46 protein-coding genes and 1 pseudogene (1 of these 47 cut by a window edge) are annotated in these 57,671 nt (G+C 44.9%); 25 read left to right on the forward strand and 22 right to left on the reverse strand.

Annotated features, from left to right (window positions below):
- Positions 1-177 precede the first annotated feature (177 nt).
- The 4 genes from B4240_RS08150 (at position 178) to minE (ending at position 3,835) form a co-directional block, all read left to right on the forward strand.
- Entirely contained in the window at positions 178-1,272 is a 1,095-nt protein-coding gene (locus B4240_RS08150) for a hypothetical protein (RefSeq protein ID WP_414707111.1), read from the forward strand.
- A gap of 123 nt (positions 1,273-1,395) precedes the next feature.
- Positions 1,396-2,310, forward strand: coding sequence for a septum site-determining protein MinC (gene minC, locus B4240_RS08155; RefSeq protein WP_296238170.1), 915 nt, complete (start codon positions 1,396-1,398; stop codon positions 2,308-2,310).
- 419 nt (positions 2,311-2,729) lie between these two features.
- Positions 2,730-3,542: a septum site-determining protein MinD gene (gene minD, locus B4240_RS08160; RefSeq protein WP_296238171.1), complete on the forward strand. Its 813-nt coding sequence runs from the start codon at positions 2,730-2,732 to the stop codon at positions 3,540-3,542.
- A gap of 2 nt (positions 3,543-3,544) precedes the next feature.
- Positions 3,545-3,835 carry a cell division topological specificity factor MinE gene (minE, locus tag B4240_RS08165; protein WP_296238173.1) on the forward strand — a complete coding sequence of 97 codons (291 nt, stop codon included), beginning with the start codon at positions 3,545-3,547 and terminating at the stop codon, positions 3,833-3,835.
- A 106-nt stretch (positions 3,836-3,941) separates the two neighbouring features.
- Here minE and B4240_RS08170 read toward each other — a convergent pair whose 3' ends face one another.
- The 10 genes and pseudogenes from B4240_RS08170 to B4240_RS08215 all read right to left on the reverse strand — a co-directional run bounded on the left by B4240_RS08170 (position 3,942) and on the right by B4240_RS08215 (position 18,686).
- Complete coding sequence (locus B4240_RS08170) at positions 3,942-4,469, reverse strand: cytochrome b (RefSeq protein WP_296238174.1); 528 nt, start codon at positions 4,467-4,469, stop codon at positions 3,942-3,944.
- Between the two features lie 204 nt (positions 4,470-4,673).
- Positions 4,674-5,177 carry a hypothetical protein gene (locus B4240_RS08175; RefSeq protein ID WP_296238175.1) on the reverse strand — a complete coding sequence of 168 codons (504 nt, stop codon included), beginning with the start codon at positions 5,175-5,177 and terminating at the stop codon, positions 4,674-4,676.
- Positions 5,174-6,238, reverse strand: coding sequence for a chemotaxis protein CheB (locus B4240_RS08180; protein WP_296238177.1), 1,065 nt, complete (start codon positions 6,236-6,238; stop codon positions 5,174-5,176). Before B4240_RS08180 ends, B4240_RS08175 begins: the two co-directional genes overlap by 4 nt.
- Complete coding sequence (locus B4240_RS08185; protein ID WP_296238178.1) at positions 6,228-13,286, reverse strand: Hpt domain-containing protein; 7,059 nt, start codon at positions 13,284-13,286, stop codon at positions 6,228-6,230. The genes B4240_RS08180 and B4240_RS08185 overlap by 11 nt, the downstream gene beginning before the upstream one ends.
- 30 nt (positions 13,287-13,316) lie before the next feature.
- Positions 13,317-14,324 (reverse strand): CheR family methyltransferase, encoded by a 1,008-nt coding sequence (locus B4240_RS08190; RefSeq protein ID WP_296238180.1) that lies wholly within the window; start codon positions 14,322-14,324, stop codon positions 13,317-13,319.
- Positions 14,325-14,539: 215 nt separating this feature from the next.
- A pseudogene (locus tag B4240_RS08195) lies at positions 14,540-15,544 on the reverse strand (methyl-accepting chemotaxis protein); the annotation flags it as partial.
- 600 nt (positions 15,545-16,144) lie between these two features.
- Positions 16,145-16,675 (reverse strand): chemotaxis protein CheW, encoded by a 531-nt coding sequence (locus B4240_RS08200; protein ID WP_296238182.1) that lies wholly within the window; start codon positions 16,673-16,675, stop codon positions 16,145-16,147.
- A 3-nt stretch (positions 16,676-16,678) separates the two neighbouring features.
- A complete protein-coding gene (locus B4240_RS08205; protein ID WP_296238184.1) occupies positions 16,679-17,041 on the reverse strand; it encodes a response regulator in 363 nt (120 codons plus the stop codon).
- 222 nt (positions 17,042-17,263) lie between these two features.
- Positions 17,264-17,641 carry a twitching motility response regulator PilG gene (gene pilG, locus B4240_RS08210; protein WP_296238186.1) on the reverse strand — a complete coding sequence of 126 codons (378 nt, stop codon included), beginning with the start codon at positions 17,639-17,641 and terminating at the stop codon, positions 17,264-17,266.
- A 757-nt stretch (positions 17,642-18,398) separates the two neighbouring features.
- The gene (locus B4240_RS08215; protein ID WP_296238188.1) at positions 18,399-18,686 is read right to left on the reverse strand and encodes a hypothetical protein; all 288 of its coding nucleotides are present in this window, start codon (positions 18,684-18,686) and stop codon (positions 18,399-18,401) included.
- Positions 18,687-18,693: 7 nt separating this feature from the next.
- On the opposite strand from B4240_RS08215, the gene B4240_RS08220 reads away from it, so the two are divergent.
- The 7 genes from B4240_RS08220 (at position 18,694) to B4240_RS08250 (ending at position 27,202) form a co-directional block, all read left to right on the forward strand.
- Positions 18,694-19,902, forward strand: coding sequence for an efflux RND transporter periplasmic adaptor subunit (locus B4240_RS08220; protein ID WP_296238190.1), 1,209 nt, complete (start codon positions 18,694-18,696; stop codon positions 19,900-19,902).
- 223 nt (positions 19,903-20,125) lie between these two features.
- Positions 20,126-20,848: a response regulator transcription factor gene (locus tag B4240_RS08225; protein WP_068403530.1), complete on the forward strand. Its 723-nt coding sequence runs from the start codon at positions 20,126-20,128 to the stop codon at positions 20,846-20,848.
- Positions 20,849-20,959: 111 nt separating this feature from the next.
- Positions 20,960-23,152, forward strand: a complete 2,193-nt coding sequence (locus B4240_RS08230; protein ID WP_296238192.1) for an ATP-binding protein — start codon at positions 20,960-20,962, stop codon at positions 23,150-23,152.
- Positions 23,153-23,345: 193 nt separating this feature from the next.
- Entirely contained in the window at positions 23,346-24,116 is a 771-nt protein-coding gene (locus B4240_RS08235; RefSeq protein WP_296238193.1) for a methionine ABC transporter ATP-binding protein, read from the forward strand.
- Between the two features lie 17 nt (positions 24,117-24,133).
- Positions 24,134-24,820 carry a methionine ABC transporter permease gene (locus tag B4240_RS08240; protein ID WP_296238195.1) on the forward strand — a complete coding sequence of 229 codons (687 nt, stop codon included), beginning with the start codon at positions 24,134-24,136 and terminating at the stop codon, positions 24,818-24,820.
- Positions 24,821-25,039: 219 nt separating this feature from the next.
- A complete protein-coding gene (locus B4240_RS08245; protein WP_296238197.1) occupies positions 25,040-26,023 on the forward strand; it encodes a MetQ/NlpA family ABC transporter substrate-binding protein in 984 nt (327 codons plus the stop codon).
- Positions 26,024-26,353: 330 nt separating this feature from the next.
- Positions 26,354-27,202, forward strand: coding sequence for an aldo/keto reductase (locus B4240_RS08250; RefSeq protein ID WP_296238199.1), 849 nt, complete (start codon positions 26,354-26,356; stop codon positions 27,200-27,202).
- A gap of 110 nt (positions 27,203-27,312) precedes the next feature.
- On the opposite strand, the gene ccmE is transcribed toward B4240_RS08250, so the two are convergent.
- The 5 genes from ccmE to ccmA all read right to left on the reverse strand — a co-directional run bounded on the left by ccmE (position 27,313) and on the right by ccmA (position 30,751).
- Positions 27,313-27,813 carry a cytochrome c maturation protein CcmE gene (gene ccmE / locus B4240_RS08255; RefSeq protein ID WP_296238200.1) on the reverse strand — a complete coding sequence of 167 codons (501 nt, stop codon included), beginning with the start codon at positions 27,811-27,813 and terminating at the stop codon, positions 27,313-27,315.
- 240 nt (positions 27,814-28,053) lie between these two features.
- A complete protein-coding gene (gene ccmD, locus B4240_RS08260; protein WP_414707112.1) occupies positions 28,054-28,278 on the reverse strand; it encodes a heme exporter protein CcmD in 225 nt (74 codons plus the stop codon).
- Between the two features lie 47 nt (positions 28,279-28,325).
- Positions 28,326-29,114, reverse strand: a complete 789-nt coding sequence (gene ccmC / locus B4240_RS08265; protein WP_296238202.1) for a heme ABC transporter permease CcmC — start codon at positions 29,112-29,114, stop codon at positions 28,326-28,328.
- Positions 29,115-29,322: 208 nt separating this feature from the next.
- Entirely contained in the window at positions 29,323-30,060 is a 738-nt protein-coding gene (locus tag B4240_RS08270; RefSeq protein WP_296238224.1) for a heme exporter protein CcmB, read from the reverse strand.
- A 61-nt stretch (positions 30,061-30,121) separates the two neighbouring features.
- A complete protein-coding gene (gene ccmA, locus B4240_RS08275; RefSeq protein ID WP_296238225.1) occupies positions 30,122-30,751 on the reverse strand; it encodes a heme ABC exporter ATP-binding protein CcmA in 630 nt (209 codons plus the stop codon).
- A gap of 133 nt (positions 30,752-30,884) precedes the next feature.
- On the opposite strand from ccmA, the gene B4240_RS08280 reads away from it, so the two are divergent.
- The 4 genes from B4240_RS08280 (at position 30,885) to B4240_RS08295 (ending at position 34,320) form a co-directional block, all read left to right on the forward strand.
- The gene (locus B4240_RS08280) at positions 30,885-31,937 is read left to right on the forward strand and encodes a hypothetical protein (protein WP_296238227.1); all 1,053 of its coding nucleotides are present in this window, start codon (positions 30,885-30,887) and stop codon (positions 31,935-31,937) included.
- A 64-nt stretch (positions 31,938-32,001) separates the two neighbouring features.
- The gene (locus B4240_RS08285; protein WP_296238228.1) at positions 32,002-32,922 is read left to right on the forward strand and encodes a YbjN domain-containing protein; all 921 of its coding nucleotides are present in this window, start codon (positions 32,002-32,004) and stop codon (positions 32,920-32,922) included.
- A gap of 217 nt (positions 32,923-33,139) precedes the next feature.
- On the forward strand, positions 33,140-34,057 hold the full coding sequence (locus B4240_RS08290) for a histone deacetylase family protein (RefSeq protein WP_296238285.1): 918 nt from the start codon (positions 33,140-33,142) through the stop codon (positions 34,055-34,057).
- Positions 34,058-34,113: 56 nt separating this feature from the next.
- On the forward strand, positions 34,114-34,320 hold the full coding sequence (locus tag B4240_RS08295) for a DUF2905 domain-containing protein (RefSeq protein ID WP_296238229.1): 207 nt from the start codon (positions 34,114-34,116) through the stop codon (positions 34,318-34,320).
- Between the two features lie 19 nt (positions 34,321-34,339).
- Here the strand turns inward: B4240_RS08295 and B4240_RS08300 are convergent, their stop codons facing one another.
- Positions 34,340-35,125: a sulfite exporter TauE/SafE family protein gene (locus tag B4240_RS08300; RefSeq protein WP_296238230.1), complete on the reverse strand. Its 786-nt coding sequence runs from the start codon at positions 35,123-35,125 to the stop codon at positions 34,340-34,342.
- Between the two features lie 61 nt (positions 35,126-35,186).
- Entirely contained in the window at positions 35,187-36,560 is a 1,374-nt protein-coding gene (gene coaBC, locus B4240_RS08305) for a bifunctional phosphopantothenoylcysteine decarboxylase/phosphopantothenate--cysteine ligase CoaBC (RefSeq protein WP_296238232.1), read from the reverse strand.
- 146 nt (positions 36,561-36,706) lie between these two features.
- Between coaBC and radC the strand changes: the two genes are divergently transcribed.
- From radC to B4240_RS08320, 3 genes are all read left to right on the forward strand, one after another.
- Positions 36,707-37,390, forward strand: a complete 684-nt coding sequence (gene radC / locus B4240_RS08310; RefSeq protein ID WP_296238234.1) for a RadC family protein — start codon at positions 36,707-36,709, stop codon at positions 37,388-37,390.
- Between the two features lie 485 nt (positions 37,391-37,875).
- Complete coding sequence (locus tag B4240_RS08315; RefSeq protein ID WP_296238236.1) at positions 37,876-40,800, forward strand: acyl-CoA dehydrogenase; 2,925 nt, start codon at positions 37,876-37,878, stop codon at positions 40,798-40,800.
- Between the two features lie 440 nt (positions 40,801-41,240).
- The gene (locus tag B4240_RS08320; RefSeq protein WP_296238238.1) at positions 41,241-42,614 is read left to right on the forward strand and encodes a dicarboxylate/amino acid:cation symporter; all 1,374 of its coding nucleotides are present in this window, start codon (positions 41,241-41,243) and stop codon (positions 42,612-42,614) included.
- Between the two features lie 268 nt (positions 42,615-42,882).
- Here the strand turns inward: B4240_RS08320 and B4240_RS08325 are convergent, their stop codons facing one another.
- Positions 42,883-43,638 (reverse strand): TSUP family transporter, encoded by a 756-nt coding sequence (locus B4240_RS08325; RefSeq protein WP_296238240.1) that lies wholly within the window; start codon positions 43,636-43,638, stop codon positions 42,883-42,885.
- Between the two features lie 437 nt (positions 43,639-44,075).
- On the opposite strand from B4240_RS08325, the gene nhaA reads away from it, so the two are divergent.
- Positions 44,076-45,278 carry a Na+/H+ antiporter NhaA gene (gene nhaA, locus B4240_RS08330; protein WP_296238241.1) on the forward strand — a complete coding sequence of 401 codons (1,203 nt, stop codon included), beginning with the start codon at positions 44,076-44,078 and terminating at the stop codon, positions 45,276-45,278.
- Between the two features lie 94 nt (positions 45,279-45,372).
- Positions 45,373-46,755, forward strand: a complete 1,383-nt coding sequence (locus B4240_RS08335; protein ID WP_296238243.1) for an oxygenase MpaB family protein — start codon at positions 45,373-45,375, stop codon at positions 46,753-46,755.
- A gap of 264 nt (positions 46,756-47,019) precedes the next feature.
- Here B4240_RS08335 and B4240_RS08340 read toward each other — a convergent pair whose 3' ends face one another.
- Positions 47,020-47,757, reverse strand: coding sequence for an NUDIX hydrolase (locus B4240_RS08340; RefSeq protein ID WP_296238244.1), 738 nt, complete (start codon positions 47,755-47,757; stop codon positions 47,020-47,022).
- A 228-nt stretch (positions 47,758-47,985) separates the two neighbouring features.
- Here B4240_RS08340 and B4240_RS08345 point away from each other — a divergent pair, with 228 nt between their 5' ends.
- The 3 genes from B4240_RS08345 (at position 47,986) to B4240_RS08355 (ending at position 50,896) form a co-directional block, all read left to right on the forward strand.
- Positions 47,986-48,501, forward strand: a complete 516-nt coding sequence (locus B4240_RS08345; RefSeq protein ID WP_296238246.1) for an HPP family protein — start codon at positions 47,986-47,988, stop codon at positions 48,499-48,501.
- A gap of 365 nt (positions 48,502-48,866) precedes the next feature.
- Entirely contained in the window at positions 48,867-49,430 is a 564-nt protein-coding gene (locus B4240_RS08350) for an NUDIX hydrolase (RefSeq protein WP_296238248.1), read from the forward strand.
- A gap of 143 nt (positions 49,431-49,573) precedes the next feature.
- Positions 49,574-50,896 (forward strand): serine hydrolase domain-containing protein, encoded by a 1,323-nt coding sequence (locus B4240_RS08355; RefSeq protein ID WP_296238250.1) that lies wholly within the window; start codon positions 49,574-49,576, stop codon positions 50,894-50,896.
- A 113-nt stretch (positions 50,897-51,009) separates the two neighbouring features.
- Here the strand turns inward: B4240_RS08355 and B4240_RS08360 are convergent, their stop codons facing one another.
- Positions 51,010-54,087 carry an insulinase family protein gene (locus B4240_RS08360; RefSeq protein WP_296238251.1) on the reverse strand — a complete coding sequence of 1,026 codons (3,078 nt, stop codon included), beginning with the start codon at positions 54,085-54,087 and terminating at the stop codon, positions 51,010-51,012.
- A gap of 505 nt (positions 54,088-54,592) precedes the next feature.
- Here B4240_RS08360 and B4240_RS08365 point away from each other — a divergent pair.
- Positions 54,593-55,054: a universal stress protein gene (locus B4240_RS08365; RefSeq protein WP_296238253.1), complete on the forward strand. Its 462-nt coding sequence runs from the start codon at positions 54,593-54,595 to the stop codon at positions 55,052-55,054.
- Between the two features lie 148 nt (positions 55,055-55,202).
- On the opposite strand, the gene B4240_RS08370 is transcribed toward B4240_RS08365, so the two are convergent.
- Positions 55,203-56,135: a LysR substrate-binding domain-containing protein gene (locus B4240_RS08370; protein ID WP_296238255.1), complete on the reverse strand. Its 933-nt coding sequence runs from the start codon at positions 56,133-56,135 to the stop codon at positions 55,203-55,205.
- Between the two features lie 192 nt (positions 56,136-56,327).
- On the opposite strand from B4240_RS08370, the gene B4240_RS08375 reads away from it, so the two are divergent.
- Positions 56,328-57,410 (forward strand): YeiH family protein, encoded by a 1,083-nt coding sequence (locus B4240_RS08375; RefSeq protein ID WP_296238257.1) that lies wholly within the window; start codon positions 56,328-56,330, stop codon positions 57,408-57,410.
- A 202-nt stretch (positions 57,411-57,612) separates the two neighbouring features.
- Here B4240_RS08375 and cspE read toward each other — a convergent pair whose 3' ends face one another.
- A protein-coding gene (cspE, locus tag B4240_RS08380; protein ID WP_025644841.1) for a transcription antiterminator/RNA stability regulator CspE crosses the window boundary here: on the reverse strand, positions 57,613-57,671 show its 3' end. The gene runs 151 nt beyond the window's last position; the window shows 59 of its 210 coding nt (coding positions 152-210); its start codon lies off the right edge, out of view — the gene reads right to left on this strand; the stop codon is at positions 57,613-57,615.

Below are 57,671 nucleotides of genomic sequence, written 5' to 3' on the forward strand. Positions count from 1 at the left end.
TAAGGATTTTGTATAAATAGATAAGGGATAAAATACCAAATTATAATGGTTGATGGCTTGTTTTTTGGCATGATTCATTGATAATGTGAATAACCGTTAAAACTCGCTGCTTATTTGGTAGTGGTTGGCGTAAAGCGCTTCACTACTGAGCCATTTATTATTTAATAAGGTATGACTGTGCCCGCCTCTTCTACTACCAGCGCGCCTATAGAACCAACGCCCGCGCTCAATCAGTCCTCAGATTTATCGCATAGCCCGCCGCCAAAACCAAACCGTCCCAAGCCCAATCGCTTGAAGCTGACCTACGATATCGTGATGATTATCGCCATCAGTATTGATTTATTACTCATCAGTATTGACGCTATCTTGATGAGTAATTTTAGTAGCAATACGGCGCCGCGTTTAGCAATGAGCGAGACACTAAATTGGTACCAAAACCATGTCCATGATTCGTTACGAACCGCAGGCGGCTTCTTTACCCTATTTTTGATTGCTGAGCTGCTGTTACGCTGGGCGACTGCCATTAAACAAAAAATTTATTACCGCTGGTTCTTCTTCCCTTTTGTGCATTGGTACGAGGTATTGGGCTGTTTCCCGCAGCTGCGCGCGCTGCGTTTATTTCGCGCCGTGATTATTGGACGCCGCTTATATCAGCTGGGTTATCAGGTATTGCCGCAGCCGTGGATCAATCGCATTAATTTTTATATCAATTTACTGTTAGAAGAATTGTCTGACCGCGTCATCTTAACCACCATTCAGACCTTTCGCCAGCAGCTAACCGATCCTAAAATGCATAAGTCGTTTATTGACTCTACTATCGCGCGCAATCGTGATGAGATTGAAGCGGCGGTGCTATCGCTACTGCGTACCGAGCTGGCGCCAAAGTTGCAAGCCTTAACCGAATCATCGGGTGGCGGTGCTATGATTGCCACGGAAATGGGCAACGCGATTAAAGAGGGGCTGGCCAATACGCCTGAGCTACGCCGCTATCTACGCATGATACCCATTGCCGGCACTTTAATTGAATCTCAGCTCCAGCATGTCGGGCACAATATTGGCGAAAACGTGGTGTATGCGCTAAACGAGCGCCTGCTTGACGCCGAACGTATCGATGCTTTAATGGTTGCTATTGCCAGCGGCGTCGCTCAAATCGATACCGATAACAGCGCCCTTGATACGTTAATCGCAAGCATCATCGCTGATGGTCTGGATGAATTTGAAGCGCAAATAAAGGTTCAGCAATGGAAGCATCAGGACATGCTTAATTTATAATGATTTTAATAAGAACCAGATCTTTTAATAATCATACTTTTAATAACCAGACTTTGATGCTATATGCCGAGGCAAAAACGGCACATTGAACACTGCAACACGACCATTTTTGAGGATTCATATATGACGATTTCAAACGATAAACAGCAGGCGCTTGACTCACCTACCACGCCCGCTTTGGCATTTTACGGCAAGATGTTGACCTTTTCGCGGCTACAGTTTAGCACCGATGATTTTGCGGCGATTGCTGACCAGCTTGATAGCACGCTCAGCAATAAAAACAGCAATATCCCTGTGTTGATTGATAGCGATGTTGAGCAAGATTTATCGGCGCTGGTAGAGCTACTTTGGTCGTGGGGTTTGCAACCTATCGGCGTGGTTACGGGTGTACTTGATGAGCAAGCACGTAAGCTGCGCTTAGCAATATTCCCAGCGGACGGCAAACGTATCGAGCGCATTTTGCCCAGTAAAAAAGTCACTACGCAGCTAAGCCAAGTCGCTGCTACTGAAGCGAATACCCAGTCGGCTGTATCTACTAACGACACGGTAAACAGTAGCGCTGACTATAATAGCGCTGACCATACAACAACTGCCGAGCAGGCGAGCTCAACAGCGCGTAGCCAGACGGCTGCCGCAACCGAAGCCGATGAGTCAGCTAGAGCCCCGTTGACCGCAGAAACGCTCATCAGCGCTGAGCATATTACCAGTCTTATTTATGATCAAATGCTACGCTCGGGCCAAAGCCTTAACCATGTTGGCGGCGATTTAATTTTAACCAATAGCGTCAATAGCGGCGCCGAAGCCATTACCGACAATAACCTGCACGTCTATGGCCGCGCCCAAGGCCGCCTGGTCGCAGGCGCGACGGGTGATAAAGACGCGCGTATTTTCTGCCAAGTGTTTAACCCTTCTTTGGTATCAGTCGCTGGTACTTACTGCCTGCGCGACAATTTGCCCGAACATGTGATTGATAAATCCGTTGAAGTGCGTTATTTAGAAGGTCAGGGCTTGGTCTTTACCGTTATGGACAATGCTTAAGTCAGTTTTATGTTAAATTGTTCAAAGACTTTAACTCATCAATGTTAGTTTAGCGCTGCTGATTTAAGACTGTTGGTTTAGTACTTTTGTTTTAGATAAGCTGAGTAATAAATTCTAAATTGGCTGCCCAAGTAGCATGGTTAATATTATAGTAAGTTTATTTAACAAAATTGCGCTATGATGAATTTTTAGCTCTGCCACTATTTACCAGCTTATATGTGCTGCGCTGACATAAAGGTGATATAGCGGCTGTTTTTTATGCTTAACTACAGACCGGCTATAAGTTTTTGTATATTTATGCTAGGCTTACGCTCGCAGATAGCACATATACGCTAGATAAACGACGAATAATTGTGCTACTTTATATCTATACTGTTTCATCTCATAAATATCCCATCAATTCATAGGAGTGTGCCATTGTGGCGAAGATTGTTGTAATCACTTCGGGTAAAGGCGGTGTGGGCAAAACCACGACCAGCGCTTCTTTTGCTGCCGGTTTAGCATTACGTGGCTATAAGACAGTTGTTATCGATTTTGATGTAGGCTTACGTAATCTGGACTTGATTATGGGCTGCGAAAATCGAATTGTTTATGACTTTGTCGATGTTATCAATGGTAATGCCCGCTTATCTCAAGCGCTGGTAAAAGACAAGCAACTAGAAAACTTATACATTCTACCCGCCAGTCAAACGCGCGATAAAGATGCGTTAACGGACGAAGGCGTGGCAGAAGTCATGGATGAGCTATCCAAGCAGTTTGACTATATCATTTGTGACTCGCCTGCTGGTATCGAGCGCGGTGCCCAGCTTGCGATGTATCATGCTGATGAAGCCATTATTGTCACCAACCCTGAAATATCTTCAGTACGTGACTCGGACCGTATTATTGGTATTTTGCAAAGCCAAACCAAAAAAGTGGCTGAAAACCAAGGGACGGTACGTGAACATCTTATCATCACTCGCTACAATGCAGACCGCGCAGCCGCTAACGAGATGATGGATATCAATACCATCTCTAACGATATTCTAAAGGTGCCGTTACTGGGTGTGGTTCCTGAAAGCCATTCTGTGCTTGAGGCATCTAACCACGGTGAGCCTGTGATTCATTATACCGACTCTGTCGCTGGACAATGCTATGACGATATCGTTGCCCGTTTCTTAGGGGAAGAGCGTCCATTACGTCACATTGATGTGAAGAAGAAAAGTCTATTACAGCGCTGGTTTGGGGGTTAAGAATGAGTAAGAAAAAAGGATTTTGGAGTAGCCTATTTGGTACTGACGACAGCAGTAATACTGGCAGCGCCAACATGGCAACTGAGCGTCTAAAGGTCATCGTTGCCAGCGAAAATCGCTTGAACAATCGCTTGACCACTGACCGTATCGAAAAAATGAAACGTGAAATACTAGAAGTGGTTAATAAGTACGTCAACGGTGTGCAGATTGATGATGTCAATATCAATCACCGCTCTGAAGACAGCTTAGACGTGCTCGAGATGAATATCAGTTTGCCTGAACATAAAAAGTAGGCTGCTTAACCTTATATTTATACATTTTACTTATACAAAGAAAAGCCCTAAGCAGATACTTAGGGCTTTTTTATGCGCGTTTTTTCTTATCTTTTTCTTTAAGCTTCTATTTTATACGCGCCATAATATTGTCTTTTTTGATAAATTGATGGTGTAAAGCGGCGGCAATATGAAGCAAAGTAAAAGCGATAAGCATTGGCCACAAAACATCAGTATGCCAATCATTGTAAAGCCGTGCCAAACCCCTATCTGGCGTAACAAAGACAGGAATTTGAAATAAACCAAAGACGTCAACCGCTCGGCCGCCATAGACAGTCATGAGTAGTCCTGCAATGGGCATAGCGATTAATAAAGCATATAAAACAAAGTGAGATAGGTGAGATATGAACACTTGCCATTTTGGCATTACGACCGCTGGCGGCGCTTTGGTAAACACGCGACTGATCACGCGGGCAATCGTCCAAAATAACAAACTGACCCCAAACGCTTTGTGCAAGCCGATATAGACCTTGCTATCAAGATTGTCATATAAAAGTATCATGATCCAAGTGATCAGTAATAAAATGGCGCTAACCCAGTGAAAAATTCGACTAGCAACCGACCACCTTGTTAGATTTGAATGGACGTTATTCATAGTGTATTTTATCACCCCTATTGCTCATTGTGCGCATTGTGCTCATCGGTGCTGACTGAAGCTGATGAAATGACATTGATAAACAGCGATTGATAAACAGCTATGCGCCGACAAAGAAGCGTTTTAATGTTTTATCTCAAAGCTAATTATGCTATCTCAGAGCTAATGATAAAGACCAGTATGACAAGCGTAACCATGAGCAAACTAGCTGTCTAAATCAACCAATTGATGGGCGATTTTATCCAAATCTGGCACCAAGTAAAGCGTATTATCAATCATCACCGTTTGAAAGAGGTAGGATAACACAACATCTTCTTGTACGCGCTGCTGAACCTTATCGATTTTGCGCTCTGCATTGATAAAATGCTCAGGCAGATCGACATCTTTGACATCAGAGATACGTGCCTGTAGTTGGCGCAGCTCGCCTGCCGTCTGTAGCGCGATACGGTGCGCGGCCGTGTTCCCTTCTAAGACAATCATTTTATCCGGCGTGTGATGACGCGGCAATAGGTGGAATACAGCGACCTCTTGTTGTTGCCACTCATAATTCCACGTATATTCGCTGCACTCATCGACACTTAAAATCAGGCTACTAGGAATAATCCAATCAGGTTGGTCGACTGCTGGCACAATCGTCACGTCGAGCATACCATTATTAGTGGTCAATAAGCTCACGGCCTCAAACGAGTGTTTTAAAATCTGTTTCATAAGTCGCTCACAATAAATGGATCCGAAGAGGCGTTCACTGCCCTCTCAGCAATGTAATGGGTAAGTTTTTCTGCTAAGGCTTGGGGACTGCCGACAAACTGACAATATCCTGAATCAATAATGGCCTGCGGCTGACTAGGGCAAGCGCTTGAGCTCGGGTCTTGCGCCCACAACTGGCTATCATTATCTTGGATTAAGTCTAAATATTGCGTACCATCATTGCCCATCCCTGAAAATATAATATTGATCAGCTCACTGCCATAAACGTCACTGGTGTTTTTCAAGATTTGACCGATAGCGGGCTTATAATCGCCCTCCCAAGCTTGATCTACTAAGATAATACGTCCAGTTGAATCGCAGATAATTTGTTTATCAATAGGCACAATAAGGCATTGTCCGCTGCGCAAACGCTGAGAGGTGGTAATCAGCTGACAGCGCCACTTATTATGACGATTGAGTATGCGTGGCAGGGTACCTATCATGGTTTGGTTAAAATGATGGGCCAATAGAATACTTACAGGTAGCGCAGGCGATAAATGGTCTAAAAATTCTTTGACCGCACTAGGACCGCCCATTGAAGCGCCTAAAAATACCACATAATGCCAATCATTGGCTTCATTTTTGTAGGCAGTGTCTTTATAGTTAGTGCCTTTATAAGCAGGACTCTCATAAGCCGTATTATTTACTAGCATAGGCAGCGCCAGCATTTGCGCAAGCTTACGCTTGAGTTTACGCTGCCACTTGGCGTATTGCTGGGCTTCATTAAGATACGGTGCCTGACTAAAACCTACCAACACCGCAGCAGGTTTAGCGGCGGTGGTCGCTGTCGCCATATAATCATCGTAATCACCATCTATGAGCCAAATATCGATAGCCGTGGCATAGCTGTTAGACTTATCTTGCAACTGCGCCCGCGATAGGCAGTCAACTAGCTGCAAACCACAACTGCGCACAGTATCTGAAAAAGCCATGCGCTGATGATGATCTTCTGCGACGACTAATACCTTGATATCACTTTTATGCTTATTCTTTAGCGCCAAGGCATGTACCTTATCCTTCATTAACTAAGCCAGCCTCTGTACCCAACAACGCTTGGATTTTATTAAGAAGCTGATTTTCTTGGAAAGGTTTGCCCATGTAGTCATTGACGCCAATCTCATACGCGCGTTCGCGATGCTTTTCACCAGTCCGTGAGGTAATCATAATGATAGGCAAATGTTGCAGGCGTCTATTGTGGCGAACTTGTGTCGCAACTTCGAAACCATCCATTCGCGGCATTTCAATATCAAGTAGCATCAAGTCTGGTGTGGTTTCTTGTAAAATCTCAAGTGCATCGATACCATCTTTGGCAAGCACCACATTGAAGCCTTGACGTTCTAAGAAACGTGAGGTGACTTTTCGTACCGTGACTGAGTCATCGACGACCAAAATGGTGGCTTTAGATTCTGTACTGCTACGGACACCGATAGCAGGTTTTGCTCCTTCTTTCACCAAAGCGGCATTTCGCATCAACGCAATCAAATCAAGAATAAGCATTACCGAGCCGTCACCCATGATGGTCGCAGCTGAGATACCCGATAAATTTGAGAACTGCTGTCCCAAAGGTTTTACCACGACTTCGATACGTGAGCCTGCGATTTGATCAACCTGTAGTGCCATATTTTGTCCACTACGGTTTTTGATAATAATAAGCGGGACGCTGGTATTGGTATTAACGACCAGCTCATTGAGTTTATTACCTGATAAAATCTCATTTAAATAACGGACGCGATAATCGGTACCTTCAAAGTTAAGCACGGCCGCACCTGACTGATAATAGTCGTAAATCTTTTCTGGATTGATACGTACTACCCGCTCAATCTGCACTAGCGGAATCGCATAATATCGGTCGGCGGCGCGAACCACCAAAGCATCAGAGACGGCAACGGTAAGCGGCACACGCATCGTAAAGCGAGAGCCTTTACCAAGCTCTGAAACCACCGATACCGACCCGCCTAACTGACGAATCTCACTAATCACGACGTCCATGCCGACACCACGCCCTGATATTTGCGTCACCTGCTTACTGGTACTTAAACCGGCATTAAAGATATACTGCATGATATCAAGGTCGCTTAAACTGGTGTCTTCTGCGTCAATCAAACCTTGCGAGATGGCTTTATTGCGTACCGCTTCTACATCAATGCCGCGTCCATCATCGGTTAGCTGGATGACGATCTCACTACCTTCACGCAGTACTTCTAAGGTGATTTGTCCACTGCGCTCTTTGCCCGCCTCTAGGCGCGCCGCCACAGTTTCAATGCCGTGATCGACAGCGTTTCTTAACATGTGCTCAAGCGGCGAGGTAATACGCTCTAGAATGGTTCTATCCATCTCGTCATCAGCATTGATAATCTTTAGCTCAACCGATTTATTAAGCTCATTGGCCGTTTGACGCACGACACGCTCAAGCCTTGGCGTCAGGCGCGTAAATGGAACCATCCGCGAATTCATCAAACCATCTTGAAGCTCAGTTTGCGTCCGCGATAATTGCAGTAACAGGCTTTCACTGTCGCGCATTTTTTCGAGTAAGGTATGATTAATATCAACCAAATCCGAGGCCGACTCTGACAAAGACTTTGACAACTGATTTAGCGACGAGTATTGATCCATCTCGAGAGGATCAAAGCCTTCATGACTGACCAATTCGTCATCGATCTGCGATAAAATCTGCGCCTCAAGCTCAATCTCCATCCGGCGCAACTGATCTGCCAAACGCTGTACGGTCGTGCCCATCTCTTCGATACTAGTGGTTAAACTACTCATGCCCATATCGATACGCGCACGGTTGATCGCCGACTCGCCCGATAGGTTAATCATATGCTCAATCAGGCCGCCTGAGATACGAATCATCTCATTATTGCTGGCGTTGTGCTCCTGCTCGGCAGTATTAGCCACCATCGCTGGCATCTCACTGATATCTTTTTGGATATAGGTTGTTTCTTGCTTTTCTTTCGCAAGAAGAATGGCTTCACGCTGCGGTTGCAATGATTCTTTCGGTACCTGCTTTAAGCTGTCAGGGTTTTTGCTAAATTGCTGTAGCGCCTCAATTAATAAGTCAGGCGTTGGCGGATTCACCTGCTGCGCGAGAATAAACACGGCATCTGCCAGCCAGTCATGGCAAGCTACTAATAGCGCTAAAACTTTTTTGGTAGCAGGACGGCGACGATCAATAAAATCGGTATAAACAGATTCCATCTCATGCGCAAGATCAGCAATACCACTTGCCGTCACCATACGCGCGCCACCTTTTAGGGTGTGTAAGTCGCGCTGTAGCGCCTGCAATGCAACCGTATCGCCTGCATCACTTAAAAACGCTTGCAGATATTCATTGCGGTTGGTCAGCGCTTCGGCTTCTTCTAAAAATACTTCCAAAATATCGGGGTCAGGCAAGCCGTGCGCCCATGATTGCTGAATGATTCTATCTAAGCTTAAAGTATCGGCGGCTTTTTCTATACGATGTGTGTATTCATCTGCCAGAATTTTTGGTTCCGCATCAACCTGATGCTTCGGCATCGGTACAATAAGTTGAACGGTGTTTGGCAACGCTGCCGCTTTTTCAAACCGCTGCAGCTGCTCAATCAGTTCCGGCGTAAAAAATGAGTGTTGATAGCGGACAATATGCGCCACTTGCAATGACAACGTATCTTGCACGACTTGCATAATTTCAAGCCACTGCGCAGTTGGCACGCGTCTTTCTTCAACAAACGCCTCGTAAATGCTCTCTGCCTCATGGGTTAAATCTCCAATACTACGAATACCTGCCATCCGCGCGCCACCTTTGATGGTATGCAGGTGGCGCTGTAAGACCTTTAAGGTATTGATATTACTAATATCAGCGCGCCATTTACTAAAGCTCTCATTGAGCGCATCATCAAGCTCTTGCGCTTCTTCTAAGAAGATTTCTAATAGCTCAATATCGGTATCGATCGTTTCAAGCGCAAGCTCAGACGCGGCGATACTTTGTACTGTCACCTCATCCTCGGCGTCAGCATCAGCATTAGCATCAGCACTAGCTTGCGCATCGAGAGTAGCGTCTGCATTAATATTAACGTCTGAATTGCCAGCCTCTTTTTCCTCACTACTATCGTCGCTTTGAGCAATACTTTGTAGCCGCTCAAGGGTTTGCTCGTCAATTTTTAATGAGGTGCAGGCCGCTAACGCATCAAATAAACCGACTAATTGCGCGTGCCCAGCAAGTAACGCTGCCTGAATTTCAGTATCAGCAGATTTTTTAGGATGTTGACTTAAATAAGCATAAGCATTGCCCAATGCATTGAGAACGGTGGTAAATTTCGGAAACGCTTGTGCCTTGCTGGTTAAATAGTTTATTTGTGAAATTTGCTGCGCTATATAAGCTTGCACCCGTTCATTGTCTGAGCTGTTAAAGACGGCTTCCAGCTGCCATTCTGCATCTAGCAGCTCATTGATATGATCATCCAACAGTTGGCTTATCGTTGGCATATCCTCGGCTGGGTTTTCGCTATCGTTAATGGCATACTGCTCACCAAGCATGGCTTGTAAAGAAGCAATGTCTTGCTGACTTTGCGTTTCTTCTAACGCAGCTTGTTGCTCCTGAACGTTTTGCTTGTCATTGTCTAGCTTATAATTGTTTAAATAGCCCTCAATAAGCGTTACAGACTGAGCGAGCGCTTTTAGATGCTGCGCACTCATGGGCGTATCTTGCTGCTGTAGAAGCTCTAAACTTTGCTCTATGGTCGCGCCAACCTCGCTAATCGCTGCCAACGCACTAGAGCCAGAAGCTGCCCTTAAGGTATGAAATGCGCGGACAATCTCATCACGCACGGCGACATAAGGCTCGTCTTGATGACAACGGACAAAGTCATTCACGCTCTCTAATAACTCTTCGGCTTCTTCAACAAAAATATCAAAAAAGGCTTGCTCTTCTTCGCTTTGCGGCGTCAAAACGATAGGCGCTTCTGCTATTTTTTCATTCACCGAATGTATCGTTTGCAGCATGCTGTCGATGTTGTCAATATTGTCGATACTGCCAACAGTGTCATAACCATTGTCGCTAGCACGTTCCTCAGCAGAATCTTTATCATTAAAAGCTTTAGCATCAGAGCTTTGAGCGGTAATGGTGTCGTGTAGTGGTTCAGAGCGCTTAAGTAGTTGACTATGGAGCGCACGGTAGCTGAATTCATCACCCAACTGTTTGCTATAAGCCTGCGCACAAGCCACCCATAACGGCACAATCGCAGGATAATCTTGGCGGTTGTTTTCAAAGGTGGTTAATAGCGCTGGATAAGCTGCTAATACATCACCGATAAGCTGCTGGATATCTGTTGAAGCGGCAATAGTATGGTCTAAAATACGGTTTAGCATGTTTTCTATCGACCACGCTAACTCAGCACTATAATGAGCACCGACCATACGGCCCGAACCTTTTAGGGTATGAAAGCCGCGGCGAATATCTGTCAGTTTACTCACGTCATCAGGAGTAAGCTGCCAGTGCTCATACAAAGGGCCAATTTCTTCCAAGACCTCATTGGCCTCTTCTATAAATATCTCTTTAATGTCAGGATCGGCATCGCTCACATCCGTCGGTAGCGGCTGTGCGGCTGACATAAAAGGTTCTAATACGGCGGGTATTTCCAAATCCATGAATGACGCAGAGGAGTTTTCTTCTGCTTCAAAGATTTCGCTAGAGGCGCTAACACTAGCCGTTATATCTGAATTATCTACTTGTTCAATGTCTAAGACTGACTCATCCGATAGCAGCTCTTTTTCCGATATCGTACTATTTTCTTTAACATTATCTATAGAAGAATCACGTTCAAGCGCTTCTAAACCGGTACGCATAGGTTGCTGGCTCATCAAATTATTACTTTGCAAAATAGTAATGGCAGGATCAAAACTTGGCGGGTTCTGCGCTGCAAAATCAGCCAACATCGCTGGTAGACGCTCGGTAGTTTTTGTCACTAGCGCAACAATCTCATCTGTCACCGGTAATGTTTTGTCCAACAGGCGATTGAGCAGGTTTTCAATTGACCAGGCCATCTCACTAATACTAAAAGCTCCAACCATACGCCCTGATCCTTTTAGGGTATGAAATGCACGGCGTACTTCAGTTAACGGCGTTAAGTCTTGCGCATCTTGTTGCCAAATTGGTAAAAAATTCTCCAAATCAGCAACAACCTCTTCAACCTCTTCGATAAAAATATCCCGAATATCTCCATCAACCTCAAAGTTATCAGGCTTAAGCTCACGGCGAGCCTTTGATAAAGCGGCACTTTCGGTTTTATTGCTATTATCCGTACTGCTATCATCAGCCGAATCGTGGTTTTTAGTAACAATAGGGGCAATCTCACCACTGTCGTCATAGCGCAGTACATCATTTGCCGCTTGCTTTTGCGTTAAAAAGGTTTCATTAACCGTTTCAGGCGCGGCAATATAGCCGCCAAGCAGCGCTGCCGCCTTGTCGATATAGTCATTAGCTTTTGTCAATAAAGGTTGGTCAAAGACTTGCTGAGCGAGATGGTCAAGTAGCAATTCAATAGAAGTCAAACCTTCTGCTAAGGCTTCGGTGACGTCCCAGCTGAGTATTTCAATCTCATGGGTGCTTAGTTGGCCGAAGATATCGGCTATTTTATCTGTGGTTTGGCGGATGGATGGCAGGCCCATGCTATCAAAGGCGGCGCCAATCTTGCTAAAGTCCGCGGCGTCCGGTAATAGCTCTAGATGTTGGCGCTGAATATAGTCGTTAAAGCCTTGTTTAACGTCTTCGACAGCAATACGCAGCTCGCGCAGCTCTTTATCGTTTGCGCTAATGTGCTGGCTACTTTCTACCTGTAAGCTATCCACATTGTCATTAGCAACGACTTCAGCTTTAGGAATAAAAGAAGCAGCGTTTCCTATTTTGCTTGAGATAATTTGTTCGGTATTGTAGATAGCATTGTATAATTCTTGGAGCTGCTGCTCAATTTGCGCCTGCTCTTTTATCGTTCCTGCTTGTGCAGTTAAGTTTTCTTCTATATCCGCTAGGATTGATGCCGCTTGCGAGGCAAACAGCGACCAACCGCGGCTCTCAAGTTGATTGATTATTTGCTGTAGCGGTTTTGGTAAGGTATCAGGCTTATCAAGGTCAAAAATTAGGGTGTCAATGTCACCTAATATGCGCGGTAAAAAACGTGTTTCTGCATCTGGCTGCCATGCGCTGCGCATTATAGACTGTGTATTTACGCCCTGGTTGGCAAGACTGCTGCTTTCGATATAAATGCTCGTTAGCAGGTCGTCGATAACGCTCGGCGCTACCTCACTTTGATGGGCGCCGGACTCTATTAGCGCATCTAATTGACTTAATAGCGCCGCATAATACTTAGGTCGCGGTGTTTCATTATGGGCAAGGTCATGTAACCAAGTTTCAGTCAGATACCAAAGACGCTGCACATCGGCATCTTGTGTCGTTTGCCATAGGTAGTGACTAACCTTTTCTAAGATCGCCAGTATAGAAGGGTTATTGGTATCAGCTGCAAGTAACGCTTGCACTTGTTGACGCCAAACCAATAATAACTGCTGATACTGCTCATGGTCTAAACTGATCATTGCCATACTGGCTGGTAATGTAATATCAATAGAATCGTTATGGGCAATGCTAGCAGAACTGTCATCTTCAGCGGACAAAAAGGCATCTGTAAGGTGATCGTTTGCTATGTCGTAGCGTGATAAGGCTTGCGTTAGCTCAGCCGATGTTTTATTTATTAGAGCCCTATGATGCGCACCCGTATGGGCATAGTGAGTAAGCTCACGCGCGAGCAGTCGATGCGCTATCTGACCAATACGGCTTACTTCAGTACCAAAGCAGTCTGCTCCTGCTCCTGCTCCTGCTCCTGCTCCTGCTAATAAGCTAAGCTTAGTGGCTAAACTTGCCAACGCAGGCAAGTTAATCATGGTCAAAGCCCCAGCAATTTGATGATAGCTCTGTGCCATTTTCTCATAATCAGCGTTTTTTTCGCCTAATTGCCAGCCATCAGCTACCTGTGATAATTGCTGATTAAACAGTGGCATTAACCACTCAAGCGTCACCATGTCATTGGGCTGGTTTTTCATAGATGTATCCTAACTCGTCTAGGCGCAAATTTAGGCACTGATTTTTTGCCATGCGTTAATCTGTGGGTGCGCAATACGGCGCATATTTGAAGGACGCCAAAACAACGCCTCACCTGGAGCCAATATAATATAACCGCCCAGCGCACACTGCTCTGATAGCCGCGCTAGAATGTCACGCTGATCAAACTTACGAAAATAAAGCAGCATATTTTGGCAAACAATGACCTGTTGTAAGTGCGGCGTTGGCGGCTCTTTATCAATAATATTGTGTAAAGCAAAGCGTACATGCTGTTTTAATGTCGGCATAACCTGCCAGTGTGCACGAACTCTTTTTTCCGTATTTTCTTTCCTAGTCACAGGAAGAAAACGTAATTCTTCAACAATACTTGCTGGGCGCAATGGCTGAATAAACTGCTGACAATCTTGCGGAATTAGAGCCTGTTGCTTTTTATCGTACTGTCCTAAGCGTGCTTTTTTTAATGCTTGCTGACTGACATCAGTCCCCAATATGCTGTAATTAGTCAGCTGCTTTGCGGCCAAACTCATGGCCAGTGACCAAGTCTCTTGCCCACTAGCACAGCCTACGCTCCAAATACGAAATGTTTCATCAAGCTTAGTAGCCTTACTGTTATTAGTATGGTCGCTAGAGCTAGCAGTATGGTTACTAGAGCTGGCATTGATTAGCTGCGCTCGTTGATGCTGCAAAGCATACTCAGTGATAAATTTTATCGAAGGCAGATGACGAAAAAAGCGGCTTTCATGAATCAGCACTTTATCCAATAATTGCTGGCGCAGCTCATAGTTAAACGGCAACTGATTCCATAACTGTATAATGGATAGACCATAGGATAACGCCGTTTGACTGACTGCATTGATCAGCCAATTACTCTGAACAGTCGGTAAGATAAAGCCAATCTCTTGCTCTATATAACGTTGCCACTGCTCGCTATCAAAAGCAGTATCATGCTTTAAAGCCTCGGCTGCTAAAGCGTCAGCTTTATTCATGATAAGGCTATCTTTTTGAGTATGATTATTCACGTGACCTGCTATTAATAATGTTGCCCTAAATAAACGATGACAAGAGCAACCTTTTGGTTAACATTTCAATATAACAATCATAAATTTATAGCGGCTGATTAAAGAGCTCGTCAATAAGCAACAAATCGTTTTTACATACTGTCTGTAATTCTTTCATCAAGCTCTAAATATTCATCGTCGATCAGATCTTGATCCAACTGCTCATCATCATTAGAAAGCTTAAAGCCTGTTACTGATTCTTGTAGCGCCGCCGCCATCTCATTGAGCTCACCAATAGAGCGCGCTGTTGCCATCGAGCCTGACGAGGTCTGTGAGGTAATATCTTGAATGATATTCATCGTATGCGAGATATGACCTGCAGACTCGGCCTGTTGCATCGCCGCGTTAGAGATGTTTTGAATCAGATCCGCCAAGGTATTAGAAACGGTCTGCACCTCTTCTAGCGCCTCCCCCGCATCCTTTGCCAAGCGAGCACCGCGTACCACCTCAGAAGTCGTTGATTCCATTGACATTACTGCTTCACTGGTATCCGCCTGAATGGTTTTTACCAGCGTTTCAATCTGTTTGGTTGCATTTGCTGAACGCTCCGCCAGACGCTGAACCTCATCGGCAACCACCGCAAAGCCTCGTCCCGCTTCACCTGCCATCGATGCCTGAATCGCGGCGTTCAATGCTAAAACGTTGGTTTGGTCAGCAATATCGTTAATCAAGCCAACGATGTCACCAATCTCTTGTGAAGACTCACCCAAGCGTTTGATACGTTTTGAGGTCTCTTGAATCTGATCTCGAATAACGTTCATCCCTTCAATCGAGCGCTGTACCACTTCTGCGCCATTATACGCAATGGCAACCGAACGCTGTGCAACCGTCGCTGATTCTGCAGCGTTGTTTGATACTTGGTCAATCGATACCGTCATCTCATTAATAGCCGCCGATACCCCAGCAATTTCTTGTGCTTGGTGCTCAGATGCCTCAGCAAGTTCAACCGCATTCATCTGCGTTTGCTGTGATGATTGTGAGACGCGCTCAGCAGTACTATTAATCACCAGTACCAACTGACGTAATTGGTCAATCGCAAAGTTAACAGAGTCAGCAATCGCACCAGTAAAATCTTCTGATACGGTCGCATTTACCGTCAAGTCACCATCTGCTAAGTCGCCCAACTCATCAAGTAAGCGTAAAATTGCAATCTGGTTACGCTCGTTTTCTTCTTGAATTTGACGCGCACGCTCAGATTCCGCTTCTGCTTCTTGGCGACGGCGTAATGTTTCTTTTTCAATAAGCAGACGCTCTGTGCCGCCACGTTGTTTGAGTAATTGGTATAAAGCAAATAAGGCACCAATGACCGCTATGACAAAGACAATCATCGGCAATACGACTGCCTGATTAAAGTTCGTTAAATGTTGACTGACCGATGATAAGGAGCTGACCAGCCAAAACAGACAAGCCACGCTCACTAAAACAAAAAGCCCTAAGAACAGCTTCCATTTACTATTAACATCTGTCGTTGTTTTATTCGTACCAGCTACAGGGCTGTTTATAACATCACTCATCGTGCCTATTCCTTTCAAACAATCATCAAAGTCGTGTCGTGACTGACTTTGAAATCATATTGCTATCAAAACAACAGTGATTCACAAAGCCTGTATGAATGCTGACATCTCATCGAACCATGTCAGCCTTTGTTTTTCTATCGCTTTAACAAAAACTGCGCATTGAAAAGGGTTGTTTGTTAAAGACGGTTAATTTACCAACAGCAATTATTTATTAAAGACCCAATTATCAGAGACCACCATTATCAAAGACCACTATGCTTAGGTTTATATGGCAGCATCGGTGTACTGCAAATCCTGTGCCAGTAAGCTTGGCATGAACACATACCAATCTTGCTCATCTTTAAAAAACTTGCCGTGGTTATAAGGCGCAAATGGTGAGCTAGGCTCAAGCGCTTCTGCACGGTACTGGTCTTGAGTAAATTGTTCAATACCGAGCACCTGATCGACCAGCAGCCCTGAAAACATATTATCATGATCGATAACGATGACTTTACGCTGGCTCATTTGCGATAATCGGCTGGGCACTTGTAAAAACCGAGACAAATCGGTTAATGGCAACAAGCGCCCACGAATGTTGGCGATGCCGAGCATCCAAGGCTTTACTAAAGGTAAGCTGGTATATTCTGGCATGGAGAGTACTTCTGATACTTGACCCATCGGCGCCACCAAACGCTGACCGCCAATTTCAAATACCACCCCTTGCCAGTCGAACTCCTTTCCTCCGCGGCGCTCACTTTTACGCGCGCGGGCTAAGTCTGCTATGCGCAGCAGCTCAATAAATCCTCTGGATGCCACAAGCTACCCCATTACTTTACGAATTATCTGGACCAGACCGCTTTCATCAATTGGCTTAGTAATATACTCTTTAGCGCCCTGACGCTTGCCCCATACCCGATCGGTTTCTTGATTTTTGGTACTAATCATAATGACAGGAATGTGAGACGTCGTTTCACCGCGCGTAATCTTACGGGTTGCTTGAAAACCATTCATCTCAGGCATTACTACATCCATCAAAATGACGTCTGGTAGATGATCGGCGGCCATCTGACAGCCTTGCTCTCCATTTGACGCCTCTAATACTTGAAAGTTATTTTTAGAGAGCATGTCGCGAAATTTCGCCATCTCAGAGGGCGAGTCGTCAATGACTAAAACAGTAGTCATGGGTATTTCCTTTATTTTCGATAATATCTATTAAGATATAGGGTTAAAATAAACCGATTAAAAATAAGTGGCTTTGATTGCATAAAAGCATTATTTTCATCGTGATTAAAATTAAGTAGTAAACCCTTATTATTAACCTGCGTAACCCACCTTATAATGGATTTTTTATAGCGGGTTTTTAAAGCGCTACTATTAATGGTACTGATTAATGAACGATAGAGATTATCGATACTGGTTAATCGCCTCAAAAAGCTCATCTTTACTAAATGGCTTGGTCAAGTACTCATCAGAACCAACAATACGGCCACGGGCTTTATCAAACAAACCATCTTTAGATGACAACATGATCACAGGCTTGCTGGCGTAATCGGGATTGTTTTTTATCAGCGCGCAGGTCTGATAACCATCCAAACGTGGCATCATAATGTCCACAAAAATGATATCTGGATTGTGATCAACAATCTTAGCTAAGGCATCAAAACCGTCAATGGCGGTGACGACTTCACAACCTGCTTTTTGCAATAAGGTTTCTGCGGTACGGCGAATGGTTTTTGAGTCATCGATCACCATAACTTTTAAACCATCAAAACTATTTTCCATTATCTCTGTCCTATTAACGACTATTTATTCGTGGTGCTATCTATAAATACGAACTATCAATCTCATCTCACAATACAAGCTAAGCTATTCATAACATAAATAAGCGCTCAGCTCACTTGAGCAGTTGGCTTATCTTATATAAAGATGAATAACTATTTTTGTATTGTGGTCTGTCATCACAGCTAAGTTTATACTCTCAATGTCTGCCTATTCACTAAGCATTATAAATAGAGCATGACCATTGGTCACTATACGCACTTTAGGGTAAATTATCTTAGCAAATTGCGCGGCATTTTAAGTTTTTTTGGCTATTTATGATAGTTATATCAATATAGGCAATTGCATCATTCAACCATAGGTTTAAATGCTCACTAACCAAACTGCCATCCTTTCTCTCTTTAATGGCATTAAATAAAGCGTAGAGTTATGCAATAGAATATGGTTTGGTAAAAACCGTAAATAGACAGCATAATTTGGAACCGCGATAATTCAGCTATGATATAAAAATGGTCAGCACCTTACCGAATAATTTTCTTTTGTCATATAAATGTATCAATATATTTTATTATGTTCGTTTTAGCACAGTTATACCAGCTTTTCCAGTTATTTAATGAATTTATGTTCAAATAAATGGCTGTAAATTCATCACTCTAGCAAAATTCCCTTTGTTTACCGCCTCTGTACGTGCTTACCCTCCTTACGCGATATTCATACTCTTAAATGCAAGGAGCAATTCTAGGTTAGTAAATAAGGGTAATCATTTCACCGCCTTAAAATTCACTATATAATAAAAATTCGTTGACGAGGGTGCGAGGGTGGTTGGTATGTCAGATTTTATGGGTTTAAAACGCTTAAGCGCTATCTTTTCAAGTACTGTTTCTTCAAGTACTGTTTCTTCAAGTACTGTTTCTTCAAGTACTGTTTCTTCAAGTACTGTTTCTTCAAGTACTGGTTCTTCAAGTACTGGTTCTTCAAGTACTGGTTCTTCAAGTACTGGTTCTTTAAGTACTGTATTTTTAGCTTCTAGCCCGCTAAAAAAGAGCATTTGTCTTTTGAGTGCTGCGTTAATTATCGCCTGTCAACCCTCCTCTCCTACCTCAGATGTGACCGCTGAAAATAGCGAGGCGTTTGATACCAAGCTTCTTATACGCGCTGATAGCATTACGATGACTCCTGACCATATTCTTAGCATTAAGCCAACCCGTTATCAGCCAAGTCTTGGTTTAGAAGGTGACATTGAACCTATCAAACAGGTAAACCTAATTGCCGCCCAAGCGCTGACAGTAGAGCAAGTATTGGTGAAAAAGAATCAACGGGTAAAAAAAGGTGCGCCGTTATTCACAGTGCGCCGTCAAACAGCGCCCATGGAATCAATAGAGTCGTCTGAACAAGACGATAATGAAGCATTAACTCCCTTAGAGGTAGAAGGCGAAGTAGCAGATAATAAAAGTACGGCGACTGAACCAGAACCGTCTGCCGTTAATACTGCTCAAGCGGCACCAAAAGATTCCACTGCTAAAAATTCAGATAATATAAAACCCAATGCAGAAAAAAATGGCGAGGATGATAAAGAAAATTCTGCTAGTGCAAGCAGTAACGACTTAGACAATAACCAGGCTTCTAAGCATACAGAAACGGCAAATAACCTGATAACGGTGCGGGCAAGCTTCGCAGGCCGTATCGAAAAGCTGTATGTTAAAAAAGGCCAAAAAGTAGCGCCGCGCCAGCCATTGTTAACGCTCAGTGATGGAACCGAACTGCATTTTATCGCAAGCCTTCCTATTGAAGCCAAATCGCAAATCTCTGTCGGGCAAACGGTTAACTTTACCGCTGACGGTTTGATAGATAAATTTACTGGACAGGTCAGCAAATTGACCGTCACTGGCCTACCAAAACAGCTACTGGTTTATGTCAATGTGGTTGATAATGAAGTCAGCCGTAACCAGATAAAGCCCGGTATGAAGGTGACTGGACGCGTCGACTACGGACAAATAGAAGTTGGCACGATTGTTCCTAAGCGTGCGCTGCACAATGTTGACCTAACTGTGCTGCACAAACCGCCTTATAAGCCGCTGCGCCCGTTAAGTGCCAACGTCTGGATTATTAAGCAAAACCAGCGTTTAACCCGCCAACCTGTCGAAGTCATCGAATATGATCCGCTGACCAAGCAGTACTTAATTGCGGGTATTACCAATGACAGTTTGATATGTTTGGCAAACTTACCTGACGAATCAGAAGGTAAAAAGGCAGTGGTTTCATAGCGGTTGAAGCCATTAGTTACATTGTGTAGAAACATTAACAAAGCATGTCTTGTTTAATAACATCCTGTTTAGGCAATATAGCGTAAAATAGTAGTGGTCAAGCTTGAATTGAAAACTAAGGGCATGCTTATCTATAAAAACAGTCCACAAAGACAGAACTTATAGAGAAGCAGTTTTGAATAAGCATTTTAAATAAACTATAACAACAACTAGAGGAAAAATTATGAGTAAGCAAATTTTATTAATCGAAGATGATCCAGATTTGGCCGAGTTAATCAGCGATTATCTGACCATGAATTACTACGATGTGCATCACGCAGGATTGGGTCAAGAAGGTCTGGACTTATTGGACGCCAAAGAGCGCGACATTGATTTGGTTGTATTAGATTTGATGCTGCCTGATATGGATGGCATGCAAGTTTGCCAAAAGATACGCGGCAACAAAAACAACATGACCAATAAAGTACCGATTATTATGCTGACGGCAAAAGGCGATACCACAGACCGTGTATTGGGTTTAGAGATGGGCGCCGATGATTACATTGCCAAACCGTTTGAGCCACGCGAACTACTCGCGCGTATTCGTGCCGTCATTCGTCGTCATGAGCAGCCAAATCAAGCTGATAGCCAGTCAGACAGCCTGACTTTTGGTCGCTTAAGCGTCTTCCCTGACAGTCATGAAGTCACTATCGATGATCAGCCTGTACGCTTGACGACGCATCAGTTTCAGCTGCTGCATTACTTTGCTACCCACTCGGGCAAAGTATTAAACCGCGAGCAATTATGGCAAGCGATGCCAAACGATGACAGCTCGGATAACATCGATCGCGCCATTGACGTGCATATTTCTCGTCTGCGCGCTTTAATCGAAGACAATCCGCGCCAGCCAAAACGTATCATTACCGTACGCGGTGTGGGTTATCAATTTGCAACGGATCAGGTGTAAATGGTAAATAAAAGCAAATGGCATGCAATAAAACGCTACCCTTAGGATAGTTTTAACAACAATAACAGACCAATAAAATGGTTATAAGCGTTTGATAATAGAGATGAATTAATGCAACAACTGGGTTTTCGTTCCGTATTTGCTAAGCTATTTGCCAGTGTCATGCTGGCACTTATCTTATTTGCGGTAGCGATGGTGTTATTAACCCAGTTAGTTCATGATAAAGATGCCGGCATTCGCTCAGAGATACTAGCCACGCAAATTTTGGGTCAAATAGACCCATTTTTGCATGAGCTAAATATCGCGGTTAGCAAGGACAACCGTTTACAGGCGCGCTTTATGCTAGCGGTGGTCAAAAAGAGCTTTGATATTTTTGATGAATCGCTGCAGGCAAAAATGGGGTTATATGACAATGAAGGTCACTTGCTTATGCAAAGTGACAACAGCGATTTACCGCTAGAATTGCCTGCGCCGCCCTCGCTATTAGCCCGCGTTTTTCCATCGTTTGCAGAAACCTCCCCAACCAAGCAAGCCCAAGTTTATAGCAGTACGGGCTATACGCTATTATACGAATCACGCCTACCGCCGAAAAAACCTGTACTCTCCGCGGCATTAAATTTATTTACCGGTACTCTATTGCTGCTACTTATTATGGCAGGTGTGCTTTGGTGGATTGCCCGTACCATTACCTGGCGTATCAATCAGATGAGCCAGCAGATGACGCAGCTGGGTGATGGCGACTTTACCGTACGGGTCAACGCGCGCGGTAATGACGAGATTGCAACCCTTGCTCGCGGCTTTAACCAGGCGGCACAAAAAATCGAACATCTAATCAATGCCAATAATCTGCTATTAGCACACGCCTCGCACGAGCTGCGCACGCCCATTACCCGTATCCGCTTACAAATTGAGATGATGGACATGCTCGCGGGGGCGCTGCCGAGTGATACCAAAGAAAAATTTGATAAGCGCGCGCAGGCCATCAATCGCGACCTGTCGGGGTTAAATGATTTGGTCGAGAGTATTTTGCTGGTGAGCCGTTTGGACGCGGGTCACGCCTTACAACAAATTGAACATTTAGACTTATATGACTTAGTGAACCAAGAGCGCCAGCATTATCCTGAAGCAACCTTGATTGGCGAGCACATCGTTATCGATGGTCAATCGTCGATGCTGACCCATTTAATTCGCAATCTATTGACCAATGCTATGCTGCATGGTAAGCCGCCCGTCACCGTCTTACTGTATGGCGTCCAATCGTTAGATGAAGCCAGCGATATTCCTGACTATCTTTTGCAAACCATACTTTGCAGTAGTTTTGTCGACTATAACAGCTCAGATTTTGATTCTTATGATGAAGACGTCTCTCATAGCGAGCATCTGCTTGAGACCGGCCAAAATGAGCCCCAGCAGGATGATCCTGTTACCGCTAGCGATAACAGAGCCATATTAACCTCGCCGGAGGCAGCTTCGACAGTCGCAGCACTACCTGCGCCCGCTATTTATAAAAATGGTGAAAATGTCACACCGCCTACAGATGTGGCTGAGATTGATAGCGTTACTGATATTAATGTTGATGTTGATACCAAGAAAAATATAGAAACGGCTAACGACGGCAGCGGTATAACTATTACAGAGGCCCAACCATCCGATATTGTTGACGTTAACAGTGATGGTAATGATAGGAACGGTAATAACAGTGATAGTAATAACAGCGCCGAAGCATCTGAACCCTTAACCCAGCCTTCGCTGATATTTAATTATCAGCGCTTTACGACTGATTTGACAGACAAAATTAAAAAAGTGGTTTGGCGCGTCGTTCCTGAAAAGCAAGAAACAACTGCCCTCGATAGTAACAACGGTGCTATAAAGGACAATGTAGACAATGCAGATAAAAACGTCAGTGCTGAAAAAGATGGCTCTAAAATCACTAGTAAAGATAGTACGAAAGAAAGTGCCAAAGACAACGGCGACAGTTCAAATGCTACCCGTAAAGAAGGCTTGTTTAGCAAGCATCTAAAAAAACCCAAAACCGAGCCGGCACGCCCCTTACCAAAGTATGCGGTGATGGCCGTCATCGATGAAGGCGAAGGTATCCCTGAGAATAAACGCGAAGAAGTCTTTAGCCCATTCGTGCGCTTACAGCAAAAAAATAAAGGCTCGGGGCTTGGGTTGTCGCTGGTTGCCCAGATTGTCACCGCTCACCAAGGACGCATTACCACAGACACCATCAATGGCCATACGCGATTTTTAGTCGTGTTGCCCGTTAAGCACGACCCGCATTACCACGACGGCCGTCACTAACTTTCAGTTAACGCTACAGTCGCGATTATCCTTTAGTCATGGATGTCCATATCCAAAACCCTGCATAATATGCTATATTAGCGCCCCTTATTATGGGGTTATTGAAAGCTGGTTTTAATTTGCGCGCAAATACGCAAGTATTCTGACAACCGCTTTATGACTATTAAAATATTTATTGAATTTTGGGCCCTCCATGAGTGACATGATTGTCTTAAACGATGTGACCAAAAGCTTTTTAAGCGACCGGTCTATAAAAGATAAAGACGGCAAGCCACACTGGTTTACTGCTGTTGAGCCGACGTCCTTAGCGGTAAAACAAGGCGAAATTTTTGGCTTAATGGGCTATTCAGGGGCAGGAAAATCCACCCTTTTACGCCTGATTAACTTGCTTGAGCGTCCAGATTCAGGCCAAGTCATCGTAGATGGGATAGATTTAACCACCTTATCTGCCAGTGACTTACGTATCGCTCGCCACAATATCGGCATGATTTTTCAGCAGTTTAACCTGATGTCTAACCGTACCGTCTATGATAATGTCGCCTTTAATTTAACGGTGGCGGGCTATCCGCGCGCCGATATTTATAAGCGTGTGATGGATTGCCTAGAAATCGTCGATTTGACCGACCGTGCTGGGCATTACCCCGCGCAGTTATCAGGAGGACAAAAACAGCGTGTCGGTATCGCCCGCGCTATTGCGCCAAGCCCTAAAGTATTATTGGCTGATGAGCCGACCAGTGCGCTTGATCCTTCCACTACGCGCAGCTTATTGGCCTGTCTGCGGGATATTAATGAGCAGCTTGGCGTCACCATCGTCATCGTCACTCATGAGATGAGCGTTATCCGGCGTTTGTGTGATCGCGCAGCATTATTACATCAAGGGCAATTGCTCGAGGTTGCCGATATTCGCGACGGTCTGATTCAGGCCACCACCCCGATTGGCAAAGGCTTGGTCCATGAAGATTAAGAGGCAGGAGAATAGACATGTTAACTGGTGCTGAATTATCCGCCTCACTGGACAAGCTGCTTGCGCTGCGTAAAGAGATTTGGCAAGCGTTTGTAGATACCTTTATTATGCTGGGCATCTCAACGACGGTCGCCATCGTCATCGGCGGGCTGTTTGGGGTATTTTTATTTTTATCCAGTGATCGGCAATTTTTGCAAAATAAGACGCTGTATGGCGTCCTTGGTGCCATCACCAACTTTATGCGCGCCTTTCCGTTTGTAATTTTGATGATTGCGATGAGCCCCTTTACCAAAGCCATCGTTGGCACTGGTATTGGACCGATTGCCGCGTCATTAGTACTGGCGATTGCCGGTTCCTTTTACTTTGCACGCTTGGTTGAACAAAATCTGCGCGAAGTGCCACGCGGCATTATCGAAGCGACAGAATCGATGGGTGCGCGTCCCTTTACCATTATCAAAGTACTGCTCAATGAAACGCGTTCTGGCTTGGTTTTGTCCGTGACCATTTTGTGTATCAGCTTACTGTCGTTTTCAGCGGCGGCCGGTATGATTGGCGGGGGCGGCTTAGGTGATTTGGCGATTCGTTACGGTTATTATCGCTATCAAACGGAGGTCATGGTCTTTATCGTCATTATGCTGTCGATTATGGTTATCGCTATTCAGGCCTCTGGTAATTGGATAGCCACGCGTTTGGATAAGCGTTAAGTTTAAATGCGCGAAATATCTAATATGCATAAACCTCAAGGTTTAATGCCGATTCGTCCTAAGCAAACGCTTGACTTTGTAACAGATTCCCTTTAATTTTGTTACTATCTTAACAGCCCTTAACTGAGCAGCATTACTATTCCTAATGTTGCTTTTTTAATGCGAATTTTTACTGTTGACGTTTACTCCCCTATTCCCCATCCCTATTAAGGAAGCTTCATGAAATTAACAGATATCAGCCGTCAGCTTGCAACCGCATTGGCGACGGTTGGCGTATCAGGTCTTGTATTGGTCGGTTGCAACAACTCATCTGCGCCAGAAGCCAACAAAGAGCCTGTTACTGAAGGTGCTACTGAAACGACTACAGAAACGGCCGCGACTGGTGATATCGATCCTGAGCATAGCAAGATTGTTATCGGCACGACCGAAGGCGACTTTGCCGATATGGTTCGTAACCAAGTAAAAGGCTCACTAGAAGCGCAAGGTTATGAAGTTGAGCTGGTGACGTTTACCGATTATGTGCGTCCAAATATCGCTTTGGCTGATGGCGATTTAGATATCAACATCTTCCAGCATAAGCCTTATCTTGATACCTTTAAAAAAGAGAACAATCTTGATTTGGTCGAGGTATTCCAAGTACCAACCGCGCCACTTGGTATCTATACGGGTAAGAAAACCTCGCTAGATGACGCCTACAAAGGCATGAGCGTCTCTGCGCCTAATGACCCAAGTAACTTCGCCCGTGCATTGGTAATGATGGATGATCTTGGCTGGATTAAGCTAAAAGACAATATCGACCCACTAACAGCATCAAAAACCGATATCGCTGACAACAGCAAATACGATATTAAAATCGTTGAGCTAGAAGCCGCCCAGCTACCACGCGCCCGTGATGAAGTGGATTTTGCTATTATCAACGGTAACTACGCGACCGATGCGGGTATTAAGCTGACTGATGCCCTATTCCAAGAGCCAAGCTTTGCGTATGTTAACTGGTCAGCAATCAAAACTGCTGATAAAGATAAGAAATGGGTCAAAGACGTGACCAACGCTTACAACTCAGACGCCTTTAAAAAGTATGCTCACGAAACTTTCCCAGGTTATAAGTACCCAAAAATTTGGGGTGAGAACAATGCTAGCGCCCCTGCCACTACTGCGCCTACAACAGATAGCGCACCAGCTGCAGAAGCCGCTGCTCAGTAGTCTAGGACAAATTTAAAACGTTTTGGCCATTTAAGTCTGTTTAAATAGAAAAAGCCCATTATTTTAAATAGTGGGCTTTTTTGCTTCTAAATTTTATGCACTCGGTACAATCATCGACTCACAATGACGTTACAGCCTGTTTGTCGTTTGTAGGAAAGCGTCACCCACCCTTTCACTTGCCACTACTTTTTTTTATAGTGGATAGGTCAAATAGAGATTAAGCCAATTATATTTATAATTTAACCCTCTATTCATAAAACAAGGTATTAGTAAACAGCATTAATAAAACATAGAAGATGAATAAATCACAAAAACAATAAGGATAATAATATGCGTGCCAAAACTTATAATATTCGTACCGCTGGTCAAGCAAACATTCCGGTGTTAGGGCTAGGTACTTGGCAATCAACGGGTCAAGACTGTATCGATGTCGTCAGCCAAGCTTTGCAAATGGGCTACGAGCATATTGATACCGCCCAAGCTTATGACAATGAAGTCGAGGTCGGAAAAGGCATGAAACAATCAGGTGTTGCGCGCGATAAGTTCTTTTTAACGACCAAAATATTTCCCGATGATATGAAGTTTGAGCCTGAAAAACTTACCGCTGCTGCTAAGCGTTCACTAGAAAACTTAGACACCGATTATGTCGATTTGCTGCTGCTGCACTGGCCCGATGACCGCGTGCCTTTATCTGAAACCATTCCAGCGCTTTGTGAGCTCCAAAAACAAGGCTTAACCCGTCATATTGGGGTGTCTAACTTTAATATTGCGCATATTATCGAAGCGGAAAAATATGCTGATGTGCCGATTGCAGTCAATCAGGTTGAGTTTCACCCTTTTATTAAGCAAAATACCCTACAAACCTTTTTAAACAACCATCATATTTTATTGGAAGCGTACTCGCCTCTCGCACGCGGTGATGTGTTTGATAATGAAGTCATCAAAGAAATCGCTGATAAGCACAACGTTACCCCAGCGCAGGTATCGCTGGCGTGGATTTTATCGGATAAGCGCCGTGTTGCCATTCCAAAAACCTCCAACCCTGATCACTTACAAGGCAACCTAGATGCCATCAATGTACAACTAAGTAGCGATGAAATTGAGAAAATCGGCAGCTTGGCAAGGAGTGATGGGCGCAAGATCGAGCATCCGGATTATTCGCCGGAATGGGACGATTAATCCACTAATATTTGTTTGAGTATTGAATTGCGCACAAAAAAGCCAGTGACATTTATCACTGGCTTTTTTATGTTTAATACTTTTTACGATAACTATTATTGTCAGCGCTATTACTGCTGTAGCGTCTTAGTTTCATGGACTTTTTCAGCTGGATTATATTGCTCAGAAGAAGGTATGGCGCCGCTACGATTGTTTTCTTTCATCGATTTGGCAACCTCTGGCGGCATATAATTTTCATCATGCTTGGCCAATACTTCGGCCGCGACAAAGGTATCACCTTGCATTTTACCCGTTGCTACCACGCCTGAGTTTTCAGCAAATAGATCTGGCAAGATACCTTGATAGGTCACAGGTACGGTCGATTCAAAGTCGGTAATCGCAAATTCAACGCTTAACGGGTCATTTGGCGCGCGCTGGACACTACCTGCCACTACCATACCCCCTGCGCGAATGCGCTTATCCTGCGGCGCTTCGCCGTGCGCAATGGCGGTGGCGTCAAAGTAGTAGTCGGTTTGTTGCCCGATGGCATAAATCACCAACACCACGGCTATCGCCGCCCCGGCAAGCGTAAACATAACCCACATCAGTTTTTTGCGACGAACTGCGTTCATACTACTACCTCATTGATGAGCCGCTGTTTTATAAATTGATTATTCATAAAACAGAGAATATTAAAGAAATGCTTATCAGACTGACTTAATAATAAGCCCGTCCAACCGTACTTTTCTAATACCTATATGGTAGCATTTTTTACCCAAATCAATAAGCCCCCTAGCAACCGATGCGGTCATATATTTGCTAGGAAATCATGATCATTTTATAAGCTAAAAAATTGATATTAAAAATAATTTTTAAGGGGATGGTTTGGTGGTGGGATTGGGTGTCTTAGCAGCACGCTGAGCTTGCCGCGCTTGCTGGATCGTGAGCTGCTTGATAAGCGCTTGCCGTTGACGGCGGCTATAAATAATAAAAATCAGCATCATACCGAGCGTAATTGTCCAGCACGACCAGACAAAAACGCCATGCTCACCCATGGCGATAAACTCAGAGAGGCTATAAAAGTAAGGCTGCATCATATTTCCCTAGCCGTTATTTGTTTTGTGCATGGTTATACTTTATGGGGCTATTTATTTTGGCCACGAACGTATTCTTTGACCCACGCTTTGCCTTGATCGCGATATAAAATCAGCGTGTTGGTACGATAAATCGCCAGCGCCGCAACCAACAAGTAACTGCCAATCATCATCAATAATAGTGGCATCCACATATCTGCCGACATCTTTGGTGCTGCAGTCAGGGTAAAGGTTGAGCCTTGGTGCAAGGTATTCCACCACTGTACTGAGTATTTGATAATCGGCAAATTCACTGCGCCAACGATGGACAAAATAGCCGCCGCTTTACCGCGATTGGCGGTATGCTCAAAGGCGGCAAACAAGGCCATTACCCCAGCGTATAAAAACGCCAAAATAAGCATAGACGTCAAGCGTGCATCCCAAACCCAATACGTACCCCACGTGGGCTTTGCCCAAATAGAACCGGTCAGCAAGCTAATCACACAAAGCAAAAACCCCATCGGCGCCAGCGCTTGTGCGACAAGGCTTGCCGTCTTAATTTTCCAAACCAAATAAATCACGCCGAGTACGGCTAAAGCAAAATAAATCGAGATTGCAAGGCTGGCAGCGGGCACGTGAATAAAGATAATACGGTAGCTATTACCTTGTAGATAATCAGGCGGAGCAAATGCCAAGCCCCAAACGCTACCGATGAGCAAGCAGAGGCCAGCTAATATCGCCAGCCACTTAACCCAAGGCGCAAAAATACGGAAAAACTGCTTGGTACCTACAGTAGTCAAAAAGACCTGCCAAATGCGTTGCCACAGGCTAGGAGATGAGACATTATTCAGGTTGGGCATGGAAATAAACCTATTGCGCAGCTGGTGGTTATCGAGTAAAACGCCTGATTCATACGACTACCCGCTCACTTGCTGGCGTTAAACGCTGGATAGAATCTACACGTGACTGTTTGTTGCATAGCCTATTATAGCAAAGTTGCCAGTTTTCACCATGCTGTTAATATAAAGGGCTTAATAAGAAAAAAGAATGACACGCCAGCACAGATTTTTAATTAAGCCATGCCATTTTTAACGTCAGAGCAATCACCCATGGCATCACCAGTACCGAAATAATACTACCTGCCAATAATAACGCTAAAATCGGCAAACCATTAAGACCAGTGGCAAATAAATCAACTGCGCCCGTGGCAAAAATCAATACCGGTAATTGCATCGGTAAGGCAATCAAGGGCACTAGCACGGCGCCATTTTTGAGCGATAACGTCAAACTACTGGCGACCGCTGATAGCATGAGTAGCATGGGACTACCAGTGACAATAGAGGCTAGCAATATCCACGCCTCAAACCAGCTAAGCTGAAATAACGGCACGGCAAGTAAACTTAGTACCGCCACGATACCACTACTAAAAATCCAATGAATCACCAAACGAATCAGTACCCACAATGGTAGCGAGGCTTTAGCAACGACCAATTGCGCAAGCGTACCATTATCAAGGGCAGGCTTAAACAAACCATCGACGCCCATCACCAATGATAATAAAGCGGCAATCCACACCGCCGACACCCCGAGGCGCTGCAATAAAGCAGGCTCACTGCCAACCGCTAGCGGAAACAAGGTGATAATCACTAAAAACAGCACCAAGGGATATAACCATTGCACGGCGCCCTGCTGCTTGACCTGCCATTCACGGCGCCAGAGCTGTAAAAAACTGATACCGCGGGCAGCAGATACGCTAGCGTTTGAGCTTGTATTTACGGTTTGTACAGGACTGTCTTTGTCTATCATTTATTTGCTCTTCCACTAATGCTTGTCGCGCTTACATTGCTGATCACGTTTACGTTGATATTTAAACCATATAATCGGACAAATCGAGCACTTGATTGGCAACGCCAACGGCTTGGTGACTGGTCATTAATATGGCGCCACCAGCCGTAGCAAATTCGCCCAACCTGTCTTCCATGCGCGCCACCATATCGACATCAAGCGCGGTAAATGGCTCATCAAGCAGCCATAAAGGCGTGACAGCAGGCGTCAGTAAATAAAGCCGCGCGAGGGTAATGCGCCGCGTTTGCCCAGCAGATAAATGGCTTGAGCTGATGGTTTCAAAGCCTTGTAACCCCACCCATGTGAGGGCGTCATTAATATCGGTATTACTTGGGCTAATGCCATATAAATTGAGCAAAAAGGTAAGATTTTGCGCGACAGTTAGGTTTGGATGAATGCCCAACTGGTGCGACACGTATAACGGCTGCACGGGTAAACCTGCGTGTCCTTGATAACGAACCTCGCCGCTTAGTACTGGCAATAACCCAGCGAGCTGCATCAGTAGCGTGGTTTTGCCCGTGCCATTGGCACCGACCAAATGGCAGATGCTACCTGCAGGCAGATTGAGCGTCACGCCTTCACATAAAGGAATTTCACCGCGCTGAACCGTCAGCTCATCAAGCGCAAGTAGGGCTGTATTTAGAGCCGTCATCCAAACCTCTCATTATTTATTAAGCAGCAGGCAATATTCATCACAAACACAGATGAGGTTCGTGGCATAATACTTTATGCTTACCACAACCACACAGTATAACAAATTGTCGATTATTATGACCTCAAAACCTATGCAGACTTCAAAAGATAGCCAAAGTGCAAATACTCACAGTGCTACGAGTACAACCCTAACCCTAGACCGCTTAATCGAGGCGCAAGTTGCCTTTATGCAGCAATGGTTGCACTCGCAAGCACAGCCACTATCGATGCAGGCTTGGCAATGGTTTGGCGAGCAGCCGCTGAGTAAATATGTCCGTAGCGACGATTTGCAGCATCTTATTAATGATTGGCTCCTTAAACAGCCGCTAAGCGAGGTGGTACGCCGCGATATGCGCGATATTTTGCATAGCATTATTTATCATCCCGCTAATGACAATGTGCCTTTATCGGAGTTGGTCGATGACACGCAAGTTGAGATGCTAGCCAGCTATGTTGGCAGTCATAAAGAGCAGCGTAATATCTTGGTGCATACGCTCGTCGGCAATGAAACCTTTGCTGATTTATTGACGCAGACGCTGTATCACGCCATCAATGATTTTATGGAAACCACGCTAGATAAAGCTGGCGCCGCTGGTAAACTGATGAAGTTTGGGCGCAGCTCGTTTGAAAAGGCGACCAATCGCAATCTTGATGAAAAGCTGCAAACGTATCTGCATCGCAATATTAAAGATTTAACGCGCCGAGCCGAAGCCAACGCCCAAGCGCATTTATCCAATGAAGAAGTTGCGCGCTTACTGGTAGCGGGCTGGGCACGTATCAAAGAAAAGCCGATTAGCGAAATCCAGTCCTATTTGCGTGATGAGCCAAACGATAGCAGTATTGCGCATATTGAAGCCAGCATCCAGCAAAGCTATAACCGCTTGCGTTTATCCCCGTATCTGCACAGCCTTGTGGCAGCGGGCGTCGATACTTGGTATACCAACCATCAAGACGATAGCATTGCCAGTATCGCCGCAAGCTTACACATCGATGAGCAAGCGATGACGCAACTGAGTGCTGCCCTGCTACCTATTATCACTGACACCCTTGAAAGCTCGTGGGTGACAGCGCATATAACAGAGATGCTGCAAGCGTTTTATGCCCAGCCGAGTATCAAAGCAGGCTTGGTATTTAGCGATAATTAATCTGCTATTTTAGCTCATGATTTAGTTTTTTCATGTCCACCTTTTATGAGTCAGCCCACCACCTATGAGCCACTCTTCTAAATTCAGCTTATGGCAAAAAATCAAACAGCTGCTCAATATGTCAGCTGAACCCGCTGCTATGGATGAGATTAAGACGGCTGAAGATTTGAACTTAGACGCAGATTTGGATTTAACAGCAAAAAATAATAACGCTCGCCCCTCACAAGATGAGGCAGCTAGTATAAATGCTCATCCTAAAGATAGTGATGGCATTGATGATAATGATCATGATAATAAGGACAACAATAATAATGGTGTCGATGACGTTCTTTATAACAGCCTTAGTAGTAACCTTGATAGTCGGCTAGATGGTAGCGCTGATACTGATACTGACGCTTATTTTGATAATGATATTGACAGTATGACAAAGCAAAATGAGTTGAATGACACGCCCATTGTCAATTATTTAAAGCAGTATTTTGACGAGCAACAGTGGCACTACAACCATTATCGGCCCAAAACGAATGGCGATAGTAATGACAGCCAGCAATCACACCATTTGTCTTTAAGAATGCGCCATAGAAATCTTGAATGCGGCTATCTGTTTCGCGTGCAAGAGCATAATCACTTATTAGCGCTCTATGGCATTTTGCCGTTTTTGATACCCGAAAGCCATCAAAGCGCTGCCATGCTACTGATTACCCAAATCAATTACGATATGCTGATTGGCAATCTTGAGATGGATATCAATGACGGCGAGATACGCTACAAAAACGCCATCGATGTTGAAGCGGTTGGCTTGGATGACAGTATTATTGAGCATTTATTACAAAGCGTGATTGCGATGACTACGGTTAGTTATGAAATATTTAGTGACTTGGTCAACAATCAAGACCCTGCGGTAGAACTGCAGGAGCTATTGATAGCGCTACGTCAGCAAGAGGATGCGCGAACCTTTTTCTTACCAACACAATTTGTTCAATAATTAATTGGGCAAAATATAATCGGTACTAAATAAAAATAGATACATGTCTTAAATACGCAAGACTGGTATCTCTTCTATAAAAACCTAACTATATCTATCCACCGCTTTTACAATTTCTCACCAATAGCCTACTTTCAAGACGCTTAAACCTATCTATCCTTTTACCCCTAAATCTCTTTTTAAAAAGATATCCTTTAATACTATGCTAAAAAATACCATGCTAAAAATTGCTTATTCTGATATTTTTCGTTATTCCGTACCCGAAAAACACCGCTTTCCCATGCAAAAATACACCATGATTCCTGAGCGCTTATTGGCGGAAGGAACGATAAGCGCCGATAATTTTTTTGCGCCAAAACGTCTGAGCGAAGAGGAGATTTTAACCACCCATACAGCTAACTATTGGCAGCAGCTTAAAACCCAAACCTTACCACGTAAAGAAGCGCGCGCCATTGGTTTTGAGATGACGCCAAAGCTGGTAGAGCGCGGTCGTTATATTGCCCATGCCACTTATGAATGTGCGTTATATGCGCAGCAATATGGCGTGGCGATGAATGTCGCGGGCGGCACTCATCATGCTTTCGCCGATCATGGTGAAGGCTTTTGCGTTTTTAATGATGTTTGTATCGCCAGCAACTTATTATTAAATCGCGGCCAAGCGCAGCGGATCTTAATAGTGGATTTAGACGTCCATCAAGGTAATGGCAATGCTAGCATCATGGCCGATGAGCCGCGCGTTTTTGTCTTTAGTATGCATGGCGCAAAAAATTATCCCTTTCGCAAACAACTATCAGACTTAGATATCGAGCTGGATAATGATACGGGTGATGCAGAGTATTTACAGATACTAGAAGATACACTGCCGCACTTAATCAATGAATTTGCGCCAGATATGATATTTTATCAATCTGCGGTCGATGTGCTAGCCACCGATAAATTGGGCAAACTTAGTCTGACGCTAGAGGGCTGTAAGGCGCGTGATGCGTTTGTCCTGCAACAAGCCAAAGCCGCCAATATTCCGGTCGCTATCGTCATGGGCGGCGGCTATTCAGAGGATATCGAAGATGTGGTTGAGGCACACTGCAATACGTTTCGCTTAGCGCAGCAGATATTTTTTGCTGAATTGACTGAGTAATGGGCAGCGCAATAAACGATGAGAAAAATAACGTTGTGAGGTTAATAAGAATTTAAATGGCAAAACTATTGATAGGATTAGGCATTTTGCTGGTTATTATTGGCATTATTTGGCTGCTATTTCCAAATGCATTTTCGTGGCTCGGCAATATGCCAGGCGATATCAAACACACCTCAGGCAATACGCGGATTTACTTTCCAGTAGTCACCATGATAATCATCAGTGTCGTTGCCACCATACTGTTAAATTTGTTTAATCGGTAGATTTATTTAATCGTTAAAGTTATAGAAGCGCTGTGATACCCTGCCAGCCAACGCGAATACCAAGCACGGTGAGAATTAACAAGATAAGCTGACGAAAGCGGGCTTGCGGCAAGTAGCGACGTAAACGAATGCCAACTAACAGCGCGGCAATAGACAATCCACACAGTATCGCAATCAGCTGCCACTCGCCACTACTGAGTGCCATGATAGGCTCGCGCAAGACAATGATTTGCGCAAGCTTACCCAAGAAATAACACATATTGCCGACTTTGGCGATGGTGTTTTTATCGTCACTGGCGGACAACAAATACATCATCAGTATGGTCGACATGGCATTGGTCGCGCCGCCAATAATGCCAGCACTAAAACCAACGATAATCAGCACGGACTTGGTATTAGGCAAACGAATTTGCTTACCGAGCAAGGAGCTGCTGACATAAAAACCAATAACCGCCGCCAACACCAGTAAAATATAAGCGCTATCGATCCATAACAATAGCTTGGCGCCAAGCATGCTACCGAGCAGGCTGGTTAAGGCTAATAGCCAGTAGCGCCTGCCATAATAGATAAAGTTTTGCCAAATGCTGCGTCCGCCGCCTGCCAGCCAAGTCATGGCATTGAGCAGTAACGACGGAAAAATCACCAAAACAATCGCATGTGGTAATGGATAAATACTGGCAAGCGCGGTGGTGGTCACCAACGTCACACCCAGCCCGCTAATACCATGTAGCAGTGATGCCAGCGCAAATATCGCCAGTAGCAATAACGTTTGGGTACTGTCGTCGCTAGCCATCAGATTTGTCATCAATCTTTAAAGCCTAACAACTGTATTGACGATATGGAAAACCGCATAATCAGGCCGTGTCTTATGCATTGTGACGCTGCCAAACTGCCTCACCAATTAGCGCAACCAGCTGCGCGGCAATCTCATCTTTGCTGGCTTTTTTAAGCGTGACGCTATCGTGTTCATAGCGCTCGGAGAAAAACACCTGCATGGCATTATCATCACTGGCAAAACCTATATCTGCGCGTGAGACGTCGTTACAGGCAATCAAATCTAGGTCTTTAGATAGCAGTTTGCCGCGGGCATAACGCTCGACATCTTGCGTTTCTGCTGCAAAGCCAACGACAAACAATTCTGGATGGGCAAGCGATATCGTTGCTAAAATATCAGGGTTTTTAACCAAGTTTAGCGTCATCGCCTCTTGGGTTTTTTTGATTTTTTGCGGCGCGGCATCAAGGGTTCGATAGTCAGCGACCGCGGCAGTGGCGATAAAAATATCAGCAACTTTTACGCTACTAGTATTTTCATTTTTAGCATGTTCATGTTGATGCTCTGCACCGCAATCACAGTCGTCATGATGATGTTCATGGTCGTGCATATGATCGTGAGAATGGGAATGATATTCTTCAGGCATAGATTGCAGCGCACGATGCGTGCCATCCACGCACTGCTGCGCCGCTAATAGCATGTCCTGAGCCGATAATACATCAATGCGCGTGACATTAAGCGGGGTTGGCAGTGCCACTTTGCCACCAGCTATCAAAATAACGTCAGCACCAGCGGCCACACAGGCTCGCGCTAAGGCAAAGCCCATTTTGCCAGTAGAGTGGTTGGATAAATAGCGCACCGGATCAATGGCTTCAACGGTTGGTCCTGCCGTAATTACCACCCTTTTGCCTACCAAAAGCTGCGGCGTGGTTTGCATGACCGTAAACAACTGCACTTCCGCCAAAAGCGCTTCCGGCTCAGGCAAGCGCCCTGCGCCCACATCTCCGCACGCCTGCTCGCCGCTTGCAGGCGCAATAATTTGATAATTCATATCGCGCAGGGTTTGCACATTGAGATTTACCGCCGGATGCGCCCACATTTGCTGATTCATCGCGGGCGCAACGATAACGGGCGCGGTCGTTGCCAAGCAAACAGTGGTCAATAAATCATCTGCCATGCCCATCGCCAACCGCGCTAAGGTATTGGCTGAAGCGGGAGCAATGACGATCAAGTCTGCCCATTTAGCAAGCTCGATATGCCCCATACCCGCTTCTGCTTGCTCATCAAGTAATGAGATATGTACCTCATTGCCCGTCAAGGCTTGTAAGGTCAGCGGCGTGATAAAGGCTTGGGCGCCAGTCGTCATAATGACGCGCACATCAAAGCCCGCCTTGACCAATAGACGGGCAAAAATAGCAGATTTATAAGCGGCAATACCGCCAGTGATAGCAAGCACAATATTTGACATAAGCGTGGCATCAGTAAAAAATTGAAAGATAAAAATTGCGCTTATAGTAACAATTATGCGATAAGTTAGGGAAAGTTTTGTGAATTTATCTTGTTTCCTTTATTTACCTTATGTATTGCGCAGCAATCCCTTTTTAAGGAGTGACAATGGCGATTAAAGACTGGCACGAAGATGACAGGCCACGTGAAAAGCTGCTGAAATTTGGTGCCGCGCACTTATCGGACGCCGAAATTTTAGCGATATTTTTACGCACAGGCACCCAGTCGCAGTCCGCTATCGAGCTTGCGCGTCATTTAATAGCTCAATTTGGCAGCCTTGCAGAACTCTTAGCCGCGCCAAAAGAAACGGTTCTTGCTTGTCATGGTATGGGCCCTGCTAAGTACGCGCAGATTTTGGCATCGCTTGAGATGGGCAAGCGCTATTTAGACAGTCAGCTTAAGGTGGGTCACAGCCTTAATCGCTCGCAAATGGTCAAAGTCTATATCAGCACCCAACTGCGCGGTGAGCCTCGTGAAGTTTTTGCCGTGCTGTGTTTAGACAACGCGCTAAATTTAATCAATTTTGAGATATTATTTACAGGCGGTATTTCTTCTTGCTCGGTTTGCATCAAGCACGTGTTGCGCCATGCTTTGAGCCACGCTGCTACCCAGCTTATCGTCGCCCACAATCACCCTCATACTGACGCCACCCCGTCAACAGCAGATAATTTATTAACCTATGAGCTAAAAAAAGCCTGTGATTTAATAGACTTATCACTCATTGACCATATCATTGTTGGACGCAATGAAACCCTATCGTACGCTGAAAGCTGCCTAGCGCCTTTTGGCTAAGTACTTAGAGCTCAGTGCTTGGAGCTAAGTACTTGGAGCTAAGTACTTGGAGCTAAGTACTTGGAGCTAAGTACTTGGAGCTCAGTGCTTAGAGCTCAAAACAGTTGTTACAGTTTCTGCTTTTAAATGCCATTTCAATGTCGTCGTCAAAGCTTGATACATATTATCGACATAGCGTAGCATTTTGGCTCTTGATAGTTATAAACAACTGTTTCATATTAGGAGCTTCCTTTATTTTTGCGCTACCTGCTATTGCTGCAATAGCTTTAGCACAGCAATTACTGATAGATATGGATAGCTTTAGCATGCTGAAATTTCAATAAATAAATAAAATCAAACACAGATACCCATTTTGTTGCATAAATCAGCTTGCCCTATAAACACCAATGCTGGAACAATAAAATAACAATTATTAATGTTGTTCCCTTTTTTTCATTCACTTAAGTTTTTACGCTTGGGCATTCAGCGTTATCAAGGAGACAGTCATGGCCATCGGCTTTTTTATTTTGGCAATAATCATTCAGTTAGCCATGGTCTTAGCCATCTTTTTATTATCCTTATCGCGTGTCACGGGTAGTATTGTCGCTTTAGTTACCGTCCTTGTCACCGCCTTTATCAGTCCATGGTCGCTCATTTTGGGCGTACCAATCGCGCTACTGTGCTTGGTCTTACTATTTGCCCCGCTGCGTCAGTCCTTGATTACCAAACCTGTTTATAAAGCCTTGGGCGGCGCCATGCCGAGCATGAGTGATACCGAGCGCGAAGCCCTTGATGCGGGTACCAGCTGGTGGGAAAAAGAGCTGTTTATGGGCGCGCCAAACTGGGATACCTTTGCCAAATATCCTTACCCTGAATTGTCAGAAGAAGAACAAAGCTTTATTGATAATGAAGTCGAAACGCTGTGTGCCATGCTTGATGAGTGGAAAATCCACCATGAAGATCAAGAGCTGTCACCAGAGGCGTGGCGCTTCATCAAAGACAACGGCTTTTTGGGCTTGATCATTCCAAAAGAATACGGCGGACTGGAGTTTAGCTCGTATGCGCAAAGCCGCGTGATGAGTAAGATTGCCTCGCGCTCACCGACCGCAGCTGTCAGCTGTATGGTGCCAAACTCGCTTGGCCCTGGTGAGCTGCTGATGCATTACGGTACCGATGCGCAAAAGCAGCGCTGGTTACCGGGACTTGCCAAAGGCGATGAAATCCCTTGCTTTGGTTTGACCGGTCCTGAAGCGGGCTCTGATGCCGGCGCGATTCCTGATACGGGCGTGGTTTGCTATGGTACGCACGAAGGCGAGCAAGTACTTGGTCTGCGGATGAATTTCTCTAAACGCTGGATTACTCTAGCACCTATCGCCACCGTCGTTGGTTTAGCGTTTAAAATGTATGACCCAGAAGGTCTGCTTGGCGATCCTAAAAAGACCGATTATGGTATTACCTGTGCGCTGGTGCCAGCCAGCCACGAAGGCGTCATTACGGGTCCGCGGCATAACCCAGTTGGCTCGCCCTTTATGAATGGGACGGTCGATGGTACCGACGTCTTTATTCCGCTCGATTATATTATCGGCGGTGTTGAAAACGCGGGTCGCGGCTGGCGTATGCTGATGGAGTGTTTGGGTGTGGGCCGTGGTATCTCGCTACCTGCCCTCTCAACGTCTGCCAGTGAAGTCAGCTACTTGACGGTTGGCGCGTTTGCAAAGGTGCGTGAACAGTTTAAAATCTCTGTCGGAAAGTTTGAAGGCGTACAAGACGCCACGAGCCGTATTGCAAGCAGTACCTATATGTTAGAGGCGTTTCGTCATCTGGTTACCTGTGGCCTAAACCAAGGTGGGACGCCATCGGTCATGACAGCGATGGCAAAATATTATGCCACCGAAACCATGCGCGTCGTCATCAACGATGGTATGGATATCGTCGGCGGTCGCGCGATACAAATGGGTCCGCGCAACTTTTTAGCGATTCCTTATCAAGCAATCCCTGTCTCCATCACCGTTGAAGGTGCCAATATTTTAACGCGCTCGCTGATGATTTTTGGTCAAGGGGCGATGCGTTGCCACCCTTATCTATTTGATGAGCTACAACTGCTGCAAAGTGAAGATAAAGAAGGCGCGCTTAAAGAGTTTGACAATTTATTCTTTAAACATTTGGGTTATACCTTTAATCGCGGCGCCAAAGCCTTTGTCGCAGGTTATGTCGGCGGCAGCAATCATACGCCAAACTTTGCCGATAGCTTTACCCGCTCCTATTATAAAAATATTAACCGCTTAAGCGCAGGCTTTGCTCTAACCGCTGATATGGCGTTAGGCTTACTGGCTGGTGATTTAAAACGTAAAGAGATGCTCTCTGGGCGTTTAGCAGATATTCACGCCCATTTGTTTATCTGTACAGCGATTTTACAATTTTATGAATACGGCTCTAAATCAGAAGCCGAGCGCTTACATGCAGAAGTGGCGCTAAAAAGTAGCCTATATACCATTCAAGAAGCCTTTTTATCTTTCTTTGCCAACTTCCCAAATCGCATGGCGGCAAGTCTGGTCAGCTTTGTGACTTTCCCGAGTGGTCGTATTTTTGCGCCTGTAAGCGATGAGCTCAAACGCAAATTGGGCGATACCTTTATGGATGACTTTGAAGCCAATCCATTCCGCGATTACCTTAAAACCATGGTCTACTATACCACTGAGCCAGATGACGTTAACGGCCGCATGGAAAACGCTTATCAAACCCTGCTTGAAGTGGAGCCTTTATGGCAGAAGTTTAAAAAGGCCGAACATAAAGACCATTTTGAAGGTCTGACCTTTGAAGATCACGTGGTATATGCCAGTCAAAATGGCGATATTACCGAAGCAGAGGCTGAGCAGCTGATTAGCTATAATGCTGTGCGCTTTGATTCGTTATTAACCGACATTTTTGATAAGCATTTATCTCAAGTGCAGCCACGTGATAATCCGCACAGTTTAGAAAATGCGATACATAAATTGACCGACTATGCACAGTTAAAAAATGCAGCGCAAGCAAGAAATGGCGTTGCTACAGATAAGCCTGCGCAGATGGCTGATACCGCCGCGCCCGCGAGTCAAGAACCGACGGGCGATGACAATCCCGACCACGGTTATGAAAGTGATGGCGATGTCAAAATGGTCAGCGAACAAGACACAGTCAAAGAAGCGCGCGATCAGGCTGATTTTAAGGATGCAAATCCCGACGCAGAAGCGCTTGACCCGCGTCGCCGTGATGCAGAAAACCATCTAAACGAGCGCATGAGCTATAATCATCGCCTTGATAAAACCGCGCCTGATGCCGATATAGCTGAAGCTGACGCCCATAAAGCTGTGACGGACAATGCGGTAGAAGAAACTGAGCATCAGACTGAATGGCAAGATGGTTTACGCCGTGATGAAAATGATAAGATGTAAAAAGGTTTAAACTAATAGCTGCTTAAGACCAACGCTTTATAAGTCGCTAAAAACCGTCATTTCTCATAGTTATTTTTCATTTAAGCGAGATTATCCAATACCGATAATCTCGCTTTTTTATACCTGTCACTTTTGTATATAACAACGCTGTTACGCGCCAATTTGCGTAAAAGTCCCTTATCTTATTCAATTTAATCCAAATTTTTTTGCCAGCAAATAAACCTAGAATACCGTAAATTTAACTTTTTACATTCTCTAAGTCATAAATATTTCTTGCAGTATGCCCAACAATTCTTTTATATTGTCCCCAAAATCTGACTTCAAAGACAGATAACCAATTTTTAGACGTAATAAAAGCAGGCGTAAAAACGATCAAAACCCTTATGCGGCGTAAGATTCGTATTTATGACTGTGCGTTACGGCAACCAAGGATAGTAGTTATGTGGAAGAATATGGGACTGACGGGCAAGATTATTGTTGCCATGGTGCTGGGTATCATACTGGGTTTATTTATAAACTATACGGGATTGAACGCCGAAGGTAGCTTTGTTAATACCTATATAAACAATGGTCTTTTTGCCATTATTGGTAAGTTGTTTGTAAATTCGCTAAAAATGCTCGTGGTACCGCTGGTATTGATTTCGCTGATTTGTGGGGTTTGCGGCATTGGTGATATACGCCTACTGGGCCGTATCGGTACCAAAACCTTTTTCATCTATATGATGACAACGGCACTGGCGATTGCAACCGCGATTGGCCTTGGTGTGCTATTTGGTATCGGTAAGGGTATGGATATCGAGACAGAAGCGGCCTTTGAGGCGCAATCAGCGCCGCCATTGCTCGATGTATTCTCCAATATTATCCCCTCTAACCCCATCAGTGCGATGGCAAATGGCGATATGTTATCGATTATTTTCTTTGCTATCTTAATCGGTATCAGTATCTTGATGGTGGGTAAGCCTGCTAAAGGCTTGGTGCAAAGCTTAGAGCTTATCAATGAAGTCATCTTAAAGATGGTGACCATCATTATGAACCTTGCCCCTTATGGTGTTTTTGCGCTGTTAGCCAAAGCCATGTCGGAGCTTGGTTTAGACCTTATTTGGTCACTACTCGGTTATGTCGTGGTATTGATTGGCTCGCTTGCCTTCCACTTCTTTGTGACCATGATGATTGTCTTAAAGCTAACGTCAGGCTTATCGGTGCGCACCTTTTTAGTAAAAATGCGCGAAGTACAGATTTTTGCGTTTAGTACGTCAAGCTCGAACGCTACGATTCCGATTACGCTGCGTACGGTTACTAAACGTATGGGCGTCGATAACTCGGTTGCCTCGTTTACTGTACCTTTTGGTGCCACCATCAATATGGATGGTACGGCTATCATGCAAGGGACGGCAACCATTTTTATTGCCAATATCTATGGTATTGATTTGGGCATCACTGAGTATCTGACTGTCATTTTGATGTCGGTACTTGCCTCTGTCGGTACGGCAGGCGTTCCAGGTGTCGGCCTCATCATGCTCTCAATGGTATTTGCGCAAGTGGGCTTACCTATCGAAGGCATTGGCCTTATCTTAGGGGTTGACCGTATCCTTGATATGTTACGTACCGCTGTCAACGTCAGTGGCGATGCTGCTGTGACCGCCATCGTAGCGAAGTCAGAGGGCAAAATGGACTTGGCAATTTATAACGACCCTAATGCGGGTGCTAAAGAGGTGTTTGACGGTCATATCGATGGAAACAGCGAGCGCGAATTCTCTGAAGTCTTTAGCGATGGCATTATGGGCAGTGAATACGACGACATTAAGCGTGGCTAAATAAAACGTAACTAGCTTTTAATATAAAGTAGCTACTTTTAAGATACAAATAACAAAAAACCTCAGCCAAATGGACTGAGGTTTTTTTCTGCCTTGAGTCAGGTTTTGTAAATGAATATATAAACGAACTAACTTTAAAACGTGACGTTAGCGAAGAAAATGTATGCTAGCCGTAGCGCTTATAGACATGACTATTTTAATTTATACAGTCCATTCCAGCCTCAACACAACTATTAATAACTAGGGTAATCACTAATCAAGATTATCACTAACCGAGCACATATTTGGTCAGCATCGCCAAACAAACCAACACGATCACCGGACGAATAAGTTTACTACCGCCTTTGACCACCATATGCGAGCCAAAATAAGCGCCTATCGTTTGCCCAACCATCATTGCTAGCCCTACTTTCCATAAGACGTTACCGCCTATGATAAAGAAAATGAGCGAGCCAATATTGGTAGATAAATTTAGCACCTTGGCGGCGCCCGTCGCTTCAATAATTTGCCGACCACGCAGCGCCACATTACCTAGCGCAAAAAACATCCCCGTGCCCGGTCCGATATAACCATCATAAAACCCAATCAAGGGCGCCACCACTTTTTGCCACATGCCTTCTGAGATACGCGGCGCCGCTTCAACTTCGCCCAATCTTGGCGCAAATAAGGTATAAATACCAATCGCTGCAATCAAAAACGGAATCAGTTTTTCTAATAAATCCGGCGGTGATAACTGCACGGCAATCGTCCCGATAACAGAACCAAGAAAAGCAGCAATGATTGCAAATTTGATGCTTTTTGGCTTGATGACACCTTTTTTAATCATGGTAATAGATGCAGCTAGCGCGCCTGAAGCTGCTTGTAGCTTGTTGGTGCCCAAGGTTAGCACGGGCGGAATATTGGCGAGCAGCATGGCAGGAATGGTTAATAAACCGCCGCCGCCAGCGATAGCATCGATAAAACCTGCCAGCGCGGCAACCGCCGTCAGCATTAAAATAATCTCGATAGAGAGCGATAAGTCCATGACACTGACCTTGAAAATTTGTAATAAAAAGAAGCAAACTTGAGGGTAAAATTTGTTTAAAGGCGCTCATTATAAAGATAAAACCGTAAAAAAAACCAAAAACCTAGCAAAGTCTGCTAGATTTGTCGTAATAACTTCTTTAGCAGTGTTTCTTTCGACCATTATGTAGTCATAAAAAGCAGTTACCACAAAAGGCAGAAGGCTGTTAAGGAAGCAGCACGCAACTGCTTAACGTATTTAATTGTTTATATGAATAAGTTTATGAGAAACTAGGGTCATCTATCTGCTACGTCATCTTTAACGACAATTGCTGCCTTCATAAGGTTGATGGTTGATGGTCTATCGCTAAACCACATGAACTTAAGCAGGCCAAAGCAGCATAGGTATTTGAAGTTTTTGCATGATTTAGCACGTTTTATTGAGTCAATGAGGATGATATGGCAATACAAAGAATTAGAGCATTTTTTAACCTCGAGGCGTCGGGCGGGATTGTCTTAGCGCTGGCAGCGATCGCGGCAATGATTATTGCCAATAGTCCTCTTAGTACTTGGTATGAATCCTTTATTCACGCGCCCGTTGCCATTCAAATCGGTGGTTTTGCGATTGCAAAAGACGCGCACCATTGGATCAATGACGGTTTGATGGCAGTGTTCTTTTTTTTGGTGGGTCTTGAGCTTAAGCGCGAAGTGCTCATCGGTGAGCTGTCCAACGTTAAGCAAATTATCTTACCAGCTGGCGCGGCATTGGGCGGCATGATTATGCCCGCTATCGTCTACCTGATTTTTAACCATAATGAACCTGAATTTTGGAAAGGTTGGGCCATTCCTGCTGCGACCGATATCGCTTTTGCTCTTGGTATCCTAAGCTTATTGGGCAATCGCGTGCCAAACTCGCTAAAGGTGTTTTTGGTGTCCATTGCTATTTTTGATGATATTGGCGCCATCTTAATCATTGCGTTATTTTATACCAGTGAGTTGTCGCTTAGCTCATTGGCTATCGCGGCTTTGTGTTTGCCATTCTTATATTTGCTCAACCGCCGTAACGTCACCAGCATTACCCCTTACCTGCTCATCGGGGTCATTATGTGGATTGCCGTGCTCAAATCTGGCATTCACGCGACCTTAGCTGGGGTGGTACTGGCGTTATTTATCCCTTTATTTGATCGCACTGATCCTGAACACTCGCCGCTTGAAGAGCTTGAGCACGACTTACAAAACACCGTGTCTTATGGAATTTTGCCACTATTTGCCTTTGCCAACGCGGGCATATCGCTCAAAGGCGCAGGCTTTGCGGAGCTATTTCACTCCGTGCCGCTGGGCATTGCTGCCGGACTCTTTATCGGTAAACAAATGGGCGTCATGATAATGTGCTGGTTAATTTTCAAATTGGGTATTTCTACCATGCCAAAGGGCATGACTTTTAAGCAAATCTACGGCGCAGCCTTACTTTGCGGCGTTGGTTTTACCATGAGCCTGTTTATTGGTGGCCTTGCCTTTGGCGGCGCGACGCCTTTATTTGACGAGCGTTTGGGCATCATTATGGGTTCCATCGTATCGGGTATAGCGGGTTACTTGATGTTAAAAGCCACCTTAAAAGAAGATGTCAACAATACCTCTGTAGACTTAACCCATCATTCATAATAAATGCTTGAGCGATTTTAGCTTTAAAGTTAAGTCGCTTAAAACGCTTAAAATTGGTTAATAAAAGCCTGACGGTATAGAGTGGCTAATAAATATGGATAACATCGATATCACCAAAAAAAACGCTAAAATAAATGGTAGCAGCGCTCGGCAAGATAATAGCTTCCGTCAAGCGCCTGACACTCATCGGACACTTAACGCTTATCAGCGGCATGGTCGTACGACGGCGATTGACGACCATAGTGATTTGCAAGTTTTAAAGCGTATTAAGCGTTATTTATTGCCAAAAGGCTTTGTTATCTCGCAAGATTTGTTAGTGGAGATGGTAGCTGGTTACGATATTAGCGACCCATTAGCGGATGCGTTAGCGGCAGATGGTATACGTTTTGCCAAACCCTTACAGCAATGTATTCTCCATAAAAAAATAGACGATACACTCTTACACAACCCTGCATTTAATGCCTTAACCGAGCAATTTAGTAGCCATCCTACTTGGTTTGATCCCAAACTTGCGCAAATCGGCGCCATCGCTTATCGCCGTTATCCGCTGATGCTGATTTGGCTATTGCGCAATGTCGCACTAATGGCCGGTTATAGCATCCCTGCCCTATCCTTGCCGCTTATCCAAACGGGCGCCTTGATGCACGACGCCCTACCACGTTTGATGCGTACGTATGCCTATATTTTAGCCGTCTCTGAACACCCACAACTAAATTCTAGCTCTTACAATAACCGTCAACCGATTGAGCAGGTATTGGCGATTGGCTCAGAAGGCTGGCGGCAATCCATCCAAGTGCGGCAAATTCATACCCTCGTACGGCAAAATCTGCTTAAAAGTAAAGGCAAAGCTGCTAAGGATGTCATATCCAATGCCGACCAGCACCATCATCCAGATGGCAGTTGGAATACGGACTATTGGGGTATTCCTATCAATCAAACCGATATGATTGCCACCCACCTGCAGTTTTCGTTGTTAATTATGCGCGGGTTACGGCTGCTTGGCGCCCGTATTAGCAGCGAGGAAGCCGAAGGTATCCTGCATCTATGGAACCTTGCCAGTTACTGGATGGGCGTTGACTTACAGCGTCTGCCAAAAGATGAAGCCGCTTGCTGGGAGTGGCTCTACACCTATTTATCGATTCAGCAGTTAGATTTTAAAATGGGCCAGCCACTAGCCAAAGCGCTGCACGATTTACCGCGTCAGCTGATGGGCGAGGACAATCGGCGTGGGCGTTTTGTTGAAATGGTCAATGCCAGTGTGACCCGCACCTTGGTTGGCGATGATATTGGCGATGGGCTGGGGTTACCAAAATCAAAGTTTCGCTTTGGCGTTTTATCCTCGGTGCCGATTCTTTTTGCCCTCGATACCGCGCGCCAGCACAATCAAAGCATGGCAGAGAAATTAGAAGCCTTCCGTGCCAAACGCCAAGACAATATGAACTGGTGGCTAAAGAAAAACGATGACTATTATAAATAAAGATGAGAAATGCAAAATAATAAAAGGAGAAAAACCACTCAAAGTTAATTAAATTTATAACAAATAATACTATGAAATTTTATAAACCATAACTAGAACGCATAAGTCGAATATTTTTAGTAGTAAATAGAATATGTCAAACCATTATCAACGCCGTCTACAATAACTATAATAAATCCGCAAAAGACGCGCTTGGCTTTGACGAGAGAATGGTTCTATTTTAGATTTTAGATATCTTAACCTTTAACCCTAACCGCCTACACGCTAATTACGTGTATCTTGGATGCGGTAATACCACTCAAGCTGCCGATCAAAGCCCGTTTCTAACAAGCTGGCGATAACGCGTCCTGTCAGACCCCATATTGTCTCGCCATCCACTTGCCAGCTGGGTGTCAGGATGGTCGCGGTCTGATTTTGCATCGTATATTCGACTGCATACTCTACGGTAGGCTGCGTCAGCAAGGTTTCAAAATCTGCCCAAAAGATACGTGAGATTTCAGCAAGCTCAGGCACTAGCAATAAATCTGGTGCAATGAGCGCCACAATTGGCCGCACACTCATGCCGCTTTTGGAGGTTTGTATCGGCAGTTGACCAAGTAGCTGGACTTTATTGGGCGGCAATGCGGTCTCCTCGCAGGCTTCACGCAGTGCGGTGACGACATTATTGCCATCGCCAGCTTCATGTTTGCCGCCCGCGCAGGAGACTTCATCAGCATGGCTATTCATATGGGCGGCGCGGCGCGTCAGTAGCAGTTTGGGATGGCGCTCATGGGTGATAGCAACCAACACCGAGGCATCAGCAATCGGCGTCTGATAGAGGCTATCTAATATGCGCTCGCTAAGAGACGTGTTATTAGCATCGTACAGCGCAGGACTGGTGACGGCATTTAAGGTCTCATGCTGCACCCGTTCAGCCAATTGTCTAATGGTGGGATAACGAATAAAGTCTGGTACAGCGACTGCAAGCTCATCGAGATCTACAGACTGTGGGGGGAGTAACATTGTAATTGCCCTATATTTTTATCAGTATAAAACGTTTATTCAATTAAATATCGGTATTAAAAATTAAACGTGCAAAAGTTCCAACGTTAAAGGTGACGACGGGATAAGCAACTTTAAAAAACAACTTTTATAAACGCCTCACCTTAAACATAACTTATTTACTTCAATTTGCTCATTGTTTAACTTGTTGTTCTTTAACTTATCATTTATCTATTTTAGGAAAGGTTCGTGGATAAGATTTTCTCATTAAATAAGATGCAGGGCAAAATCGATGCTTGCCCCCAAAGACTGCCATTGGTCATCATTGCCCTAGCTTGGGTTGGCGGCACCTTTGCGACTGCCATATTGGCGCTCCTAGGCAGTTGGCAGAATGTCGCCATGATTTTGGGCTCATTTGGTGCCAGCTGTTTGCTTATTTTCGCTTATCCAGAGAGCCCCTTTGCCCAGCCTAGAAACATCGTTGGCGGTCATCTTATCACCACTTTTACTGGTCTATCATTTTTGACCTTATTTGGTACCGAGTGGTGGAGCTTATCGCTTGCGGTTGGTACGGCAATTGCGCTGATGTTATTGCTGCGCGTACCGCATCCACCGGCTGGCTCTAACCCATTAATCGTGATGCTTGGCGGCGTCAATTGGCATTTTTTAATCACCCCGACTTTGATAGGCGCGCTGGCCTTAGTAGCCGTTGCCCTCATTTATAACAATATCGGTCGCGGTCGCCATTATCCGCGTTATTGGTAATAACCCTTTTAACACCTTTAAGTTTTTAACATCTGTTATCAGTCTAGCCTAGCGCAATCTGACGACGTCTGCATATACTTTATGTGACCAGTCTGAACTGCTGTCGTTGGTGTCGCCATGAGGCGCATCAATGCCGTTATTTACTCAATTTACAAATCGCAAGCGCAGTAGGAAGCTACTACTTAAAAATGTGTGCTTTTTATTATCATCGCCAGTGTCATGAGAATTTGTGTTATCTTAGGCTTAACCGTTAGGACCACCTCTAACAAGCTAACGTCATACTATGTTGTAAAACAAGAATTATAATTCTTAAAAGTCCGATAACCTTTTCTCCTCTCCCGTTTATATTACATAAGGCAGTTGATATGCGCTATTGTCTACAATGCGGCCATGAAGCAGAACGCAAAATACCAGCCACAGATAATATGCCGCGCTTGGTATGCCCACATTGCGGTTATATTCATTACGAAAACCCAAAGGTCATTTGCGGCTCACTAGTGGTGCATAAAAATAGAGTGCTGCTGTGCCGCCGGGCGATTGAACCGCAATATGGCTTATGGACACTGCCAGCGGGATTTATGGAAAATGGCGAAACCATGGCAGAAGGTGCGGCGAGAGAAAGCTTTGAAGAAGCAGAGGCCGTGGTCACTAACCCGCATTTATATTGCTTATATGACATTCCTGATATCGGGCAAATTTACAGTATCTATATCACTGAGCTAAAAGACGGTGCCTATGGCATTGGTTCAGAAAGTCTGGACTGCGCGTTATTTGCTGAAGAAGACATTCCGTGGGATAAACTTGCTTTTGAAGCGGTGCGCCGTACGTTAAAAAGCTACTTTGCCGACCGCAAACAGTTCGATAACCATGAGGATTTTCCCATTCATCAAGATATGATTGGCAAAGACCAAAGCATCAAACGCTACTAATAAAAGGCGTTTGATGCTAATCTCTTACAAAAGCAGGCACTTACAAAAGCAAGTAGTAAAAACCGCCGTTAACAATTATCCTCAATTCTTATCGACGGTTTTTTTGTCTGACGTCAACTGTAAGATTTATTTACGAGGATGCCATGCTGCCATTGTTACAACGCGCCCTACCCCTACTGCCGCTGACCTTTGCCATGGCTCTCGTTAGTACGCCAAGCCATGCCGACGACGCGCGGTTGACCGCCCAGCAATCAGACCCACAAACCCTTGGCTGGATGCAAGGCTTTCCGCCGGCCAAAGACAAACTCATCGCTCAGCCCTCCTCAGATTTTTTTAGTTTTCCAAAGCTACGCTGGACAGTTTGTCATATCCGCGAGCTAATGCCGACCACTGAGGTCAGTCGCGGTATCGGTGCGCCGTCCAAACTTGATTATGCCTTGGATAAAAACATCGATAATCTCACCTTTACGCCCCTTGGCAGTAAGCGCCCGATGACATGGAAGCAATCGCTGGATGCCAATTATACCGACGGCATCATGGTCATGCATCATGGCAAGGTCGTTTATGAGCGTCAAAACGGCTGCCTGAATGAGCTTGGCAAGCATGCGGCGATGTCGATGACCAAATCATTGACTGGGCTGTTAGCAGAGATTCTCGTTGCTGAAGGTAAGCTCGATGATAACGCATTGGTTGGCGCCATTATTCCAGAATTAAAAAACAGCGGATTTGGAGATGCCACTGTTCGCCAAGTGATGGATATGACCACAGCGCTCGATTATAGCGAAGACTATGCCGACCCTGATGCCGATATCTGGCAGTACTCAGAAGCGGCAAGCCCACTACCCAAACCTGATGACTACACGGGACCTAACGGTTATTTTGAATACCTACAAACGGTTAAGAAAAAAGGTCAACATGGCGCAGAATTTAATTATCGCACCATCAATAGTGACGCGCTTGGCTGGATTATCTCGCGCACGACGGGTAAAGCGGTCGATGATTTGCTCTCAGAGCGTATTTGGCAAAAAATCGGCGCTGAACAAAGTGCTTATATGACCGTTGATGCTAAAGGTACACCGTTTGCTGGTGGCGGTATCAGTGCAGGTTTACACGACATGGCGCGCATTGGTAGCTTAATGCTCAATAAAGGCGAGATAAACGGTCAGCGTTTATTCCCAGCCGCGGTCGTTGATAGCATCGAAGCAGGCGGCGACAAAAAGGTATTTGCCAAAGCGGGTTATGATCAACTTAAAAACGGCAGTTATAAAAGCATGTGGTGGTTGTTTAATAACCCTACGCCCATCTATGCGGCCCGCGGCGTCCATGGACAAACCATCTATGTTGACCCAGCCGCTGATATGGTTATCGTCCGTTTTGCTTCCCACCCCGAAGCCAGTAATGGTAAGAATGACCCTACCTCATTACCCGCTTATAAGGCGCTGGCAAATTATCTCATCAAGAAGTGATTGTCTAAAGGATAAACCTTTCCAAATACTGCCCGGAAATAAAAACCGCCGCCTTCAAACAGTGAAAGCGGCGGTTTTTTTACACAACCATTAAATCATAAGATTTTGAGCTATTAGCTTTTAATTTTACAAACCTTAAAGCCTAACTCTTTCACTTTTTCTTCTTTATCATAAGGCGCAAGGACCGCACGCACGTGTTTTTGTCCTTGCAAATATTGCTTGGCCACGCGCTGCAAGTCAGCAACGGTCACGGCTAAGATTGCCGCGCGCATTTTACGCTGCCAGTCGACGCCGCGGTGATGCAAATTAGCAAAGCAGGCTTTGATGGCCTCGCCAGCTGGTGAGCCTGGTTTATCCATGCCTGAGATAATACCTAAGATGGCTTCTTCTAATTGCTCATCGGTTTGCGGCTCATTTAATAACCACTCGATACTGGCTTCAAAGTGGGCAAAGGTCTCAGCGCACTGCGGGTCGCGGTAGCTAAAGAACTTAAAGGCGCAGGCATTGGCATCGTAACCCGCACCGCCGCCATAAGCACCGCCGCGCTCACGAATGGCACTATGCAAGTAGCCATTACGTAAATACGGCGCTAATACCATTAAAGCTGCTGTATCAGGATGGTCAGCTGCTGGCACCGTATAAGCACTGGCATTGTGATAGACGTTGGTTGGAACTAGCCATGCTAAATCGTCAACATCGAGCGCCACACCACTCTCTATTGCTTTAACCGCATCTTTTTCGCCATTTAACGCCGCAGCCAGTTTTAAATCGGTAAACTCGCTTGGGATATTGTCTTCAATAGCCGCATCAGAATTTGTTAATTTTTCAGCAATTCTTGCTGCTTGGCTGTCTTTCCAGCTATCGACGATTAAGCTGCTTAAGCGCTGGGTTTGCTCAGCTTCACAAATGATAATCGCGTGCTTAGGTAAGCTAATTAAGCGCTGATGCAAATCCATCAAACTGCTTGCAAGCTTATCCCACTGCGCATCGTCAATACTTGCATGAGCTAAAAAGTCTTTTAGCGCGTTTAATGCTGGCAGGCCGCTGCGGACATATTCTAGCTGCGCTTGACGGCTCATACCGCGACTAGCGGTTTGCATCGCGTACGAATGCCCTGAGCTCGCAAGGTTTGATTGCCAACTGGCGGCGCGCTGCTGCAAGATCTCTTTGATACGGTCATGCTCGCTAAAGACGCTATGCTCCATCACCTCTTTAAGCAAATCAATCGCTTCTGGTTTGCGATTTAGCGCGCGCGTTGCCACCACAAAATAGCTGCTAATCGCTTGGCTATCATGGATATTGGTACGTTGACTGATACGCGCCGTCACCCCTGAGGAATGCGCCGCTTGCTTGGCCTGCATCTCATGAGCACTAAGCGAATCGGTACCAAGCTCAGACAACAAGCTTAAATAAATCGGCAGTAATGGATGATTGATGACTTCATTGACTGGCAGCTCGCTGGTGTTCTGATTACCAATCGCATCGGTTAACGGCACAATCACTTGGTAATAATACAGGCCATTGGTACCCGCCTCATATTCAAATAAGGTGCTGTCCTGTCCGCTTAAATTTACCCGTTTTTGTGTGCCTTGTTTAAAGCTAATGTCGGTTGGGACGTCTTCTAAGCCAACTTTTGGTAATAAGCTTAAATCATCAGGCGTCGCTTGGCGCGCGGCCAAATCAAGCGCTTGTTTATGCAAGATAGCTTTATCATCAGCGGTCAAATCCATCGCAATGGTATCAAGACGGGTTTGCTCAGCGGCTGCCAAACGGGCAGATTTTTCGCTGTCAGGCGTCAACGTGACACGGACGCGGTGCTGATTATCAAGCAGATGGGTTTTGATTAAATTCGGTAACCACTGTTCATCTTTTACTTGCTCGCGTAACCACTGCAAATGCTCGTCAACTTCCCACACATCGATAGGGTTGCCATCATGAATCGCCGTGCTAAAGCCCTCTAACATAAGGTTTAAACCATACGGCATGCTATCACCGCCGATATGGCGCTGATCTATCTCGATTTGATGCAGAATGGTTTCAATGGTTTCATCGTCAATCGGTTTGCTCGCGACCTCTTTAAGCAAATCCATAATGCCCTGCTCTACCGCTTCGGCATGCTCAGGGTTTGAGCCGCGCAGACCAGTATAAAAAACCATTTCATAATGACTGTCATCGAGTCCCAATAGCGGACTTGGTGCTTTACCAAGTGGATGGCTGTCCAAATATGCACGCAGCGGCGAGCCAGCATGCTCAACCAACACGCCTTCTAGTAGACGCAGCGCCAAACGTTGTTTGGGGTCGGTAATCGATGGTAATAACCATGCAACCACATGGTGCGTTTGATCCGGTCCTGCTTCGTCAGCCGTATACGTGTCAACCGCGCTGATTGGCGCAGATAGACGCTTTTCAGGACGCGAGACGTGTTTTTTGCCGGCTTCAAACTGGCTCAAGGCATCTTCATGAATTTTCGCCTGCGTTTCAGCGACTGGGATATTACCAAAGCTCATAATCACGCTATTTGATGGGTGATAATGGCTTTGATGAAATTCAACCAACTCGGCATGGGTCAAATCAGGAATATCGGCAGGATCGCCGCCCGAATTATAGTGATAGGTCGTCGTTGGGAACAAATGATGCGCGACTGTATGATATAACTGGTCAATCTCGCCGCTCATCGCACCCTTCATCTCATTAAAAACGATACCTTTAAAATGCGGTTTATCGTTTTCGTCTAACTCAACGCGGATGCCTTCTTGGGCAAAATCGAGCGGATGAATATTGGGGAAAAATGACGCATCAAGATACACCGCAAGCAAATTAAAGTAGTCGTTTTTATTTTGCGTCGCATACGGATACGCTGTCCAATCGGCAGCGGTCATGGCATTCATAAAAGTATTAAGCGAGCGCTTAATCATCGAGAAGAACGGGTCGCGAACGGGGAATTTTTTAGAGCCACACAAAGCCACGTGCTCTAAAATATGCGCCTCACCTTTTGAATCCATTGGCTGGGTACGAAAACCGACCAAAAAGGCATTTTCATCGCTTGGATGCGCCAAATGATAATGCATCGCGCCTGTCTTGACGTGCTGGCTTATCAGCACATCCACTGATAATGCCTCAATGTGGCGATGCTCAAGCAGCTCAAACGCTGGATGCAGGGTTAAATCAGCGGTAAATGGCGTGTCAGTCATAGTTGTCCTTATAGATTATCCCAATCACTTTTTAGTCAATTGCTCACTTAGCCAATGACTTATAAAGCATATCAGGATAAGTAATCAAAAATGGGAAGGTTTATATAATAAATTCACTTTAAAAAAGATACAGTGCGACTGGGATGAATTTTTCGTAGCCTCTGTGATAACAGCAAGCAAGGAAAATTTATACCAGTCGCACGTGGTTATTAACGTACCGATTTTATCTTGTACTGGTTATATTTATAAATTTGGTTTTTATAAAAATAGTACTGTTATAAAAATATATGGGTAATCTTTCAATAGAATGGCAGTTATCAGCTAAAAAGAATTTGCCTAACGATATTAGATGGGGCTTAGGGCTTGATAAGTCAAGATAGAGCAGGGAGAAAAATAATAACGCTTCAAGAATAAATCATAAAGATAGTATGGATTTAACAAAGCCTACTTAACAGCAGTCAGTAGTAGTGCTATAGTTAAAATCATCTGTTATAAGGAGCCGCTCATGAGTTACGAACATATTTTATTGGTCACTGACTTGATGTCCGATGCTGATGTGGTCGCCCAAAAGGCCAAACGTATCGTTGAGAATCGTCCGAACGCCAAATTATCGGTATTACATATCGTCAAAGATACCATGGTCGGCTTTGGCTATGAGCTGGTGCCTGCCTCAAGTTTATATGATGAAATAGACGATGAACGTTGCCAAGAAGCACGTGCCAAACTGGCGCAGTTTTTGGAGCGCAATGACTTGCATGCGGTCAACTCTGAAGTAACCACAGCTATCTCTAATAGCGAAGGCATTGTCAATTATTGCCACAAGCATGAGGTTGATTTATTGGTCATCGGCCGTCACGAACGCCATGGTATCGCCGCTTGGCTTAGCGGCGCCACCGCAGATAATATTTTGCCAAACGTCCCTTGCGATAGTTTAGTCGTAAGACTCGATAAACCGGTTGATAAATAAGGGTAAGAATAGACTTAATGTCGTACCTAAGTTATTTGAAACTTTTAAAAATCTCACTGAAAAAAGCGCATTGCCTGACATTGCGCTTTTTTATTATTAATTGAAATCATAGATATTCTAGCTAATACCTCTATGTTCACTGATAAAATTAATCTTCTATCAAAATATCAATAAAGCTTTGCCAAATGGGGCTTTGATGGCGGGCTTTATGCCAGACCAGCCACCACGTGCGCGCTAAATCGATACCTGCAACTTTAACCTGCACCAGCTTTCCTGCTGCAAGCTCTGCCTCAATGACATATTGCGATAAACAGCCAAGGCCAATATCGGCGCTGACCATATGTTTGATGGCTTCTGACTGCTGAATCGCCATCACAATCTCGGCATGGGGCAGGTATTGCAATAATTGCTCATCGATAATTTGCCGCGTCCCCGAACCTGCTTCTCGTACCAATAGCGGTAGCCTTGCTAATTGTTCTGCGCTTAGCTCATAACAATTTTCTTTCTCGTCATAGATCATGTCGGCCAGCCACTTACTGTTAGATTTAGCAAATACCATCAAGGTATCAGTGCGCCATGCGCGCTGCTCAATGGCTTTCATATCCGCCGGGCGCGGCATACCCTCTACAAGCGCAATATCGATATTTAATTGCTCAACCTCCGCCACCACTTCCTGCGTGTTGGCAATATACATATCGATATGGGCATCGGGTAGCGCGTCATATAGTTTGGCCAGTAGCGGCGGCAGTACATAACTGCCAATAGTCGTGCTAGCGCCAATATGAATCTGCCCTGCTTGATGCTTATGATAATGCTCGAGGGTCAACGCTTGCCCCAAGATCGCTTGCGCCTGTATATAAATAGGATGGGCATTTGGATGCTGATTCAGCCTGCGCCCAACCCGCTCAAATAGCGGCATCTGCAACCGTGCCTCAAGCTCAGTGAGCGCACTACTGACCGCCGACTGCGATAAATGCAGCTCTTCACTAGCACGGCTGGTACTACCAGTTTGATAAATACTGACAAACACCGATAACTGCTTAAGGGTAATCTTCGGTAGCATCTGTATGTTTTTTTTCATAATTGCTCTGACCTCTTATGCACCCTATAAATTTTTCAAAGCCTAAACCTTAAAATCATATATTTACCTAAAAAACCGATAGTTTATATCTTATTAATCTGTTTTTATTATAAATCGACTTGACTTATACTGTCTAGACATAAGCTTATGCTTGTTTCGATTATAGATAAACACTAATAGGATGCGTACGATATGAACGCGATAGCACAAACTATGAATAACTACTTTCCGCATAACCGCCATATTTTTGGGCTTATCGTCGTGCTGATTGGAAGTTTATTTTGTTTGTGGCTAAATATAAGCTTGGACACGTGGTCAAATGGACGTATTGTTGGTCTGTCATCGTTGACGCTGGCAATCTTGCTGGGAATGCTACTGGGTAACACGCTTTATCCAAGTTTCTCTGAGCAACTTGGTGCAGGTGTTAACTTTGCTAAAGGTCAAATTTTACGTCTGGCCATTATTTTTTATGGTTTTAAGCTGACCTTGACCCAAGTTGCTAGCGTTGGTATGCCAGCGGTAATGACCGATGCGCTGGTGCTGACTTCAACATTTTTAATCACCTATTGGCTTGGTACCCGATGGCTCAAGGTTGATAAGCAAACGACATTATTGATTGGTTCTGGTGCTAGTATTTGCGGCGCGGCGGCGGTGATTGCCGCAGAGCCCGTGGTCAAAGCCGAAGCCCATAAAGTCACTATTGCCGTCGCCACGGTGGTGGTCTTTGGTACGATTGCCATGCTGCTATATCCTTTTTTATATCAGCTTGGCTGGCTACAACCTTGGCTAAATGCCCAGCAATACGGTATTTATACCGGTTCTACCATTCATGAAGTGGCGCAAGTGGTGGTCGCTGGTAACGCCGTTAGCACCGAGGTCGGTAACACAGCGGTCGTTACCAAAATGATACGGGTGATGATGCTCGCGCCTTTTTTGCTGATTTTATCCTTTGCTTTAACCAAAACCAGCAATGACCATGGTGAAAAACCTTCATTCATCAGCCGCGTGCAACAAGTCAAAGTGCCATGGTTTGCCTTTATCTTTATTTTAGTGGTGTTACTGCATACGTGGGTGCCGATGACCGCAAACTTTGAACACAGCATGATCATGCTCGATGATGTGCTCCTCACCATGGCAATGTTTGCCCTTGGTTTAACCACGCATATGAGCGCTATTAAACAAGCTGGCGTTAAACCGCTGATACTTGGTGCGATTATGTTTGCTTGGTTACTGATAGGCGGTGGTTTGATTAATATTGGTATAGCCTCACTCTAAAAAAGCTACTAACTCAGCACCATAACCAACAATGCCGACAATTATAATATTAATCGTCGGCATTGTTGTTTTAAGATTTTGTTTAGTATCCTGCTATTAATACATTTATTAAAAGCGATAAACATAACTAATGGACGAAAAAAAACGAACCCTAAGGCTCGTTTTTTTTATTCATCTTGCGCTAGTTGTCTATAAAGACAAATTAGATAGCAACGATGTTATGTGCTTGTGGGCCTTTTTGGCCTTGAGTTACAGTGAACT

It is taken from the genome of Psychrobacter sp. UBA5136 (assembly GCF_002414005.1).
Classification (GTDB): domain Bacteria; phylum Pseudomonadota; class Gammaproteobacteria; order Pseudomonadales; family Moraxellaceae; genus Psychrobacter.

Coding starts and splice junctions, on each gene's coding strand:
- minC (WP_296238170.1), top strand. CDS start 1,396: ATGACGATTTCAAACGATAAACAGCAGGCGCTTGACTCACCTACCACG.
- minE (WP_296238173.1), top strand. CDS start 3,545: ATGAGTAAGAAAAAAGGATTTTGGAGTAGCCTATTTGGTACTGACGAC.
- B4240_RS08170 (WP_296238174.1), bottom strand. CDS start 4,469: ATGAATAACGTCCATTCAAATCTAACAAGGTGGTCGGTTGCTAGTCGA.
- B4240_RS08175 (WP_296238175.1), bottom strand. CDS start 5,177: ATGAAACAGATTTTAAAACACTCGTTTGAGGCCGTGAGCTTATTGACC.
- B4240_RS08180 (WP_296238177.1), bottom strand. CDS start 6,238: ATGAAGGATAAGGTACATGCCTTGGCGCTAAAGAATAAGCATAAAAGT.
- B4240_RS08185 (WP_296238178.1), bottom strand. CDS start 13,286: ATGAAAAACCAGCCCAATGACATGGTGACGCTTGAGTGGTTAATGCCA.
- B4240_RS08205 (WP_296238184.1), bottom strand. CDS start 17,041: ATGACTACTGTTTTAGTCATTGACGACTCGCCCTCTGAGATGGCGAAA.
- pilG (WP_296238186.1), bottom strand. CDS start 17,641: ATGGAAAATAGTTTTGATGGTTTAAAAGTTATGGTGATCGATGACTCA.
- B4240_RS08215 (WP_296238188.1), bottom strand. CDS start 18,686: ATGCTCTTTTTTAGCGGGCTAGAAGCTAAAAATACAGTACTTAAAGAA.
- B4240_RS08225 (WP_068403530.1), top strand. CDS start 20,126: ATGAGTAAGCAAATTTTATTAATCGAAGATGATCCAGATTTGGCCGAG.
- B4240_RS08230 (WP_296238192.1), top strand. CDS start 20,960: ATGCAACAACTGGGTTTTCGTTCCGTATTTGCTAAGCTATTTGCCAGT.
- B4240_RS08235 (WP_296238193.1), top strand. CDS start 23,346: ATGAGTGACATGATTGTCTTAAACGATGTGACCAAAAGCTTTTTAAGC.
- B4240_RS08240 (WP_296238195.1), top strand. CDS start 24,134: ATGTTAACTGGTGCTGAATTATCCGCCTCACTGGACAAGCTGCTTGCG.
- B4240_RS08245 (WP_296238197.1), top strand. CDS start 25,040: ATGAAATTAACAGATATCAGCCGTCAGCTTGCAACCGCATTGGCGACG.
- B4240_RS08250 (WP_296238199.1), top strand. CDS start 26,354: ATGCGTGCCAAAACTTATAATATTCGTACCGCTGGTCAAGCAAACATT.
- ccmE (WP_296238200.1), bottom strand. CDS start 27,813: ATGAACGCAGTTCGTCGCAAAAAACTGATGTGGGTTATGTTTACGCTT.
- ccmD (WP_414707112.1), bottom strand. CDS start 28,278: ATGATGCAGCCTTACTTTTATAGCCTCTCTGAGTTTATCGCCATGGGT.
- ccmC (WP_296238202.1), bottom strand. CDS start 29,114: ATGCCCAACCTGAATAATGTCTCATCTCCTAGCCTGTGGCAACGCATT.
- B4240_RS08270 (WP_296238224.1), bottom strand. CDS start 30,060: ATGATAGACAAAGACAGTCCTGTACAAACCGTAAATACAAGCTCAAAC.
- ccmA (WP_296238225.1), bottom strand. CDS start 30,751: ATGACGGCTCTAAATACAGCCCTACTTGCGCTTGATGAGCTGACGGTT.
- B4240_RS08280 (WP_296238227.1), top strand. CDS start 30,885: ATGCAGACTTCAAAAGATAGCCAAAGTGCAAATACTCACAGTGCTACG.
- B4240_RS08285 (WP_296238228.1), top strand. CDS start 32,002: ATGAGCCACTCTTCTAAATTCAGCTTATGGCAAAAAATCAAACAGCTG.
- B4240_RS08290 (WP_296238285.1), top strand. CDS start 33,140: ATGCTAAAAATTGCTTATTCTGATATTTTTCGTTATTCCGTACCCGAA.
- B4240_RS08295 (WP_296238229.1), top strand. CDS start 34,114: ATGGCAAAACTATTGATAGGATTAGGCATTTTGCTGGTTATTATTGGC.
- B4240_RS08300 (WP_296238230.1), bottom strand. CDS start 35,125: ATGACAAATCTGATGGCTAGCGACGACAGTACCCAAACGTTATTGCTA.
- coaBC (WP_296238232.1), bottom strand. CDS start 36,560: ATGTCAAATATTGTGCTTGCTATCACTGGCGGTATTGCCGCTTATAAA.
- radC (WP_296238234.1), top strand. CDS start 36,707: ATGGCGATTAAAGACTGGCACGAAGATGACAGGCCACGTGAAAAGCTG.
- B4240_RS08315 (WP_296238236.1), top strand. CDS start 37,876: ATGGCCATCGGCTTTTTTATTTTGGCAATAATCATTCAGTTAGCCATG.
- B4240_RS08320 (WP_296238238.1), top strand. CDS start 41,241: ATGTGGAAGAATATGGGACTGACGGGCAAGATTATTGTTGCCATGGTG.
- B4240_RS08325 (WP_296238240.1), bottom strand. CDS start 43,638: ATGGACTTATCGCTCTCTATCGAGATTATTTTAATGCTGACGGCGGTT.
- nhaA (WP_296238241.1), top strand. CDS start 44,076: ATGGCAATACAAAGAATTAGAGCATTTTTTAACCTCGAGGCGTCGGGC.
- B4240_RS08335 (WP_296238243.1), top strand. CDS start 45,373: ATGGATAACATCGATATCACCAAAAAAAACGCTAAAATAAATGGTAGC.
- B4240_RS08340 (WP_296238244.1), bottom strand. CDS start 47,757: ATGTTACTCCCCCCACAGTCTGTAGATCTCGATGAGCTTGCAGTCGCT.
- B4240_RS08350 (WP_296238248.1), top strand. CDS start 48,867: ATGCGCTATTGTCTACAATGCGGCCATGAAGCAGAACGCAAAATACCA.
- B4240_RS08355 (WP_296238250.1), top strand. CDS start 49,574: ATGCTGCCATTGTTACAACGCGCCCTACCCCTACTGCCGCTGACCTTT.
- B4240_RS08360 (WP_296238251.1), bottom strand. CDS start 54,087: ATGACTGACACGCCATTTACCGCTGATTTAACCCTGCATCCAGCGTTT.
- B4240_RS08365 (WP_296238253.1), top strand. CDS start 54,593: ATGAGTTACGAACATATTTTATTGGTCACTGACTTGATGTCCGATGCT.
- B4240_RS08370 (WP_296238255.1), bottom strand. CDS start 56,135: ATGAAAAAAAACATACAGATGCTACCGAAGATTACCCTTAAGCAGTTA.
- B4240_RS08375 (WP_296238257.1), top strand. CDS start 56,328: ATGAACGCGATAGCACAAACTATGAATAACTACTTTCCGCATAACCGC.